Source organism: Janthinobacterium kochi, from assembly GCF_051380715.1.
In the GTDB taxonomy this organism is placed as follows: Bacteria; Pseudomonadota; Gammaproteobacteria; order Burkholderiales; family Burkholderiaceae_D; genus Janthinobacterium.
Genome location: NZ_JBNYXO010000004.1, coordinates 1 through 57,671, shown reverse-complemented (window position 1 = coordinate 57,671; position 57,671 = coordinate 1). Strand labels below are relative to the sequence as shown.

The following is a 57,671-nucleotide window of genomic DNA, read 5'->3' as shown; positions in this document are numbered from 1 at the left end:
TGCTGGTCGACCCGACGCGCAGCGACGCGACGCGCATGGCGGGCCAGGAATTGCCCGTGGCGGCCAATTTCACGGCCGGCTATGGCTTGTGGCTGGCCCGTTCCGGCTTCGGCGTGCAGGCGCTGCGCACTCTGTTCGGCCGCGCCGACGGCATTTTGCGCCCGCAGGTGCACCTGATGCAGCCCTACGACCCGAACAAGCGCACCATCGTCATGCTGCACGGCCTGGCCAGCAGCCCGGAAGCGTGGATCAATGTGGCAAATGAACTGATGGGCGACGAACAGCTGCGCCGCCGCTACCAGATCTGGCAGGTGTACTACCCGAGCAATGCGCCGCTGGCGGCCAACAATGTCGCCATCCGCCAGGCGCTGAACGCGACCTTGGCGCAGTTCGATCCTTCGGCCAAGGCCGACGCGGCGAACGACATGGTCTTGATCGGCCACAGCATGGGCGGCGTGCTGGCGCGCCTGATGGTGTCGGACGCCAGCAATACCCTGCTCGACGCCATCACGGAAGAATACAATTTGAAGGGCAAGAAGGCGGAAAAAGTACGCGCCGGCCTGGCGCCCTACCTCAATTTCACGGCCATGCCGCAGGTAAACCGCGCCATCTTCATCGCCGCACCGCACCGCGGCACCTCGTTCGCCAACCACAAGGTGGCGCGCTGGATCGCCAACCTCGTCACCTTGCCCATCACCATGCTCGATCAGCTGTCGGACGCGGCCGGCAGCCTGGCGCAGCTCGACACGGGCAGCAGCGAGCCGCTGCGCATCCCCAACAGCATCGATAACCTCAGCGACAAGGACCCGTTCGTGCGCCTGGTGGCGGACCTGCCGATCAGCCCGAAAGTGCGCTATTACTCCATCATGGGCAACGACACGCCGGACCTGCCCCTGCTTGAGTCGAGCGACGGCGTAGTGCCCTACGCCAGCGCCCACCTCGACGGCGCCTTGTCGGAAAAAGTCATCCCCTCGTGGCACAGCGTGCAGGAAAGCCCGCAGGCAATCCTGGAGATACGGCGGATTTTGCGGTTGCCTGATTGACCTCACCGGTGCAGGATGCGCTACTAGCCTTAGATCGCCAGCATGGTTCTACGGATACGGTTTTCACCATTGCATGAATTTCCCCGAGAAAAGAAATGCGCCTCGCGTGATAAAGTTGCGAAACATGAGAACCTTGTATATTATGTTCTTTACCACGCTACAGCACAGGAATCATCATGACAGCGAATCTGGATCACTGCGCTCTGGCACCCGACCTTCAGGAGTGGACAGATAGCGACCTGCGGGTGGTTGAGCAATTCTCGCATCTCGTGACCGTGCAGCTCGACATACTGGCGCAAGGGCCCGAACGCAAGCGCTTGATCGACCTGGCCACGCGCGCGCTCCACGAGGCGCGCGCCTCGCTAGGCGCCGCGCCGCCACTCACGCCGGTCCAGCTTCCCGTGTCAAAACTCAAGGCCTCGGATGTCATTGGACAAGGATGGGTGGCGCTCTCGCAGGCGTCGCTGTATCGCGCGGTGGAAAGCAAGCGGTTTTATTGCGTGACACCCAAGGGGCGCAGTATCGGCAAGGAGTTTCCGTCCTGGCAATTTGTTCAGCCCGTGCCGGAACTGATTGCGCCAGTACTGGCCATCCTTGCCGACCAGCCGGGCAGTGAAATCCATGCCTTCTGGATCAGCAGTGCCGAGGAATTCAACGAATTATCCCCGGCCGAGATGCTTGCAGGCAAATCTTTTGAAACGCGCGCCGAGGTGCATCCCAGCCAGCAAGCGCTGCTGGATCTGCCGGCAAGCGAGAGATTACGCAAGGTTCTTGCGGCGGCGAAGTGGCAACATAGGGGCATGGCCGACATCATAGGCTAGCCCGGCATGACGCCTGAACTAACAACTATCCCGCCAGAAATGACCGCACGCCTGCCGGTGCTGGTATCGCTGCGCGCTGAATTATTGCGCAACGTCGTCACCCTTCCAGCAGGCCAGGCCATGGTACGCGCAGCGTGGAACACGGCATCCATCTGGCCGGCGACCGTCCAGCGCACGTACCGCTTCGGCCCACCTGCCGAGCTGGCCGGCCCGGACGGCTTCCCCTATCACTGGGTGTATATTGCGGATGATGCCTACACGGCTGCTTGGGAAGCCCAGCTTTGCTGCAACGACGTCACGCGCCCGGGCACCTTTTATATTGCGCTTGGCGCGGAACAAGCGCTGATCGCAACCTTGTCATTCAGCGCCCCGCTGCAATTGCTCGACCTGACAGGGCTGGCTGCCAGCCGGCTGGGTATTTTTGACCAATTGCGCAGCCCCGATCACACCTGGTGCCAATGGCTGGGCTGGCAACTGGATCAGATCATTGCGCAAGAGGCAGGCGCGATTCATGGCTTCATGTATCCATCGCGCCGCCAACCCGGCAAACTTGCGTATACCCTTTCTTCACGCCACATGGCAACCTTGGGCCAGGCCATGGCGTGCTCACAGCGGGCATTCGGCGACAGCCCTGCGTATGCACAGTTGCTGGCCGATCACCTGCGCGTGGACCCACCCTGACCTGACACTCCCTACACCGGCTCGCGCCACTTGTCCTTGATCTCCAGCATAGCTGGCAGCTGCTCGATGAACAGCGCCAGCAGGGTCGGGTCGAAGTGCGTGCCGCTGTCGCGCTGCATGGTGGCGATGGCTTCTTCGACCGTCCAGGCGCGCTTGTAGGGGCGCTCGCTGGTGAGCGCGTCGAAGACGTCGGCGATGGCGACGATGCGGCCTTCGTGGGGGATTTCCTCGCCTTTCAAGCCGTGCGGATAGCCGCTGCCATCCCATTTCTCGTGGTGCGTGAGGGCGATGATGCGCGCCATTTTCAAGAGGCCGCCCGCGTGCTCGCCGATGATGGCCGCACCGATTTGCGCATGGCGGCGCATGACGCTCCATTCTTCCGCATCGAGCTTGCCCGGCTTTTGCAAGATGGCGTCGGGGATGCCGATCTTGCCCACGTCGTGCATGGGGGCCGCATTCAATAAGTCTTCCGCCCTGGCCGCGCTATAGCCGGCCGCCAGCGCCAGCTGGCGCGCGTAATAGCTCATGCGGATGACGTGCATGCCCGTCTCGTTGTCCTTGTATTCGGCCGCCTGGCCCAGGGTCTGGATCACCTGCAGGCGCGAGCGGCGCAATTCCTCTGCGTCCACCAGCGACAGATGCGTGCGCACGCGGGCGCGCACGATGGGCGGGCTGACGGGTTTCGTGATGTAGTCGACGGCGCCCGCATCAAAACCATCCGCCTCATCCTTCACGTCGCACAGGGCGGTGACGAAGATGACGGGAATCGGAGCCGTGGCCGGCATGGCTTTCAGCTGGCGGCACACCTCGTAGCCCGTCATGGCGGGCATCATGATGTCGAGCAGGATCAGCTCGACGGGGTTGTTCTGCGCCAGTTCCAGCGCCTTCTCGCCATCCTTGGCATACAGCAGGCGGTAATCGTCCTGCAAGATCTGCCGCAGCACCTGCAGATTCGTCGCTTCATCGTCCACCAGCAGCAGGATCGGTTTGTCTTCGTGTAAGGTCATCGCTAGCCCAATATCAGGAAAGGTCGGCCGGCGCCGGCGCTTCCAGCCACGCCAGCAGCTGGCGCAGCACGCCCGCAGCGCGCGCAAATTCAAAGTCGTCGATGGCGCTGGCCAGCGCCTGCAGGCGCTGCTGCTGGCCGTGCGGCGCCAGCATGGCGGCGATCTGCGCCATCAGGGCGTCATCCAGCTGTCCGCCTTCCAGGCTGGCGATGGCTTGCCGCAGCAAGGCAGCAACGGCGGAGGCATCGAGGGGCGCGCTGGCGGCCGGCGCCTGCATGGCCACGGCTGGCATACCCACCTCTTCCAGCTCGCCGGCCAGCGCCATGAAGGCGGCGGCCAGCTGCACCAGCAATTCGGTCGCCGGCAGCTGGCCCGCGATGGCTTGCTCGATGCGTCCCAGCAGGCTTTCGACCTGCACCAGGCACAGGTTGCCCGCCGCGCCCTTGATACGGTGCAGCAAGTGGCCGGCCACGCTGCTGCCGCCACGTTCCAGCTCCGCCGCCAGCATGGCGGCGCAGTCGCCATTGGCTTGCACGAAGCGCGCAATGGCCCGCTGCAAGGCCTCGCGGCTACCCCACAGGGCGATGCCGCGCTGCCAGTCCACCTGGCCGGCGGGCGCACGCGCCGCCGTGCCGTCCGCCGGCGGCGGCATGGCCACGGCGATATCGAGCAGGCGGGCGATTTCCGCCGTCAGCTTGTGCATCTCCAGCGGCTTCGAGGCAAAGCCATTCATGCCCGCCGTCTGCGCGGCGCGCCGGTCCTGTTCCAGCACGCTGGCCGTCAGGGCGATGATGGGCGTCGCCTTCAAGCCCTGTTCACGTTCATGCAAGCGTATCAGGCGCGTCGCTTCCAGGCCGTCCATGCGCGGCATCTGCACGTCCATCAGGACGATGTCGAAGCTGCCCGTGCGGAATTCGCGCACGGCGCTCTCGCCATCGCTGGCGGCGATCACCTGGTGTCCGGCCGCGCCCAGGGTAATTAGCAGCAGCTCCACATTCTGCGGCACATCGTCTGCCGCCAGGATGCGCAGCGGCGGCAAGGCCACCACGGGCTGCTCGCTGCGGCGCAACACGGCCTTGCCCGGCGCCAACGGCAACAATACGTGGAACACGCTGCCCACGCCCAAGGTGCTTTCCACCGTGATGGTGCCACCCATCAGTTCGACCAATTGCAGCGAAATCGTCGTGCCCAGGCCCGTGCCGCCAAAGCGGCGGCTCATGGAAGAATCGGCTTGCGTAAAGGGGGCGAAGATCTTGTCCAGGCGGTCGGCGGGGATGCCGATGCCCGTGTCGTGCACGGCGATATGCACCTGCTCGCCCTGCATGGCGACGGCCACGCGCACATGGCCAACTTCGGTGAACTTGACGGCGTTGCCGATCAGATTCGTCAGCACCTGCTGCACCCGGCGCGCGTCGCCCAGGAAGAACTGGCCCATGCCCGGATCGACATCCACATGCAGCACCAGGTCGCGCGCCTGCGCCGTGATGCGCAGGGAGGCCGCCACGTGGTCGACCAGGTCGGGCAGCGAAAAGTCCACCAGTTCCAGCTCGGTGGCGCCTTTTTCCAGCTTGGCTGTGTCGAGGATGTCGTTGAGCAGCTCGAGCAGGGAACGCGCGGACTGGCGCACCGTGCCCAGATGGCGGCGCTGCAGGCTGTCCAGGGCTGTCCCCAGCAGCACTTCCGTAAAGCCGATGATTGCGTTCATCGGCGTGCGGATTTCATGACTCATGTTGGCCAGGAAGCTGGTTTTCGATTCGGCGGCCAGCTCGGCGCGGTCTTTCGCCGCGCGCAGGTTTTCCTGCATGGCGCGCCGCTCGCTGACGTCGGTGGCCAGCTTGACCACCTTGAACGGCTTGCCATCCGCGTTGAAGATCGGGTTGTACGAAGCCTGTATCCACACTTCCCGGCCATCCTTGTCGATGCGCTTGTACTCGCCCGTGTTGAACTGGCCATTCGCCAGCTGCTGCCAGAACGCGATGTAGTCCGGCGAGGTCACGTAGCCCGGTTCGCAGAAGATGCTGTGGTGCAGGCCCAGCACGTCGTCGAGCTGGTAGCCGACCAGATCGAGGAAGTTCTGGTTGGCCGCCAGGATGCACCCTTGCAGGTCGAACTCGATGACGGCCGTCGCGCGCGAGATGGCCGTCACCTTGCCTTCGTATTCGGCATTGCGCAATTCGCTTTCCGTGATGTCGAGGATGACGCCGTCGATCCAGCGCACCACGCCGTCGTTGTCGAGCACGGGGCCGCTGCTTTCGCGTACCCAGCGCTCGCGTCCGTCGCGGTGGATCAGGCGGTAGACGTTCTCGAAATCGCGCCGTTCGCCGGCCGCCTGCACGCATGTGTCGTTGACGCGCTGGCGGTCGTCCGGATGCACGAGGTCGAACAGCCTGACCCGCCCTTCGGCGAAGTCCTGCGGCATCCAGCCGGTCAGGTTGAAGACGGCATCGCTGATGAAAATCATCTTCCATTCGGGCGCGAAGCTGCAGTGGAAGGACACGCCGGGGATATTGCGGATCAGGGTGCGGTACTGGCGCTCGCTATCCTTCAGCGCCTGCTCCATGCTGCGCGACGAGCGCATATCCGTGACAAACGCCACGAACAGGGGCTGGCCCGGCGTGTCGATCTTGCCGATCGCCACGCGCATGGGCAGCACCGCACCATCCTTGTGGCGACCATCGAGTTCGCGTCCGCTGTCGAGGATGCGCGAGGCGCCCGTTTCCAGGTAGTCGCGCAGATAACCCTCGTACTCGGCCGCGTCGGCCGGCTGCAGCAGCACGCTGGCGTCGCGCCCCACGATGTCGGCCTCGAGCCAGCCGAACAAGCTTTCCGCAGCGGGATTGAAGGAGCGCACCTTGCCCTGGCCATCGATCGTGATCAGGCCATCGGCGGCCGTATCGACGATGGCGCGCAGGCGCGATTCGCTGACGCTGGCCTGGCGCAGCAGCTGGCGGTAGCGCAGCAAGCCGTTCGCGGCGGCCACGAAGACGGTCAGGGTGACGGTGATCAGGGCCACGGCCAGGGCCACGAACGAGGCTTGCACCGTAATCGTGTTCTCGCCTGCAGTGGGGGTGCCGGAAAAGCGCGCCGCCAGCATGCCCGTGTAATGCATGCCGGAAATGGCAAGGCCCATCACGACACTGCTGACCAGCAGCGCCGTCAGCGGACTGAGGCGCTGGCGCAAGGCGCTCAGGCCGAAGCGTATCCACAGCGCCAGCATGGCCATGACGACGGCCACCAGCAGCGACAGGGAAAACAGCCACGGTTGATAGTGCAGTGTCAGCGAGGTTTGCATGGCGGCCATGCCGCTGTAATGCATGGAACCGATGCCCAGCCCCACCAGCACGCCGCCCACCACCAACTGGCGCCAGCTGATGCGCGGGCGCGCCAGCAAGTGCAGCGCGACCCACGAGGCCGCCACGCCGGGCAGCATCGACAGCAGAGTCAGGCTGGGATCGAAGGACACGCGCGTGCAGATGTCGAAGGCCAGCATGCCGATAAAGTGCATCGACCAGATGCCGCCGCCCAGCGCAATGGCGCCCGTGATGATGGCAGTCTGGCGCTGGAAGCCGCGCTCGCTGCTGCGCGCCATGCCGGCGATCTGCAGCGCCATGAACGAGGCAAAGATGGCGATGCCGATGGAAAACAGCACCAGCCCGACATTGTGCGTGCCATAAATGTACGGCATGGTATCGGTCGAGACGGCGAAGATGGAACTCAGCATACTGTCGTGAACTAAATAAAATGAAACGTGACGTCGCAAAACATGACTGCGCACCGCGCGCCGGCGCCACGCTTTTACTAAAGCGGCAACACAGCGGAAATGACAACGATAGCAGTCGACCAGGGCAAGACTCGGTCATCACGCCCGCGCCTGCCGCGCGGGGGAAAAGTGCTTTTTACAGAGAGAAAAAGCGGAATGGGTACGAACTCTGGCGCGGATGACTGGCCGCCAGCGTGACGATGATTTTTTAAAGAGCCATGAGTATAGTTGCTTTGCGAACATATTCATAGGACTTCAACAATATCATGGCAAGAAAGGCAATGTTCTGCGACCCTTATGCGACAGCGGCCCGCCGCTCAGGCGGGCGGCATCAGCGGCCAAGCGGACAGGCGCCGCGTCGCCCGGCGCAAAGCGTATCCATTCGGCGCGCACCGGCTTGCAGGGTCTGGCGGGAATACCGCTCAAGCGTTGGATGCCAGCATGCCGCGGAACCACGCCAGTTGCTCGCGCGTCAGGTAGTTGGCGCCATCGCCATGCAGGATAACGATCTCGATCTCGGGCGGAATCGACGCGATCAGCTGCGCGCCCGTCACGGGAAGCTTGGGAAACGCGATGCCGGCCAGGAAGGCCGGGTCTTCCGCCACCGTCACGCAGCGGCGCTCGGGATTGGGCGACGGCACAAGAAACAGGTCGATCTGCTCGCTTTGCCCGCCGATGACGACGTGCAATTGCGCGGCCAGCAGTTCGGGCAGGATCAGCTCGATGTTATTCTCGGTGCGCGATAGCTGGAAAGCGTTTTTCAGGGGCGTCAGGACAGGCGTGGCGGACATGGGAGCAGTGTAAAAGTGAAGACGGCGGCAGTGTATCAGAGGCGCCCGCACAGGCGCGCTCTGCTGGAGCAGCCGCTACAGCTTGTAATTCAAGGACAGCAGCACGCTGCGCGGCGCGCCGTAGCGTTCCAGCCCACCCGACCAGGAATAGCCGAGCCCCTGGTAATAGCGGCGGTCGAGCACATTGTCGACACTCACGCGCAGCTGCAGCTGCTCGCTGAGACGGTAGCCAGCCGTCAGGCCGACGATGGCGTAACCGCCCTGCTGCGTCAGGAAAGCCTTGTCGCGGCGGTCAATCTTGTCCTGCGCGTAGATGGAGGCGCCCAGGTTCCACTGCGCCAGGCTGCCGCTCAGCTGCACATTCGTGTACAGCTTGAACAATTGCTTTGGCTCATCGGTGGCAATGCGCTGGCCGATGTTGGCGGCCACGCTATCCTTCGTGTACTTGGCCAGCACATAAGTGTAGCCGCCCGCGATCTGCCAGCCCGGCAGAGGTGAGCCCGACAATTGCAAGTCGACGCCTTCGCTCTGCACCTGCCCGGTAGCGCGGGCGCAGTAGATGGCGCCGCCGGTCGGACAATTGACCTCATCGGCCATGGCGCGGTTGTTTTGCCGGATGCGGAACACGGCACCGCTGGCATTGAGCCTGCCGCCGAAATACTCGCCCTTGACGCCCGCTTCCAGGTTGCTGCCGCTCAAAGCCGGCAAGGTATTGCCGCGCGCATCGAGCGAACTTTGCGGCTGGAATATCTGCGTGCCGCTCGCATACACGGAATGGTGCGCGTCCAGGTCGTAGACCATGCCCGCGTACGGCGTGAACTTGGCGTTTTCCGTCAGGTCGCGGCGCCACGTCGGATTGGTGGCATACCAGCCCGTGACATCCTGCGCATACCAGCCGAAGCGCCCGCCCAGCACCAGGCGCAGCGGATCGGCCAGGCTGAAGTTGCCGGCCGCATAAATGCCCTTCTCGTCCGTCTTGCGGCCCCAGTTGTACGGCTCGAACGGCGCGCCGCGCATCGGGTAGGCGTGCGGATTCCAGTGGCCGATATCGATCACACGCGTTTGCGCGCCGTCCCAGCTCTGGGCCGCGTCCGAATCGTCATGGCGGTAGCTGGCGCCGACGATGACGTCATGCTGCCGACCGAACCAGGTGACGGGGCCGCTCAAGCGCCAGTCGGCCACCACTTGTTGCGTGCTGTACTTCCAGCCCGTTTCCGACTGTTCCAGCAGAAACGTTGCGCCATCGACGCGGCTGTTGGTGGTATTGCGCGTGCTCGACGAGGCATCGATGTGCGTGATGGCGAAGCGGCTGCGCCAGCCCTGCTCCAGCTTCGTTTCCAGGTCGGCGAAGACGACGTTGTTGTCGCGTTTCTGAAAAGAATCGGCATTGTTCAGGAAAGTCGAGCGTGGCAAGTCCATGTGGCGACCGTCGGGCAAGGTCGGCAAGCCGACGAACACGCCGTCGGTACGGCTGTGCTGGCGCGAAAAACCGATGCCGGCCGTGGTCGACGGCGTCAGATCCGCCTCGACGATCGCATACACGGTGCCGTTGGTATTGTTGACCACGTCGACAAAGCTGTCGCTGTCGCGCCAGCTGGCCGCCACGCGCCCGCGCACGCTACCCGAGGCGTTCAGGGCATTGCTGGCGTCGACCGTCAATTGCCGGTCCTTCCAGCTGCCCAGGTGGGCAGACGCGTTCAGCAAGGGCGTGGCCGTGGGACGCTTGCGTATCATGTTGATGCTGCCCGACGGTGCACCCGCCCCTTCCATCAAGCCCGTGGCGCCGCGCACCACTTCCACACGGTCATACATCAGCATGTCGGCTGAGACGTTGCGTTCATTAAACTCTGTGACATCGAGCGGCAAGCCATCGACATTCACGTGGCTCAAGGCAAAACCGCGCGCGAAATACGTGGTTTCCTGGTCGGACACGCCTTGCGTCTTGCCATACAGGCCGGGCGTGGCGCGCGCCACATCCTGCAAGGTGGTCAAATCGAAATCTTCCATTTGCTGGCGCGAAATGACGCTGACCGTTTGCGGCGTGTGGCGCTGCGACAGGTTCAAGCCCGTGGCCGTCGACATGGCGCGCGACGTATAGAGCCCCGTGCCTTCCGTGGCGCGGTCCGCCTCGGCGCTGACGATCACGGCGGGCATGCTGGCCAGGCCGCCATCGGCCGTGCTGGTATTGATCTTGCGCAACAGGTAATTGCCATTGCCGTTTTCAAGCACGTCGAGGCCGCTGCCTTGCAGCAGTTTTTGCAGGCCGGCGGAGACGCCATGGCGGCCCTGCAAGCCTGGCGTCGCCAGGCCGTCGAGCACCACGCCCTGGGTGGACAGGTTGATCCCGGCGGCGATGGCAAACGATGCCAGCGCGCTGCGCAGGCTGCCGGCGGGGATATGATAGTCGCGCATATTGGCGGCAGGGCTGGACTCGGCGGCGAGCGCCGTTTGCGGCAAGCCGGCGCCGGCCGCGCCCATGGCGAGGAGCAGGACCAGCGCGGCGCGCACGGCGCCGGTGGTGGGATGGAGCGCGAGTGGCGTCCATGGTGAGAGTAAGCGGTGCTGCACAGCCATGTGGACCCTTTCGATGGTTCGGATTGTTCGTTCTCTACCTTGTATGACGAAGCAATCTGAAAAAAGGGACAAAGAAAATGCAAATTGCGCGCATGTCAGCTTACGCCGCCTCGACACTGATCCAGTAGCGCGTGCGGCGCGCCAGCCGGATCGGCAAGGAGCGCTGCAGCAAGAGCAGGATGTTGTCCGGGTCGTTCAACTGGAAAATGCCGTCCACGGGCATGGCGGCCAGCGCCGGATCGCAGCGCAGCACGCCGTAGCGATAGCGCGCCACCTGTTCGAGTACCTCGCCCAGCGGCATGCGCTCGGCGATCAGCACGCCCTGCAGCCAGCCGGCAGCGTGCGGCGCCAGCGGCGACAAGGGGGCAACGGCCACGTCATCGAAACTGCCCTGCTGGCCCGCATTGACCCTGCGCACGGCCTCGGGCGCCTGCGATGGCTGGATCTCGACGGCACCTTCGCTGACGCTCACCTGCGTGCGCGGCGCCAGCACGCTGCCGCCCTGGTGCACGCTGAAGTGCGTGCCCAGCGCGCGCACGGCGCCATTGCTGCTGCGCACGAGAAACGGTCGCGCCGGCACGGCCCGGTCGTGCGCCGTAGCGACGTGGATTTCCCCGGCATGCAGCACGACCTGCCGCAATGCCGCGCCGTAATGCACATCGATGGCCGTATCCGTATTGAGCACCAGTTGCGTGCCATCCGGTAATGTCATGTGGCGGATTTCGCCCCTGGCCGTGCGGATGCCGGCGCGCCACGCTTGCCAGGGTGCCGACTGGCTGGCCAGCCACAGCGCCGGCCCGGCCGCGATCAGCCCGGCCAGGCCGTAGAGCACGGCACGCCGCTGCGGCGACTGCGGCACCGCGTCCGCCGTCTGGCGCAGCGCGGGCGGCACGCTGGCCAGGGTGCTGCACACCAGCTCGGCCCGCTTCCACGCCGTTTCGTGCGCGGGATCGCCGGCGCGCCAGAACAGGAAGGCTTGCTGCTCGTCAGGGTTCAAGGCGCCTGCATGCAGGCGCACCAGCCATTGCGCTGCCGCCCGGGCGGCGCGGGGATCGATGGCAGTCATGCTGGCGCTCACAGGATCAGCAGGATGCAGCGCTCAAACGCCTGCACCATGTAGCGCTTGATGCTGCGCTCGCTCACGGCCAGGCGCCGCGCGATTTCCCCGTAAGCGAGGCCGTCGACATGCGCCAGCAAAAAAGCGCTGCGCACCAGCGGCGGCAAGCCGTCGAGCATGGCATCGATGCGCTGCAAGGCCTCCAGTACCAGCAAACGCTCTTCCGGCGACTGCATCAGCAGATCGGGCTGCTGCGCCAGGGTTTCCAGCCACGCCTGCTCCAGCGAGACGCGCCGGTAATGGTCGATCAGCAAGCGCTGCGCCACGGTGGTCAGGTAGGCGCGCGGTTCGCGCAAGGTCTGCCGGCCTTCCGGCGGCGCCATCAGCAGGCGCAGGAAAGTATCCTGCGCCAGGTCGGCCGCATGGTCGGCGCACTGCAGCTTGGCGCGCAGCCAGCGCATCAGCCAGCCGTGGTGATTGCTGTAAATGACGGCGATCGATTCGCCGGATTGCGCCATGTTCACTAGGGACTCCTGCGCTGCAAGCGGCAAGGTGGAGGGTTTGCGATAGCCGGGTGGAACACGCCACTCAACTGAGAATAATTCTCATTATCGCAAACACTGCGCGCCCGCGTCAATGCCGGCGCCTGCCCCCGCACGGAAACTGTTGTTTCAAGCAGGATGGCACGCCTGTCGCGCGCCTGTCATGAGGCCAGCGTGCGTTTTTCGGGCTTTGCGGCCAGCACGAAGGGAATGGCTAGCGGCCCCAGAAACACCACCAGGATGACCCTGACAGCGGTTGTTTTCAAGGAGCGGCGTTTGGCAATGTAGAGGCAAGCGAAGGCCGACAGCGACCAGATCAGGGCAGGCAGGTATGCAGTCATCATGGACTCCGGAAGCCTTACAAGATAGGAAAACCATGCTGACACGGAAATGTGGTCACTGCAATGGCTGATTGGACATCTGCCATTGCAGTACGCGGCCAACGGCCCTCTTTCAGCCATTCTTAAGGCTGCAGGCGGCTGTCGGCCAGCGATGTGGTCAATAATAGACGATCAGTGCTGGCCGATCTTCATGATTTTCAGTGCATTCGTGCCGCCGACCTTGCCCATCGGCTCGCCCCAGGTCAGTACGACCGTGTCACCCTTGGTCACGACCTTATGTTCCAGCAGCAACTCTTCCGCCTGCTGCAAGACCTTGTCGCGGTCGGTGCCGGACGTCAATTCCAGGGTGCTGACGTTGCGGTACAGGGCCAGCTTGCGGCGCGTGCCTACGCTCGGGGTCAGCGCGACGATGGGGATGTCGATGTTGCAACGGCTCATCCACAGGGCCGTGGAACCCGATTCCGTCAGTGTGGCGATGGCTTTCACGCGCAGGTGATGGGCCGTAAACAGCGCGCCGTAGGCGATCGACTGGTCGATGCGCGAGAACGTGGCGTTGAGGAAGTCGGCATCCAGCTTGCAGGTATCCCACTTTTCCGCGTCCAGGCAGATGGCGGCCATGGCTTCCACCGTCTCGATCGGGTAGCGGCCCGAGGCCGTTTCCGCCGACGTCATGACGGCGTCCGTGCCATCGAGCACGGCATTGGCCACGTCGGACACTTCCGCGCGGGTCGGCACGGCGTTAACGATCATCGATTCCATCATCTGCGTTGCCGTAATGGCAAGCTTGTTCGACGCGCGCGCCATCTTGATCATGCGCTTTTGCAGGGCCGGCACGGCCGCATTGCCCACTTCCACGGCCAGGTCGCCACGCGCCACCATGATGCCGTCGGAAGCGTCGAGGATTTCTTGCAGCGCAGGAATGGCTTCCGCGCGTTCGATCTTGGCGATCATCATCGGCTTGTGGTCCCACGCTTCGCCGGCGATATTGGCCAACTGACGCGCCATCACCATGTCGGTGGCGTTTTTCGGGAAGGACACGGCCACGTAATCGGCCTGAAAACTCATCGCCGTTTTCACGTCTTCCATGTCTTTCGCCGTCAGCGCTGGCGCCGACAAGCCGCCGCCCTGGCGGTTGATGCCCTTGTTGTTCGACAATTCACCGCCGATTTTCACGGTCGTGTGGATTTCGCTGCCGACGACCTTGTCCACCGTCAGGACGATGAGGCCGTCGTTGAGCAGCAGCACGTCGGCCGTGCGCAAGTCGCGCGGCAATTCCTTGTAGTCGAGGCCGCAACGCTCGATATTGCCCAGCTCGCCGTTTTCGCCCCATTTCGCGTCGAGGATGAACTTGGCGCCGTTTTCCAGGAAAATCTTGCCTTCTTCAAACTTGCCGACGCGAATTTTCGGGCCTTGCAAGTCGGCCATGATGGCCACTTCGCGGCCGCACAGGGCCGCCGCTTCGCGCACCATGCGGGCGCGGTCGATATGGTCTTGCGCCTTGCCATGCGAAAAGTTCAGGCGCACGACGTCGACGCCGGCCTTGAACATGCGGACCAGGGTATCGATATCGTTCGAAGCGGGGCCGATGGTGGAAACGATCTTGGTGGCGCGTTGCCGTACTTGCATGGTCATGGTGTGCTGCTTTCTATAATGAGTTGCTACAAGGGCCAGCCTTGTGGGCCGGCCGTCATGGTGCGCTGGATCAGCGGTGGTTCTTTCTTACTTGGCCGCCATCAGGGCGACCGTGGTGTCGAGCATGCGGTTCGAGAAGCCCCACTCGTTGTCGTACCACGACGACACTTTTACGAGGCGGCCCGAGACCTTGGTCAGGGTCGAATCGAAGTTCGACGAGGCCGGGTTGTGGTTGAAATCGATGGAAACGAGCGGTTCCGTCTGGTACGTCAAAATGCCCTTCAGCGCGCCTTCAGACGCCGTTTTCAGCAAGGCATTCACCTCTTCCACCGTCGTATCGCGCTTGGCGATGAACGACAGGTCGACCAGCGAGACGTTAATCGTCGGCACGCGGATGGCAAAGCCATCGAGCTTGCCATTGAGTTCCGGCAAGACCAGGCCGACAGCGGCAGCGGCGCCCGTCTTGGTGGGGATCATCGAATGCGTGGCCGAGCGGGCGCGGCGCAAGTCTTCATGCATCACGTCGGACAACACCTGGTCATTCGTGTAGGCGTGCACGGTGGTCATCAGGCCCGATTCGATGCCGATGGCATCGTTCAGGGGTTTCACCAATGGCGCCAGGCAGTTTGTTGTGCACGAAGCGTTGGAAATGACCGTATCGGATGCCTTCAAGACATGCTGGTTGACGCCGAACACGATGGTGGCATCCACATCCTTGCCGCCCGGTGCGGAAATGATGACTTTCTTTGCCCCGCCCTTCAGGTGGGCCGAGGCTTTTTCCTTGGTAGTGAAGAAACCCGTGCATTCGAGCACCACGTCGACACCCAGTTCGCCCCAGGGTATCAGGGCCGGGTCGCGCTGCGCGAAGACGCGGATGCGGTCGCCATTGACGAGCATGTTCTCGCCATCGATGGTGACGACGCCGGGAAACTTGCCGTGCACCGTGTCGTAGCGCGTCAGGTGCGCATTCGACTTGGCATCGCCCAGGTCATTGATGGCGACGATCTCGATATCCTGCTGCTTGCCGCCTTCATAAAACGCGCGCAAGACATTGCGGCCGATGCGGCCATAGCCATTGATGGCAACTTTGATGGTCATGCTGTCTCCTAGATGTTTTCTACTGAGTTCGTAAATCCAACCCAAGTGCAAGTACCGGGGTCGTACCCTCAGGGTACGACCCCAGCCCTAGCTTTTGGGCTTGATTTCATTAACCGCTATTGCGCAAGCCCGCGGCGATGCCGTTGATCGACAAATGAATGCCCGTGCGCGCCGCCGCATCCTGCTTGCCTTCGCGAAAACGTTTCAACAACTCCACCTGCACGTGATTGAGCGGGTCGATGTAGGGGAAACGGTTGCGTATCGAGCGCTGCATCAGCGGATTGGCTTGCTGCAACTCTTCCTGACCCGTGATCAGCTTCAAGGCGTCCAGGGTGGCCGCGTATTCGGCGCGGATGCGCGTGAAGATGGCGTCGCGCAAAGCCTTGTCCTTGACCAGTTCCGCATACTTGCCGGCAATGGCGATATCGCTCTTGGCCAGGACCATATCCATGTTCGACAGCAGGGACGTGAAGAAGGGCCAATCCGTGTACATGCCGCGCAGCACGTCCGCGCCGTCCACCGGATGGGCAGCCAGGTAGGCTTGCACGGCGGAACCGAAACCGAACCAGCCCGGCAGCATCAAGCGGCATTGCGCCCAGCTCAAGACCCAGGGAATGGCGCGCAAATCCTCGATGGACGTGGATTTCTTGCGCGAGGCGGGACGGCTGCCGATGTTCAGCGCGGCGATTTCCGCGATCACGGTCGATTCCCAGAAATACTGCTCGAAGCCTTGCGTGCCGTAGACGAGGTCGCGGTAGGCGTTCAGGGCCGTGCCGGACAGCTCTTCCATCGCGGCCAGGTGGCCCGCGCCGGCGGACGCCTTCGGCTGCAACTGTGCCTGCGGCAGCAGGGTCGACTGGATGGTGGCGGCCACCAGCACTTCCAGGTTGCGGCGCCCTACTTCCGGGTTCGCATACTTGGCCGTGATGACTTCGCCCTGCTCCGTCAGGCGGATCTGACCCTGCACGGCGCCGGCCGGCTGAGCCAGGATGGCTTCATAGCTGGGTCCGCCGCCACGTCCGACGGAACCACCGCGGCCGTGGAACAGGCGCAGCTTGATCTGGTATTCCTTGAAAACGGTCACCAGTTCGATCTCGGCCTTGTAGAGTTCCCAGCCGGATGTCAAAAAGCCGCCGTCCTTGTTGCTGTCCGAATAGCCGAGCATGACTTCCTGCTGGTCCGCGCGCGAGGCAAGCAAGCCACGGTAGAACGGCAAGCCGAACGCGCGCGCCATGATGGCGGGGCCGGCGCGTAAGTCGTCGATGGTTTCAAACAGCGGGATGATGTTGACGTCCGCTTCGCGGCTATCCTGGCGCAGCAAGCCCACTTCTTTCAGCAGCAAGGCCACTTCCAGCAAGTCCGAGACGCTGGCCGCCTTCGAGATGATGCAGTTCGGCACCGATTCACGGCCATATTTGACATGGGCGTCGCGCACGGCGCGGAAAATGTCGAGTTCGGACGTGGTTTCTTCCGAGTATTGCGCATATGGCGAAGTCAGCAGGCGTGGCGACTCCAGCTCGGCCAGCAGCACGGCGATGCGCTGCTCTTCATCGAGGTCCAGGTAGACAAGACCCGGCTGGGCGCCGGCGAACAGTTCGCCCACGACGCGCTCGTGCACGTCGGAATTCTGGCGCAAGTCCAGCGGCGCCAGCGAAAAGCCGAAGACCTTGACGGCGCGGCGCAGCTGGCGCAGCCGGCCACGCGCCAGCGCGCGCAAGCCATTGCTGACGAGAGAATGCTGGACCACGTCCAGGTCGGCCAGCAACTCAGCTGCCGCGGCATACGGCTGCACGCCTTCGGCTGGCTTGCCCTTGCCGCACAAGGCGACGCGCGTCGCTTCCAGGCGCGCATGGATACCATGCAAGGCGCGGCGGTACGGCTCGTCGACCCGGTGTGGCGACGCATCGGCCGAACGTTCGGCCAGCGCGCGCAGCGGCTCGCTGCAGGCATTCAGTATTTGCGCCAGCGACAGCTGCGAAGCGAGCTTGCGCAATTCACCGAGGTAAAAGTCGAGCACCTTGTCGGCCTGCGTTTGCAGGGTGCTGCGCAGGATATCGGCCGTGACAAACGGGTTGCCGTCGCGGTCGCCGCCTATCCAGCTGCCGACCTTCATGAAATTGGGCAATTCCGCATCTTCCCAGCGGGCATCGCGCTGGGCCAGCATGGTTTCCAGCGAGGAATACAATTTCGGCAATTCGCGCAAGATCGTGTGGTCGTAGAACGACAGGCCATTGGCCACTTCATCCATGACAGACAGCTTGCTGGTGCGCAGCAGACGCGTCTGCCACAGGGTGACGATGCCGCGGCCCAGCGCTTCTTCGTTTTGCTCGGCCTCTTCCGGCGTCATTTGCACGCGGTCGCGCTCGCTCAACAGGCGCGCGATGGCCATCTGGCAATTCTGGATGCTCTTGCGCTGCACTTCCGTCGGATGCGCCGTGAAGACGGGGCTGACAAACGCATCTTCAAAGAACGATGCCAGCGCATCGGCCTTGCCCGCGTCGAACACATTGCCGACGGCATGGCTGAGGCTACCCTGGCGCGGCGGCGAACCGGCGATCAAATGGGCGCGCGTACGGCGGATGTGATGTTGGTCTTCTGCAATATTGGCCAGCAGCGAGAAATAGCTGAAAGCGCGCGTCAATTGCGTGGTTTCTTCCTGCGACAGCGCTTGCAGCGCGTCCGACAGCTGCGCGCGCGCCACTTCATCATTGTCGCGGCGGAAACGGATGGCCAGCTGGCGCACATGCTCGATGCGCTCAAAGGCGGGGTCGCCCAGGTGGTTGCGGATGGCGTCGCCCAGCAGACGGCCCAACTGGCGGATATCGCTGCTCAGCAGCTCGTCTTTCACTTCATTCATTTGCATGGTATTCATTTCCTGGGGCGGCCACGGCGGCACCGCACAGATTGCGTAGTACGCGCTCCCCGGCCCGGGAAACGCCCATCATCCATTTTGTAGTAAATTTACCTTATCGTCTCACCATCCTCTTGATTTTCATCAATAAAATCCACGCCAAAAGGGCCACAAAGGGCTTGCGAGCTATTTACCAGGGCAACAATATGAAAATTTACTACGCATTTAAGCGAAAGGCAACCACCTTTTGTCTTTCCAGGATGAAAAGTGACGGCGCAACACACATGGCGGTGGCGATGGCCAGGCACTCTCCTGTATGCTGGCGGATGAAACCAGGATGTAATCCACATCTTTATAAACGATACCCCATGCGACTGACTGCCTATACCGACTACACCCTGCGCACCCTGATGTACCTGGGCGTGCACCGCGACCGGCTCGTGACCATCCAGGACATCGCCGACCTGCATACCATCTCGAAGAATCACTTGATGAAGGTGGTGCACCAGTTGGGCCTGTCAGGCATCGTGGAAACGGTGCGTGGGCGCAATGGCGGCCTGCGCCTGGCGCGCGACCCGGCCGAGATCAATATCGGCACCGTGGTGCGCGAAACGGAAAACGATTTTTTCATGGCGGAATGTTTTAACAAGGAAAACAACACTTGCCCGCTGACGCCCGATTGCCTGCTGAAAGCCAAGCTGGGCCAGGCCACGGCCGCCTTCCTTGCCGTGCTCGACACGGTGACCCTGGCAGCCATCCTGGAGCCAACAGGCAATGTGCCCGCGCTGGCGGCGGGCGTGATTCCCTTGCACCTGGCAAAGTAAGCCCGAAGGTAGGTACGCTAGGCGGTGCGCTAAAACAACAATGCCCGGCAAGCCGGGCATTGTGCATTTCTACCGCTGGAGAATCAGCTTAGTGCGCGCTGGCACCAGAGGCGCCGATGCCCGTTTCCGAACGCATTTGCTGCGCTTCGTAACCGGCGCGGTCGATGCGCGCACGCGGGCTCTTGTCGAGTACCGAGAACAGCCAGATGCCGACAAAGCCTGCCGTCATCGAGAACAGTGCCGGCGAGGCATACGGGAACAGCGCTGCCGGATGACCCAGCACGTCGACCCAGACAGACTTCGACACCACCGTCAGCGCCACGGCCGTGGTCAAGCCCAGGAAGCCGCCGATGGTGGCGCCCCGCGTGGTGCAGTCTTTCCACAGCACCGACATGAACAGTACGGGGAAGTTCGCCGAGGCGGCGATGGCGAAGGCCAGCGAGACCATGAAAGCGATATTCTGCTTTTCGAAGGCAATACCCAGCACCACGGCAATAATGCCCAGGACGATCGTGGTCACGCGCGACACTTTCAACTCATTGGCGCCCGTGGCCTTGCCCTTCTTGATGACGGTGGCATACAGATCGTGCGAGACAGCCGACGCGCCCGACAGGGTCAAGCCAGCCACGACGGCCAGGATGGTGGCAAACGCGACCGCCGACATGAAGCCGAGGAACACATTACCGCCCACGGCCTTGGCCAGATGCACGGCCGCCATGTTGTTACCGCCCAGCAACTTGCCGGCAGCATCCTTGAACTCGGGATTGGTGCTCACCAGCACGATGGCGCCAAAGCCGATGATGAAGGTCAGGATGTAGAAGTAGGCGATCCAGGTCGTAGCCCAGAACACGGACTTGCGCGCTTCCTTGGCGCTCGGCACCGTGAAGAAACGCATCAGGATGTGCGGCAGACCAGCCGTACCGAACATCAGCGCCATGCCAAACGAGATGGCCGAAATCGGGTCCTTGATGAAGGAACCGGGACCCATGATGGCTTCCTTGGTGGCATGCACGTCCACCGACTTGGCGAACAGCGCTTCCGGGCTGAAATTGAATTGCGCCAGCACGGCCACGGCCATGAAGGTGGCGCCGCCCAGCAGCATCACGGCCTTGATGATCTGCACCCAGGTGGTGGCCGTCATGCCGCCAAACAGCACGTAGATCATCATCAATGTACCAACCAGGACGACGGCAATCCAGTACTCGAGGCCGAACAGCAGCTTGATCAGCTGGCCCGCACCCACCATCTGCGCGATCAGGTAGAAGGCCACCACGACGAGGGTGCCGGAAGCCGAGAAAATGCGGATCGGCGCCTGCTTGAAGCGGTAGGCGGCCACGTCGGCAAACGTATAGCGGCCCAGGTTGCGCAGGCGCTCGGCCATCAGGAAGGTGATGACGGGCCAGCCGACGAGAAAGCCGATGGCGTAGATCAGGCCATCGTAGCCGTTCAGAAAGACGGCGGCGGAAATGCCGAGGAAGGAGGCAGCCGACATATAGTCGCCCGCAATGGCCAGGCCATTCTGGAAGCCCGTGATGCCGCCGCCGGCCGTGTAGAAATCGGAAGCCGACTTGGTCTTCGCAGCAGCCCATTTGGTGACGAACAGGGTGAAAATGACGAAGGCGGCGAACATGATGATCGCCGTCCAGTTGGTCGGTTGCTTGACTGCCTGGCCCAGGTCGGCGCCGGCCGCCAGCACGCTGTTGCTGGCGCTCGCCAGCAAGGTCAAGGCTGCCAGGCAGGTGAGTTTGCGTTGCATCGATGGGGCGCGGTTCATGCTTGCACCCGTGCCTGGATGGCGCTGGTCAAGTCGTCGAATTGCTTGTTGGCGCGGCGCACATAAATGCCGGTGATCACCACGGTAAACACGATGACGAACAGGCCGATCGGCATGCCCCAGGTCATCACACCGGTGCCCGTTTTAGTGGCAAGAAATTCCTTGTTGAAGGCGATGAGCAGGATGTAGCCGTAGTACACCAGCATCATCAGGCCAGTCAGCGCCCAGCCGAAGCGGGAGCGTACCTTGAGCAGCTGATGATAGTTGGGATCTCCCTTGATTTTCTGAACCAGATCGTCATGCATTGTGTTGCCTCCTGTTATGTAAAAGCGTGCTCTTTTGTGCGAGCTTGGATTCACAGTACAGCGCGAGACTTACCCGCCCCTTACGGCAGCGGTTTTTTCTCGCAGGAGCAACACAAGACAGACAAGGTCAGTTCAGCGCGGCTGCCGGTCCGAAGAATTCATGGTGCGTCTGCTGTTCCGGCACGCCCAGCTCGCGCAGATATTGCTTGACGGCGCGCATGAAGGGCTGCGGTCCCAGGAAGTAGGCGTCGACGTCGCGCGAGGCCGGCAGCCAGTGATCGAGGTTCTCTTTGTTGAGCAAACCGACTGCATCGGGCGCCTCTTGCTCGCCGGCATGTTCCGCGTAGCAGTAATAACGTTGCAGTTGGGGGTGCTGCGCGGCCAGTGCGTCGATCTGCTGGCGAAACGCATGCACGCCCTGGTTGCGCGCCGCGTGGATGAAATGCACGGGACGCTTGCCGCGCAGGGCCGCCGTCAGCATCGCCAGGGTCGGGGTGATACCCACGCCGCCACTGATCAGCACCAGCGGCTTGTCGCTGTCCATCAGCACGAAGTCACCCGATGGCGGCGTCAGCTGCACCGTATCACCGGCCTGCACGTGGTCGTGGAAGAAATTGGACATCTTGCCGCCCTCTTCGCGCTTGATGCTGATGCGGTAAGTCTGGCCATTGCTGGCAGCAGACAAGGAGTACTGGCGGCGCATGGGCACGCCATCAACGCTGGCCAGCACGCCGATATATTGACCCGGTGCAAAGTCGAGCACGGACTGGCCATCGGCAGGCGCCAGCAGGAAGGACGTGATTTCCGCGCTTTCCACCGTCTTGCTGCGCACCAGAAAATCGCGCGCGCCGCTCCAGCCGCCGGGTGCGGCCGCCTGTGCCTTGTAGATGCGCCCCTCTTCACCGGCCAGGATGTCGGCCAGCTGGCCGTAGGCCGCGCCCCAGGCATCGATGACGGCGTCGCTGGCCACCTCGGCGCCCAGCACTTCGCGGATGGCTTGCAGCAGGCTGGCGCCCACCAGCGGATAGTGCTCGGCGCGGATCTGCAAGGCCACGTGCTTGTTGACGATGGTGGCCACCAGGTCGCCCAGCGCGGCAAGCTTGTCGATGTTCTTGGCATACATCAGCACGCCATTGGCCAGCGCGCGCTGCTGGTCGCCGCTGTGCTGGTGCGCCTGGTTAAAGTACGGCAGCACTTCGGGATGGTCGCGGAACAGATTCTTGTAGAAGTGGCGCGTCAGCGCTTCGCCGCCTTGTTCGAGGATGGGGACGGTGGCCGTAATGATGGCGCGTTGTTCTTGGGTCAGCATGTAAAACTCCTGTGTGTCTGTGTGTATTAGTAGGCGGTCTCAAGCCAGCGTTTCAACGGCTGGATACAGCTCGTGGTCTTCGCGCCGCATGCGCTGGAACAGCGCGTGCAGCACGGTATTGGCTTCGCTGCGGAAGGCATCCGGTTCGGCTGCCAGGCGCACTGGCGTATTCCAGCGGCCGGCGAAGTCCAGGTAGGCACCGGCAATGCCGTGCATTTCGTTTTCGTACTGGCGCCCCAGCTGCGCTACCTTGGCCACGCCGCAACTTTGCGCAGCCGGATACAGATAGCGCTGCTCGACGGCCAGATGCAGCTTGATCAAGCCGCTCATGGCGATGATCTGTTCGGCAATCGCCTGCGCCTGGGCGGCAACGCCGCCGCGTGCCAGCTGGCGCAAGTCATCGATGGAGGCCAGGATGGCCAGGTGCTGCTGTTTGAATTTGTCGATATTCATGGCGTGTTTCTCTTGTTGAGTGTTGCCAGTGTAGCGGAATTCGCTTAAACATGCAAATTACATGCATCTTTAATGCGCCGATGTTTCCTGCTGGAATCTGGGGCGACATGCGCCACTATGTGCGGCACAGAACACAGGCTACTGCCCTGCCTGCCTATAATTTATTCATCACAGCGCGTGCCCGTTTGCGGCCGTGCCGCACCCTCCACTCCAGCGAAGGATGAGCATGAAAATGAAGACGGACACGGTCAAGACGGGCACGGGCCAGGCGCAGCAACTGGCCAGCATCATCAGCGGGCACCACACGGAACTGCTGGACGGCTGGATGGCCGGCCTGGTCGCCCGCCTGGTGCGGCGCGACAAGATTGCGGAAAACGAGCTGCGCCAGCAGGCAGCGCAATTGCTGCCGCTGCTGGCGGGCGCGCTCGACAGCGGCGACGCATTCGACATCGAAGGCGGCGCCTGGGACGACACGCGCCACCTGCTCGCCGAAATATCGCAATCGCGCGTACGCCAGGGCTATTCGCCGATCGACACGGCCAGCTTCATGTTCGCCCTGAAGGAACCGCTGTTCGCCTACCTGCGCCAGACAATCACGGCGCAGCCGCAAGAGCTGGGCGACGCCATCATCAGCACCAGCAAGCTGTTCGACGAACTGGGCCTGCTGACCATCGCCATCTACCAGAAGGCGCGCGAACAGGTGATATTGCGCCAGCAGCAGGAATTGCTGGAACTGTCCACGCCCGTGGTGCAGCTGTGGCAAAACGTGCTGGCCCTGCCCCTGATCGGCACCCTCGACAGCGCCCGTACGCAGGTGGTGATGGAAAGCCTGCTGCAAAAGATCGTCGACACGGGCGCGCTGATCGCCATCATCGACATCACGGGCGTGCCCACGGTCGACACCCTGGTGGCGCAACACCTGTTGAAAACCATCGCCGCCGCGCGCCTGATGGGCGCCGACTGCATCATCAGCGGCATCCGCCCGCAGATCGCGCAAACCATTGTGCACCTGGGCGTCAACCTGGAAGACGTGATGACCAAGGCCACCCTGGCCGACGCCTTCGTCGTGGCCCTGAAACGCACGGGTTCCAGCATCACTTACCAGCAGCAACAACACTGAGGCGCCTATGGAAAGAATCCCCATATTACGCATGGGCCGGCTGCTGCTGGTGACGATCCAGGTGGACATGCATGACCGCCTGGCGATGACCTTGCAGGACGACCTGACGACGCGCATCGTGACGGACCGCGCCACGGGCGTGCTGATCGACATTTCCGCGCTCGACATCGTCGACTCCTTCATCGGCCGCATGATCAGCAACACGGCGGCGATGGCGAAAATCCTCGACGCACGCACCGTGGTGGTGGGCATGCAGCCAGCCGTCGCCATCACCCTGGTGGAACTGGGCTTGACGCTGGACGGCGTCAGCACGGCGCTCAACGTGGAACGGGGCATCAAGCTGCTGGAACGGGACGGCGCATGCGCATGAAGGGGGCGCCGTGCTAGGCGCGCCGGCACAGGAACGCGCACAGGAGCGCGCACAGATCCTGCCCCTGCACAGCGATGAAGACGTCGTGCGGCTGCGCAAGCAGGTGCGCGACAGCATGGTCGCCATGGGTTTTGGCCTGATCGAGCAGACCAAGATCATCACGGCGGCGAGCGAACTGGCGCGCAACACCCTGCGTTATGGCGGAGGCGGCGAAGCGCGCATCGCGCGCGTCTGCGATGGCGCGCGCCAGGGCCTGGAACTGCGCTTTGTCGATGCGGGTCCGGGCATCGACAATATTCCCCTGGCGCTGACCGATGGCTATACCAGCGGCGGCGGGCTGGGACTGGGGCTGGGTGGCGCCAAGCGCCTGGCCGACGCCTTTCACATCGACACGGCGCCCGGCGCGGGCACCACCGTCACCATCGCGAAATGGAAGCTGTTTTGAACCACATCGAGCACGCCCCTGACATTGCCAGGCAACGCAGTTTTCCCATCGGCGAACCGAGCGAGATCGCCGCGGCCCGCCGCGCCGGCAACGAACTGGCGCGCCGCATCGGCTTTGACGACGTGCGCACTGGCCAGCTGGCCATCATCATCAGCGAAGCGGCCACCAACATCGTCAAGCACGCGCAGCGCGGCGAAATCCTGCTGCGCAAGGTGCTGCGTGGCGGCACCAGCGGCATCGAAGTGCTGGCCATCGACCATGGTCCCGGCATGGCCAATGTGCGCCAGCATATGCAGGATGGCCATTCCACCACGGGCACCTACGGCGTGGGGCTGGGCGCGATACGCCGCTTGAGCCAGGAATTCGACCTGTACACGGCGCCCGGCAAGGGTACGGTGCTGATGATGGTCATATGGGGGCAGCACGCCAGCAGCGCCATTCCGGCCAGCCCGAACTGGCAGATCGGCGCCGTGTGCCTGCCGCTGGCCTCGGAACAGGTGTGCGGCGACGCCTGGAACGTGGTGTGCGAAGGCCATGAACTGAGCCTGATGGTGGCCGATGGCCTGGGCCACGGCCCGCTGGCGGCGCGCGCCTCGGAATGCGCCAGCGCGCTGCTGGAGGACAGCGCCCCCGGCTTGCCACCCCTGCCCGCGCCCTTCATCGAACTGGCCCACGGCGCCCTGCGCGCCACGCGCGGCGCGGCCCTGGCGGTGGCGCATATCGACAGCGCGCGCCGCCAATTGCGCTATGCCGGCGTGGGCAATATCGCCGCCTGCGCCTTCGACGCGCAGCAGCGCCAGCATTTGCTGTCGCATAACGGCATCGTCGGCAGCAATCTGCGCAAGGTGCAGGAATTTTGCTATCCCTGGCAGACTGGCACGACCCTGATCATGCATAGCGACGGCCTGCACACGCGCTGGGACCTGGAACGGTATCCGGGCCTGGCGCACTGCCACCCAAGCCTGGTCGCCGCCGTGCTGTACCGCGATTTTGCGCGCGGGCGCGACGACGTCACGGTGGTGGTGCTGCGCGAACATGAGGAGCACCGGCATGCCGGTGCGGAAAGGAACGGCACGCCATGACACAACGCATATTGACGGCGCATATCGGCAGCGAACTCGATGTGGTGGGCGCGCGCCAGCGCGCGCGGCAGATCGCCGCCCTGTGCGGCTTCGGCGTGCAGGACCAGGTGCGCATCGCCACGGCCGTGTCGGAACTGGCGCGCAACGTCTACAACTACGCGGGCAGCGGCAAGGTGCATTTCGCCATCGATGGCCAGACGGCGCCGCAGGTGCTCAGCATCCGCATCGAGGACCAGGGCCCCGGCATCGCGCAGCTCGACAAGATATTGGCCGGCACCTACCGCTCGCCGACGGGCATGGGCCTGGGCATCCTGGGCGCGCAGCGCCTGATGGACCGCTGCCATATCCACAGCGCACCGGGCGACGGCACGCACATCACCTTGCAAAAGCTGTTCCCGCGCGCCGCGCCCCTGCTTGACGGAGGCATGATTGGCGCGCTGTCCGGCAACCTGCAAGCGCTGCCCTCGGATATTACGCTGTCCGAAGTGCAGCAGCAGAACCGCGAACTGCTCGCCACCCTGGCCGAACTGAAAACGCGCCAGGACGACCTGCTGCAGCTGACGCGCGAACTGGAAGACACCAACCGGGGCGTGGTGGCGCTGTTTGCGGAACTCGATGAAAAAGCCGACCACCTACGCCGCGCCGACCAGATGAAATCGCGCTTCCTGTCGAACATGAGCCATGAATTCCGCACGCCACTCAGCTCCATCCGCGCCCTGTCCAAGCTGCTGCTCGACCGCATCGATGGCGAACTGTCGCAGGAGCAGGAAAAGCAGGTGCTGTTCATCCTGCAAAGCGCCGTCAGCCTGAGCGATCTGGTGAACGATTTGCTGGACCTGGCCAAGATCGAGGCGGGCAAAGTCGATGTGCATGCCAACAGCTTCCAGGTGGCCGACCTGTTCAGCGCCCTGCGCGGCATGCTGCGCCCGCTGCTGGTGTCCGATTCGCTCACGCTCACCTTCATCGCCCCCGATCCGGCGCTGCAGATCCACACGGATGAAGGCAAGCTGTCGCAAATCCTGCGCAACTTCATCTCCAACGCCCTCAAGTTCACCGAGGCCGGGGCCATCATCGTCAGCGCCACGCCCTTGCCGGAGCAGGATGCCATCCGCTTTTCCGTCTGCGACACGGGCCTGGGCATCGCCACCGAAGACGTGCAGCTGATTTTCGAGGAATTCAGCCAGGTGGAAAACCACATGCAGCGCAAGGTCAAGGGCACGGGCCTGGGCCTGCCCCTGTGCCGCAACCTGGCCACCCTGCTCAATGGCACGGTGGCGGTGGAAAGCACGCCGGGCCAGGGGTCGCTGTTTTCCGTCGTCCTGCCCACCAGCTACCGTGCGCCGGAAGGCAGCCTGCCGCCCTGCGCGCCGGCCAACGACAATGGCAACGACCAGCGCATACCCGTGCTGGTGGTGGAAGACAATCCGCCCATCCGCCTGCTATATGAAAAATTTTTGGCCGGCAGCGAATTTCGCGTCGTTCCCGCGCGCAGCGTGCGTGAAGCGCAGGAACGCTGGGAACAGCAACGCCCTGCCGCCGTCATCCTCGACATCCTGCTGCACGGCGAAACGGCCTGGCACTGGCTGGCCGAGCTGAAAAACGACCCGCTGCGACGCCAGGTGCCCGTCATCGTCGCCACCGAGATCGACGACGTGCGCAAGGGCCTGGCCCTGGGCGCCGACGCCTACTACGTCAAGCCGCTGCCGCGCCAGCAATTGCTGGCGACCCTGCGCGCGCTGATCGGCAATCCACACCACCGGCAAGAGCCGGTTCCGCCGCAAGGCACAACCACCTGGGACAATGCGCATGCTACCGGATAACAACAGCGATGCTCTGATCCTCAACGTCGATGACAGCGATGGCGCCCGCTACGCCAAGTCGCGCATCCTCAAACGCGCCGGCTTCAAGGTCATCGAAGCGTCGAACGGGGGCGACGCACTGCTGCGCGCCCGCCAGGACCACCCGAACCTGATCCTCCTCGACGTCAAGCTGCCCGACATCAACGGCCTGGAAGTGTGCCGCCAACTGAAGGGCGGCGCCGAAACGAACACCATCCTGGTGCTGCAGACGTCCGCTTCCTGCATCGGCACGGCCGACAAGATCCGTGCCCTCGATGGCGGCGCCGACAATTACCTGGTCGAGCCGATCGAGGCCGATGAATTGATCGCCAACGTCCGGGCGCTGCTGCGCCTGGGACGGGTCGAACGCGCGCTGCGCGACGTGGACCGCCGCAAGGATGAATTCCTGGCCACTCTCGCGCACGAATTGCGCAACCCGCTGGGCCCCATCCGCACGGCGCTGGCCCTGCTGTGCAAGCTCGACCCCGTCGTGCCGGCCGTGCAGGACAATGCGCGCCGCACCATCGGCCGCCATACGGACCACCTGGTACGGCTGGTGGACGACCTGCTCGACGTATCGCGCATTTCGCAGGGTAAGATCTCGCTGCAATGGGAAAGCGTGAGCCTGGCCAGCGTCATCCGCAGCGCGCTGGAAACGAGTTCGCACAGCGTCGAAGCGCGCGGCCATGCACTGGATGTGAACCTGCCCCAGGAAGAACTGTGGGTCTGCGGCGACGCCGTGCGCCTGTCGCAGATCGTCGCCAACCTGCTGCTCAACGCGGCCAAGTTCACGGCGCCGGGCGGGCGCATCACCATTACCGCCGCGCGCGAAGGCGACAACGTGCGCATCCGCATGAGCGACAACGGCATCGGCATCGCCGCCGCCAGCATCGACAGCATCTTCGGCCTGTTCGAGCAAAGCGGCCACGCGCCCGACCGGGTACAGGATGGCCTGGGCATCGGCCTGTCGCTGGTGCGCAATCTGGTGACCTTGCACGGCGGCCAGGTCAGCGTGAGCAGCCCCGGCGTAGGGCTGGGCAGCACCTTCGAAGTCATCCTGCCGCTCGACGCCAACGTGCCGCTGCCGACCGCGCCAACGCCGCAGGCAGCCACCGGCGGCAGCCAGCGCATCCTCGTCGTCGACGACAACTGCGATGCGGCCGACACCCTGGCCGAATTGCTGGAAATGTACGGCCACACGGTGCGCACGGCCTACACGGGTGCGCAAGCGACCGAGCGCACGCTGGAATTCAAGCCCGACATCGTCTTTCTCGACATCGGCTTGCCCGACATGAGCGGCTACGAAGTGGCCGTCCAATTGCGCCAGTTGCCGATCCCGCAGCAATTCCTGCTCGTCGCGCTGACCGGGTATGGCCAGGAGCACGACCGCCAGGCAGCCCTGAAGGCCGGTTTCAACGAGCACTTCGCCAAGCCCGTCGATTTCGGCAAGCTGGCCATGCTGGGACTGCATATCGCGCTATGAGCGAGGCCGCCGCTATCTGTCGATAAAGGCGTCGGCTATAATCGGCGGCCGCCCCACCACTGGAAGCATGACATGACAAGCCGCGCGCCGCTGCTGCGCATCACCATGATATTGGGCGCCCTGCACGCCCTGCTGGGCTGGCTGCTGCTGCCTGCCCTGCCCGTCGGCCTGTCCGGCTGGCTGCTGGGCGGCGCCGTCTTGCTGGCGTCGACCATGCTGATGCCGATGACCATCTTCGCCCGCGCCGTCACGGGCGATGCGCGCCTGGCCGACCGCTTGAGCTGGGCCGGCTCGCTGTGCATGGGCTTTTTTTCCTCGCTGTTCGTGCTCACCGTGCTGCGCGCGCTGCTGATGCTGATTCCCGCTGCCCGCACGCACGCGCAGGCGTCGGCCGTGGCGGCCCTTGCCCTGGCGCTGCTGGCCAGCGTCGTCGGTTTCATCAACGCCCGCCGTGTGGCGCGCGTGCGCGAGGTCGACGTGCCCATCGCCGGCCTGCCGGTCGCCCTGCAGGGGCTGACCATCGTGCAACTGAGCGACATCCACGTGGGCGCCACCATCCAGCACGCCTACGTGGAAGCCATCGTCGCGCGCGCCAACGGCCTGCAGGCCGATATCATCGCCATCACGGGCGACGTGGTCGATGGCACGGTGGCGCAACTGGGCAGCCACACGGCGCCACTGGGCGAGCTGCGCGCGCGCCAAGGCGTCTTCCTGGTGACGGGCAACCACGAATACTATTCGGGCGCTGCGCCCTGGGTGGCGGAATTTCGCCGCCTGGGCTTGCGCGTGCTGATGAATGAACATGTAATCCTCGAGCACGACGGCGCGCGCCTGGCGCTGGCCGGCGTCACCGACTTCAACGCGCAAGCCTTCGATCCCGCGCAGAGAAGCGACCCGCAAGCGGCCATCGCCGGCGCACCCGCCGAAATTCCCCGCATCCTGCTGGCGCACCAGCCGCGCAGCGCGCCCGAGGCCGAAGCGGCCGGCTACGACCTGCAATTGTCGGGCCACACGCACGGCGGCCAATTTTGGCCATGGAATTTGTTCGTGCCGCTGCAGCAGCCGTATGTGGCGGGACTGCACCGGCGTGGCCGCCTGTGGATTTACGTCAGCCGCGGCACCGGTTACTGGGGCCCGCCCAAGCGCATCGGCGCGCCGGCGGAGATAACGCGACTCAGGCTGGTGGCGGCATAAGCATCACTCATCACTCCGCCCAACTGGCCATCCATGCCTCGAAACGCGCCACCACCGCCGGCGGATTCAGGCGCGCCATGGCGCCTTCCAGCGGTTCGCTGTCGCTGACATCGAACAGCAGCAGATTTTCATCGCGCCCGGCGCCCGCACCGAACACGCCTTCGGCGTCAAGCTGCGCCAGCGCTGCGATGCAAGCGTCGAATACGCCGGCGCGGAAGGTGGCGAAATCGACGTCGAACGGCAGCTCGCGGTGCGCCTGCAAGAGCAATCGGTAGGCGCTGTCGAAGTACGCTCCCCCTTCGGCGAACACCCACTCGGCCGGATTCCACAGCATCTCTTCGCCATATTCCGAGGCGGCCAGCGCTTCGCGGCTGTTCGCCATGCAGCCTATCGTCATGGCGCTGTCGTCGCTCACCAGCGCGAAAGCGTTGAGGTGCTGGTCGGGATGCGCACGCCGTACGCCGTCAAATGCCAGGCGCGCGGCGTCGACCACCAGCGTTTGCAGCAGCGCGAAATCAAATACGGCCGGGTCGATGAGCATGGCGCGCGCCAGCGTGTAGCCTTCGGCCAGTGCGGTGCAGCAATGGGCCACGTACGCGGCGTGCGCTTCCGCCTCGCTGACGTAGTCGTTGCGCGTTTCTTCGCCCCAGGTCATGGCCGCGCCGGCTGCCGTCCACACGGTCGTACCGAATACGCGCGCTTCCCGGAAGCGGTCCGGCTGATCGCCGTCAAAGGTGTAATACAGGCTGTAATTACTGGGCATGAGATTTTTCATTGGTCAATCGGGCCGCATCTGCGCGGCGAAATCGCGCTGGCGGAATTGCTCCAGCAGGAAATCGACGAACACGCGTGTCTTTGCGGGCAGCAGCTTCTTGCTGGCATAGTAGACGGACAAGGGCCCGGAATCGGCATGCCAGCCGGGCAGCAAGCGGATCAGGGCGCCGCTGCGCAAGTGGTCGAGCGCGTGCGCCATGGGCAGCAGCGCCACGCCGACGCCCATGACGGCCGCCTGCGCCATCGCGTCCGGGTCGTCGAAGATGGCGCGCGGCCGGCATTCGGCCACGCCTTCGCCGCCCTGGCCATCGCGCAGTATCCAGCTGCGTAATCTCCCGCTGCCGGCCGAGCGGCGCGCCACGCCGTCGAACTGCGCCAGATCCGCAGGATGCACGGGCATGGCCTTGCCACGCATGAAGGCGGGCGAAGCCGTGGCGACGACGTGGACGTGCCCCAGTTCGCGCGCCACCACGCCGGGCGTCAGCTCGATGCCGCCGCCGATGGCGACATCAAAACCTTCGCCGATCAAGTCCACCTGGCGGTTGTCAAAATGACAGTCGGGGATGACGCCCGGATAGCGCGCGATGAATTCGGCCAGCAGGGGCACCACGTAACTGCGCCCGAACGATGGCGCCATGCTGATTTTCAGGATGCCGGCCGGCTGGCCGCCCTCTTCCGCCACGCCGGCAATCGCTTCCTGCAAGGTGGACAGGGCGCCGCCTATCTGCTGCAGGAAACGCTCGCCCCCTTCCGTCAGGTTCAGGCGGCGCGTGCTGCGCTGGAACAGCCGCAGCCCGAGGCTCGCTTCCAGTCGCGCCACGTTCTTGCTGACGGCCGCCGGCGTCAGGCCCAGGCGGCGCGCGGCCGCAGAAAAGCTGCCCAACTCGGCAGACAGCACGAAGGATTGCAAGTGATTGAGGGCGTCCATGCGCGTATTTTACCCGCTCATTTGATACCTTTGATTGAAAGTGATTGTAGTGATTCATATCTAGTTCGGCAGGAGTGAAACGCATATACTGAACTTCTCGATTCCTCACACAGAAAGCCCATCATGCAAACCCAAGCCGCCACCACCACCGCTTTACCACTGAAAGACAAGATCGCGTTTGTGACGGGCGGCTCGCGCGGCATCGGCGCCGCCATCGTCCGGCGCCTGGCGCGCCAGGGCGCCAACGTCGTCTTTACCTATCAAAGTTCCGCCGCCGAAGCGCAGGCGCTGGCCGCCACGGTGGAAGCGACGGGCGGCAAGGCGCTGGGCGTGCAGGCCGATGCGGCCGATGCCACCGCCCTGACAGCGGCCATCGACAAGGTAGCGGCGCAGTTTGGCCGCGTCGATATCCTCGTCAACAATGCGGGTGTATTCCTGCCCGGCGCCATCGATGATTTCTCGCTGGCAGACTTCGACAAGACCTTGAACGTCAACGTGCGCGCCGTGTTCGTGGCCATCAAGGCGGCCGTGGCGCACATGCAGACGGGCGGGCGCATCATCAATATCGGCAGCACGAATGCACACCGCATGCCGTTCGGCGGCGCGGCCGCCTACGCCATGAGCAAGTCGGCGCTGATCGGCCTGACGCAAGGCCTGTCGCGCGACCTGGGGCCGCGCGGCATCACCATCAACAACGTCGAACCTGGCCCCGTCGCCACCGACATGAACCCGCCGACGGGCGACTTCGCCGACCTGATGCACGGTCTGATGGCCCTGCCACGTCACGGCACGGCCGATGAAATCGCCGGCATGGTGGCTTACCTGGCCAGCGAAGAAGCGGGATTCGTCACGGGTGCGGGGCTGAAGATCGACGGTGGTTTTGCCGCCTGATCCAGCCCGAACATCAGCGAGCGGTGCGCTGCCACGCCGGCCATGGCACCATCGGCCTCCGCGAACGCCACGCTGCCAGCCATGCGGCCCGCGTCGCCGCAACAGAAGACGCCTGGCACGCTGCTGGCCTTTTGCTCGTCGGTGCGCACGAACGGCCCCATGGCCCCCTCTTCCAGCGCGCAGCCCAATTCGTCGGCCAGGGCACTGGCCAGGCGGGTGCGGGTCGCCACGAACAGGCCGGCCATCACGTGGCGGCTGCCGTCCGCCATGACCACATCGGCTACCCCGTCGATCTGCACCACGGGCTTACGCACCACTGTCACGCCGCGCGCGGCCAGTTGCGCCAGCTGCGCCGCATCGGGCTCGAATGCGCGATTCAGGAAAAAGGTGACCGTGCCCCAGTCGGGCAGCATCAGGGCATGGTGCATGGACAGGGGCCCGGTGGCCAGCACGCCGATGGCGCCCTGCTCCAGCTCATAACCGTGGCAATACGGGCAGTGAAAGACGCTGCTGCCCCAGCGTTCGGCCAGGCCTTCGACGGGCGGTAGCTCGTCGATCACGCCGGTGGCCAGCACCAGGCGGCGGCCATGCACGACGCTGCCGTCCGCCAGGATCACGTCGAAGCCATCGCCATCGCTGCTGGCCGCCGCCTGCAAGGCCGTCCCGTCCCGCCAGGACACGGTGGCATACGCCAGCAGTTGCGCCTTGCCCTTGGCGGCGATGGCGGCCGTCCCGCTGCCATCACGGGTCAGGAAACCGTGGGAATGGCTGGCGTAGCGGTTGCGGCGCTGGCCGCCGTCGATCACCAGCACGCGGCGGCGGGCGCGCGCCAGTTGCGTGGCGGCGGACAGGCCAGCATAGCTGCCGCCGATGATGATGGCGTCAAACGTGGCGCTGTGCGGTTCAGGTATGTGCATGGGGTGCTCCTCGGTGTAAGACGTACTGTTGGCTGAAACGTTCGGCCAGGTCGGCCAGGGTGACAGCGCCAAAGCGCTGGATCAGCAGCGCCTCGGCTTCATCGAAAGCGCCGACCAGCGCCTGGTTCACCACTTGCTCGACCAGGCAGCCCGGCTGGTCGACGCGGTTGCCCATGGCGAAGACGGTGGGCGAACCCACGGCCACGTAAATGTCTTGCAGGGTCACGCTGTGCAAGTCGCAGACGATGTGCCAGCCGCCGCCATGGCCCTTGACCGACGCCACGTAGCCGCGTTCGCGCAAGCCGGCCATCACGCGCCGCACCAGCACGGGGTTGGTGTCCAGGTAGCCGGATAGTTCCTCGGACGTCATCGGGCGTCCCGCGTGGGCCATGTGCAGCAGCACATGGAGGATCGATGATAGTTTGCTGTCGCGTCTCATGTAACTAATGATAGTACATAATTTCAGCACATGCAAACGAGTTGCAATCATGAGGCAAAAAAGGGGTCAGCCCCTTTCGAGTCTGACCCCAGCCTTTGCCATGGGATTACGCTTACACAGCCTTGCGCCGGCGTCCCCGCCACCACACCAGCAAGGCCAGCAGCACCAGTACGCCGACGATGATGCCCGCGCGTGCCAGGCCGATCAGGTTCGATGGCGCGCCGCCGTTGCGCAGGGTCGTCACCTGTTCCGCCGTCACCTTGATGGCGGGATTGCCGTACATCTTTTGCACGTAATTACCCAGGGTGACGATCTGCTCGTCCGACAGCGTCTGGCGGAAGGCGGGCATCAGGTGGCCCGCAGCATGATTACCCTTGCCGTCCTGCCGCTCCACGCCATCGAGTATCGCCATCACCAGATTATTGCTATTGCTGCGGCCCGTCACCGAGTTGTGGAACAGCGGCGGCAGGCTGCCATCGAAACTGCCCTCGCCCCTGGCCTGGTGGCAGCTGGCGCACTGCGCATCGTACAGCTGCGCGCCCGACATCTTGTTCAGGTTTTGCGGCAGTGGCACGCCGCGGATCGCATTCAGCTCGTCGCCTGCCTGACCCCATTGCGTCACCGGCTTCGTGTCCGCCGTGTCGCGGATGGCCGGCACGCTTTTCAGGTAATGCGCCACGGCGTTCAAGTCCGCGTCGCTCAAGTGCTTCAGGCTATGGTCGATGGCTTCGGCCATGGGACCAGCAGCCTGGCCCCGGTGCGCGGCACGGCCCGTGCGCAGGTAGCTGGCGAGGTCTTGCTGGCTCCAGCTGCCGATGCCGCTGTTGACGTCCGAGCTGATGTTCGGCGCATGCCAGGTACCGAGGTCCGCGCCGCCCAGCTCTTTCGACAGCTGCTCGGCCATCAGCGCATTGCGCGGCGTGTGGCAGGTGGTGCAGTGGGCCAGTCCTTGCGCCAGGTAGGCGCCGCGGTTCCACTCCATGCTTTTCGACGCATCGGCCACGAACGGTTTTGTGTCGAGGAACAGCCAATTCCAGAGCGCCATCGACAGGCGGATATTGAACGGGAATGGCAAGTCCGTCTGTTTTGCCGGTGCCGTGTCCACCGCTGCCACGCCATGCATGAAGTAGGCGTACAGGGCGGCCGTATCGTCATCCGTCACCTTGGCGTAGGCCGTGTAGGGCATGGCCGGGTACAGGTGCGCGCCATCGGCCCGCACGCCGCGTCGCAGCGCATCGGAAAACTGCTGCAAGGTGTAGTTACCGATGCCATGCGTTGTCGATGGCGTGATGTTGGTGGCGACGATGGCGCCCAGCGGCGTGGCCAAGGCCAAGCCGCCCGCCATCGGCTTACCGCCAGGCACGCTGTGGCAGGCAATGCAGTCGCCCGCCGTGGCCAGGTAGCGGCCACGTTCGATGGCCCGCACATCGGCGCCGGGAGCGTCCGCCGCCAGCACCGGCAAGGCCACGAGGGACAGCAGCGCGACGCCAACCGCCATTCTGAAAGTCGCCATCATGCTGCCGCTCCCTGTTCGTCGAGGATGTGCTTGACGGTGCGCAGTGCCACGGCCAGGCCGTTTTCCGTCGAATTGCAGGTACCGGACGTGGGCAGCACGCCCGTGCTGCACAGGAACAGGTTGGCATGGTCGAAGGTGCGGCCCCATTGGTCGCACACGGCCTTGGCCGGATCGGAACCCATCGACAAGGTGCCGCAGATGTGCTGGTTGTTGGCAAACACGCCTTCCTTGCTGTGGCGCAGATTGGTGCCGCCCATCAGTTTGGCGATGCGCTCGAAATCCTGCTTCGAGCGTTCGTGGCCACGCTTCGTGTACTCGTCGATTGCATAATGCGCCTGCGGCTTGGGGATGCCCATGGCATCCTTTTCGCTACTGAGGGCAATGCGGTTTTCCGGATTCGGCAGCACTTCCAGCACGTTTTTCAGGCTCATTTCGCGCGCCGAACGGAAACGCAGCTGCTGTTCGAATTCCGCGCCAAAGACGCCCTTGCCAATCAACTCCCTGCTGGCGCCATCGACGCGCGAAATGTTCGTGAAGTCCAGGCGGTACGGCGAATGCTGGCTGCGGAAATCGCCATCGCGCATGGTGTTGATGGAATTGGGGCTTTGCGGGCCACGGCCCAGCCACAGGTCTTCATCGGCATCGAAGGTGATCGAGGTGCTCGGGTGGTCCATCAGGTTGCGGCCCACCATATCGCTGCTGTTGGCCAGGCCGTTCGGGTACTTGTCCGAGGCGGAAACGAGCAATAAGCGGGGGCTTTCGATGCCGTTGGCCGCCAGAATAAAGGTCTTGGCCGTGACGCGGTGGCTGTTCTTGTCGACGTCGTAGTACAGCGCGGCCGTGATGCGGCCCTGCGCGTCGTGTTCCAGCTTGTAGACGTTGGCGTTGCACACGATCTTGACGCCCGCGTCTTGCGCCTGCTGCGCGGCGATGCCGCCGTGGTATTGCGCGTCGATGGGGCAGATCGGCTGGCAGCTGTTGTTGCCGCAGCAGGCCGGGCGGCCAGCGTAGCTGACGCTGTTGCGCGCCACCGTGTTGCCCACCACCTTGAACGACGGGTCGAGGCGCTCGCGGATGCGGCGCATGGCATACGGCTCCGTCACGGGCTCCATCGGGAAGGGCTGCTGGCGCGGCGAACCTGTATTGTCCGCGCCGGAGACACCCATGATGTCTTCCGCTTCCTGATAGAACGGCTCCAGGTCTGCATAGCTGATGGGCCAGTCGACGCCCACGCCGTACAGCGTATGGATGCGGAAATCGTTCGGCACATTGCGCCACGCCTGCGCGGCCCAGTGCCACGACGTGCCGCCGAACTGGCGGATGTATTCGGCAGGGTACGGATACGGGCCCGCCTGCACCAGGTAGCCGTTATCTTTCGGCTGGTAGATCGGGTGCGGCGCCGTGGCCACCGAGGGATACGGCGACATCCAGTCGCTGCGGCGCGTCGTGTTGCGGAAACGGGCGACGATTTCGCCGCGCGACACGCGCGGGCCCGCTTCCAGGATCAGCACCGAGGCGCCGGCCAGCGCCAGCTTGCGCGCGGCCAGCGAGCCGATGATGCCCGAGCCGATCACCAGGTAATCGGCGGAGAGTTCTTCAGCCATGATGGCTCCTTAAATTGGTTTTCTGGCCCAGCTGCCGTAGGCGCCGTAGGAATACGTGGGAGGCTTGAGCACATCGGCCACGACGGCCGCGTTGAGCGCCTGCTCGTAGGCGACACAGACGGCCGCCTCGCCCGTGCCGACGATGCCCAGGTACCAGGCGCTGGCGATCTGGCGCGGCAGGGCCGCCAGCGGCGACTGGGTGGAATCGAGCGCATCGAGCGCCTCCTGCAAGCCGGCCGCCTGCAAGCCCTGCGCATTGATCAGCGCCAGCAGCGCGCGCACCTTCGCCGGGAAGGCCGCATCCTGCGCCACCAGCGCGTCATACAGGCGCCTGGCCAGCACGGGATCGAGCACCGGGCGCCCGACCAGCATGGCCGACACGCCGAGGAAGGCGCCCTGCTCCGCACTGGCGACCGGTTCGGCCAGCGCCCAGGGGATCAGCGCCGCGGCCGACGCCGATAGCAGGCCGGCCAGCACCATGCGGCGGCCGGGATTGAGAGGGCTGCGGCCCTCCTTATTGTGTGTAGCGTCCAATTGAAGCTCCCGTGAGTTCAGCAACCGTTCAGAAAGAATGCTTGAGACCGACCATCACCACCGTCTGCCCGCCGTTCGACGACGGCGTGGCGTTTTGCGAATCGCCGACCGAGGCGACGGCATTGACGATGCTGCCGTCCTGGCCCAGGGTCTGGCCGCGCGCCAGCTGGCGCGCTTCGATCAGGTAGATCGCGGTGCGCTTCGACAGCGCGTAATTCTGTTCGAACGACAGTTGGCGGTAGCGCGCGCGGTCCGACACGCCGTTGGCGCGGCTGGCGTAGGTGTCGCTGTAGCCGGCGGACAGGAACCACTGCGGCGTCAGCTGGTAGCTCGAGATCAGGCCGGCCGTGTTGAAGATGGCCGTGTCGCGGAAGGCCGAGCGGCTGCCCGCCTGGTATTGCACATTGCTGGCATTGGCGCCCACCATCCACTTGCCCATGGTGTAGCGGGCGCTGGCGGCGATGAACGCTATGCTTTCGGCCGAGGTGTAACCCTGGTTGATGGCCGAGATGCCGAAGCTGGCCGAGGCGTTGTCGCTCCAGCCGGCGCCATGCTGTCCATTTTTCAGTTTCAGGTAGCCGAGCGCGAATTCGGCCGGCGAGGTGCTGTACTTGACGGCGGCGCTGAAGCTGCTGCCCACGGCATTCCGGTCGGCCGCTTCGCCAAAGCCGTATTGCGCGCTCGCTTGCAAGCCGCGCCAGGCGGGCATGCTGTAGGTGACGGAATTGCTGATGCGCACGGTCGTATCGAGGCCGTCGATATCGCCCGGATGAGCACCGGTGGCGCCCGTCAGGATGTTGCTCGACGCCAGCGAACCCACCAGCAGGTAATACGGCGTGTACTGGCGGCCAGCAGTCAGGGTGCCGTAGGCGTTCGATTGCAGGCCCACATACGCCTGGCGGTTGAACAGGGAGCTGGCCGAACTCTGCGCGCCCGTATCGCTTTCAAAACCGTTTTCCAGCAAGAACAGCGCCTTCAGGTCGCCGCCCAGATCCTCCACGCCCTGGAAACCGATCTTGCTGGCGGACAAGCTGCCGCTGCGCATGTAGGTAGTCGAATTGCCGCCCTGGTTGCTCGCGTAGGCGGTAGCCGCATCGACCACGCCGTAAATGGTGACATTGCTTTGGGCGCAAACGTTTGCGCCGATGAGCGACGAGACGGCCAGCGCCGCAGCGCGCATGCATGGTGTGTTCATTTTTTCCTGATTTTCCTGTTTTATTGTACGTCCGACAAGTATTGCCGCCGCGATGGCGCAATACAGGCTGTGGCGCCGCATTGCCGCCCCATCCAGCGATGGGGACGTCCGCTGTTCTTCTTGATCTGGATCAAGTGAAGCAAATTATACGCTTATTTACTAACATGTAAGTGATTGACTGTAAGGCGCAGTCTTATAGCAAAACTGGCAGGCGCGCGCGCGCAAGCCCGGCAGGATGCGGAAAAATGCGAAACAGGCATGGGGAAAACAGCGGCGGCGCGTGTTGAACAACACGCGCCCGATCAATGCTCAGGCAGAGAAAAGATGGCGGAGGACTGGGATTCAGCGCAGGATGGCGGGCGCCACTGGCAGGGTTTCGAGGGCAATGAAGGCTTCCAGCGCGCGGCGCATGTCTTCGAACACTTGCTTGCCGTAGGCCGCTTCCAGGTGGGCATATTGCAGGTCGATCAGCTTGCCCATTTGCATTAGCAGGCTGGCGCCCGCTTCCGACAGGTGTACCTTGCGGCGGCGCTGGTCGCCTTCGAACTTGCTGCGCCCAATCAATCCGATTTCTTCCATGCGCGCCAGGATGCCGCTCATGCTGGGACTGGAAATCTGGCAGATGTCGCACAGCTCGCGCGGTTCCAGGGTCGGGCTTTCGTTGAGCGCACGCATGATGCGCCACTGCTGCTCCGTCACGCCGAAGTGATTGAGGATGGGACGGAAATGCTGGAGCAGGCTGTCGCGGGCCTTGAGCAGCAACTGCGGCATATTGGGGTAGCGGATCGGCAAGTGCAAATGGAACTCCATGAGGATAGATGAATGCCCGTCGATTATACGGTGCGCCGTCCCCCATGCGATAGCAAACCGACATTTCCGGCCAGTTTGAATGCTGCAAAAAAAGAAAACTTATATTTATTTTATTATTAAATATGTTTATATTTATATTTATATTATTTTGCGTATTTATACTATTACTATTAATGCAATTTAATGTTGCTCCAGTGCACTTTATTTAATTCGATAAATAGTAATTTTGAGCACCTCACATTAAAATTATTATATCTGGAGAACTAATCCTATGCCCCGCAAAGGGCTGCATCCTGACTGTGAAAAACATGCCCACACATAAACCGCTATTGATCAGTTTATTGCTTGCTTCAATTAACTTGGCCCACGCACAAAATACGCCTGACGCCGGCTCCTTGTTACAGCAGATGGAAAGGGGGCGCGCCCCTGTCCTGCCGAAAAAGTCGCCGCAGGAACTGTTGCCGGCGCCGCCACCGATGCAGGATGTGCAGGGCCTGTCCGTCACCGTCAGGCAATTCCGTTTCCAGGGCAATACCTTGCTGAGCGAAGCCGTACTGGCCCAGGCGGTGGCGCCCTACCTGGAGCGGCCACTATCGTTTCAGGACCTGCAAAACGCAGCGCTGGCCGTGGCGGCGGCCTATCGCCAGGCCGGCTGGATCGTGCGCGCCTACCTGCCGCGCCAGGAAATCGATGGTGGCACCGTCACCATCCAGATCGTGGAAGCCGTGTTTGGCGGCGTGCGCGTCAACCCGGGCGACCAGGCCACCACCCGCATGCCGCTGGCGCGCATCACGCCGTATGTTACCAGCGCCCAGCCTGTCGGCGCGCCACTCAACGCCGATGCGCTCGACCGCGCCTTGCTGATCATTGACGACTTGCCAGGCATCAGCGCCAGCGGCAATCTGGCCGCCGGCCAGCAGGAAAGCGAAACCGAGCTGGTGGTCAAGCTGGCCGACGAGGCGTGGCTGGCAGGCGACGCCGCCGTCGACAACACGGGCAACCGCTCCACCGGCACCACCCGCGCCAGCCTCAACCTGACCCTCAACAGCCCCTTGCAGCTCGGTGACCAGCTGATCACCAACCTGATCCATACCGAAGGCAGCGACTATGCGCGCCTAGCTTACAGCCTGCCGCTGGGCAGCGCCGGCTGGCGTACGGGCGTGAGCGGCTCGCATCTGTCGTACCGCCTGACGGCCGACGAATTTGCCGCCTTGCACGCCAAGGGCAGTTCGAACACGCTGGGCGTTGACGCCAGCTACCCGCTGCTGCGCTCGCGCCTGCGCAATCTGTATCTGCAACTCAATTATGACGACAAGCGTTTCGACAACGAGGCAAACCGCGCCACCAGCAGCAATTACACGATCCGCGGCTTCTCGGCCGGCCTGTCGGGCAATCTGTTCGACAGCCTGGGCGGCGGCGGCGCGAATGCGGCCAGTCTCAGCCTGCTGCACGGCAAGCTGGACCTGGACGGTTCGCCCAGTCAACTGGCGGACGCCGCCACGACGCGCGCGGCCGGCAATTTCACCAAGCTGCGTTACTACCTGAGCCGCCAGCAGTCGCTGACGGACAGCTGGTCGCTGTTTGCTGCGCTGTCCGGCCAGCAAGCGAGCAAGAACCTCGATTCCTCTGAAAAATTTTACCTTGGCGGCAACTATGGCGTGCGCGCCTATCCTGCCAGCGAAGCGGGCGGCAGCGATGGCCAGTTGCTCAACCTGGAACTACGCTGGCGCCTGCCGGCCGGCTTCGGCCTGACCGGTTTCTATGACTGGGGCCACGTGAAAGTCAACCACGACAACGCCATCAATGGCGCGGCCATCGTCAACAGCTATGACCTGAAAGGCGCGGGTCTGGCCGTAAACTGGGTCAGCGACTTCCGCCTGAACCTGCGGGCCGCCTGGGCACGCCGCATCGGCAACAATCCGAATCCAAACATCAACGGCAGCGACCAGGACGGCACGCTGCACAAGAGCCGCTTCTGGCTGCAAGCTTCGCTGCCTTTCTGACCCTGTCGCCCTATTAGAATAATGAGAGAGAATCCACATGAACGGACACGCCACCATCAACCGCTTCTATCGCCTGATCTGGAGTGAAAAACAGGGCGCCTGGGTCGCCGTCGCCGAAAACGTGCGCGGACGCGGCAAGAGCAGCGGGCGCGGCGCCTTCATGGCCGCGCTGTTTGCGGGGCTGGGCCTGGCGCCCTTCGCCTGGGCCGGGCCACCGGGGGCCAACCAATTGCCGACCGGCGGCCAGGTGGTGGGCGGCGCGGCGACGATCACCCAGGGCGGCAGCCAGATGACGATCAAGCAGGCCACCCAGCGCGGCGCGATCGACTGGCAGAGCTTCAATGTGGGGTCGCAGGCACAGGTCAATTTCCAGCAGCCAAACAGTGGCTCGGTGACCCTGAACCGGGTGCAGGACAGCCAGGCCAGCCAGATCTTCGGCCGCATCACGGCCAATGGCCAGGTGTTCCTGAGCAACCCGAATGGCGTGTATTTCGGCCCCACCTCGTCCGTCAACGTGGGCGGCCTGGTGGCCACCACGCATACCATCGCCACGGCCGACTTCATGGCTGGCAGCAATACCTTCGCGCGCAATGGCGCCACCGGCAGCGTCGTCAACGATGGCAGCCTGAATGCTGCCCTGGGTGGCTATATCGCCCTGCTGGCGCCCCAGGTGCGCAACAACGGCATCGTGATCGCCCAGGCAGGCACGGTGGCGATGGCCGCCGGCGAGCAGATTTCCCTGCAGTTTAGCGACAGCCGCACCCTGGCCGGCGTGCTGGTGTCGCCCTCGGCGATTGCCGCGCTGGTGGAGAACGGCTCGGCGGTGCAGGCGCCGGGCGGCATGATCATCATGTCGGCCCAGGCTGCCAATGAATTGCAAGGCGGCGTGGTGCGCAATACGGGCAGCGTGGCGGCGACGGGCTTGTCCTCGCGCGGCGGCAAGATCGTGCTCGACAGTTCGGGCCTGGTCGACAACAGCGGCAGCCTCGATGCCTCGGGCGCAGGCGGCAAGGTGGCCATCACCGGCGACCGCATGGCCAGCAGCGGCACCGTGCGCGCCGATGGCGGCGGCGCCATCTCCAGCACGCTGGCCAATGGCCTGGTGGAAACCACCAGCGCCGTGATCTCGGCCCAGGGTGGCGGCAGCATCAGCATCGATGGCGGCGCCGGCAAGGTGTATACCTCGGGCAGCTACAACGCCGACGGCGAGCAAGGCGGCAAGGTCGTCATCACGGCCCACGATGTGTCGCTGATGGGCGCGAAAGTCAGCGCCACGGGCGTGAGCAAGGGCGGCACGATTCTGGTCGGCGGCGACTACCAGGGCGGCAACGCCAGCGTGCGCAATGCGGCAACAACCTCGGTCGGTACCGGCGTCACGCTGAACGCCGACGCCACCGGCAAGGGCGACGGCGGCAAGGTGGTGGTCTGGTCCGATGAAAAAACCGTGTTTGCTGGTGACGTCAGTGCGCGCGGCGGCGCAGCTGGGGGCGATGGCGGCATGCTGGAAGTATCGGGCAAGCAAACCCTGTATTTCGGCGGCACCGCCAATGCCCACGCACCGAAGGGCAAGTCGGGCACCCTGCTGCTCGATCCGAAAGACATCTACATCAGCAACGACCTGTCGGGCCAGCTGGAGCTGCCCGATCCGCATCCGACCGTCGGCGGCAGCTTCGGCACAATCAACGCTGCCCTCACTACCACCTCGGGCAGCACCGTCACGCGCACCGGCTACATCGTCGTCACCAATCCCAACGACAACCTCGGTGCGACCGACTCGGGCGCCGCCTATCTGTTCCGCCAGAGCGACCAGGCGCTGATCTCGACCCTGTACGGCACGCACGCGGGCGACAAGGTCGGCAGCAATGGCGTGACGTCCCTGACCAACGGCAACTATGTCGTTTCCAGCAACTTGTGGAACGGCGGCATGGGCGCTGTCACCTGGGGTAATGGCACCACCGGCTGGGGCGCCAGCGCCATGGCCGTCTCATCGAGCAACAGCCTGGTCGGCAGCCACGGCACGCACCAGAGCAGCATGAACCTGGCGACCTCGGACAATGTCGGCGGTGCCGCGATCACGGTACTGAACAATGGCAACTACCTGATCGGCACGGCCAGCTGGTTCGACAACCGCGGTGCGCTCACCTTCGGCAATGGCAGCACCGGCGTATCGGGCGTGGTCAGCGCGGCGAACAGCCTGATCGGCAGCACGGCGATGACACGCGTGCCCGCCGATGGCCCCCTGTCATACAAAGATGGCGACCTGGTCGGCAACGGCGTGACGGTACTGGAAAACGGCAACTATGTCGTCGCCAATTCCGGCTGGAACAAGGGCGTGGGCGCCGTCACGTTCGGCTCCGGCACGACCGGCATCAAGGGCACGGTCGGTTCCTCCAACAGCCTGGTCGGCGACGTCACCCGCTTTGATGTCTCCGGGAGCGGCACCGGCACCGACAAGGTCGGCAAATACCTGACGGTGCTGACCGGTTCGCAATTCGTGGTCTACGGCTCGGACTGGAAAAATTCCTCGGGCGCGCTGACCTCGTTCGACGGCGTCACCCCCATCACCGGCCTAGTATCGGCCAGCAACAGCCTGGTCGGCAGTGCCGGCGACAACCTGTCCAGCGGCGGCCTGACCCTGCTGCCGTCGAACAACGCATTTGTCATCAGTAGTTCCAGCTGGAATGACGGGCGCGGCGCAGCCACCTGGGTGCCGTTCAGCACCGATGTCAAGACCATCACCGTGGCCGGCAACGGCGTGGTCGGCGCCAACACCGGCGACAATGTCGGCAGCCGCGGCATCACCATGCTGGCAAATAATGACTATGTCGTCATCAGTCCGAACTGGAGCAGCGGCAAGGGGGCGGCCACGCTGGTCGATGGCAGCACCGGCAAGGCCAAGGCCGACCAGAGCGGCGACGTCTCGGCGAGCACCAGTCTGGTCGGTGCACAAGCGAACGACCAGGTCGGTTCCAACGGCATCATGGAGCTCAAGGGCAATGGCAACTATGTCGTTCTGAGCCCCTACTGGGCCAATGGCAGCAACGCCAAGGCCGGTGCCGTGACGTGGTCGAGCGGCGGCACGCCGAGCGTGGGCGTGGTGGGCACCGGCAACAGCCTGGTGGGCACCTATGCCAACGACCGCATCGGCAGCTATCAGTATACCTCCTATCAAGAAAACAACATTGCTGCCTTCCTCAATGAATCGAGCAGCATCACTTTGCTGAGCAACGGCAATTACGTGGTCGCCAGCCCGATGTTCAACGGCACGCGCGGCGCCGTCACCTGGAGCAGCGGCGCCACCGGCGCCACCGTCAATGGCGGCCATACCATTACCGCCACCAATAGCCTGCTGGGCAGCAATACCGCGGACTTCATCGGCGGCTACCTGGTGCCCAAAGATGTGATCACCAGTGCCGCCAACGCCACCCCCCCTACCATCACCCATTACGATACGATCGCGAATGGCGTCACGGCCCTGTCCAACGGCAACTATGTCACGATCAGCAATTACTGGCGCAATGGCGCCGCCCTGCGCGCCGGCGCGGTCAGCTGGAGCGACGGCGCCGGGACGCCCACGGTGGGCATGGTTTCCGCCAGCAACAGCCTGGTCGGCAGCGTGCAGGACGATATGGTGGGCCTGGCCCAGAACAACAGCTATGGCCTCACACTGCTGCAGAGCGGTTACGACGGCGCCGGCAATGTCACCTATTCCGGCAACTACGTTGTCACCAGCAACAAATGGAACAATGGCAGCATCGTTGATGCGGGGGCGGTGACCTGGGGCAGCGGTACGGCTGCACTGAGCGGCACCATCTCGGACAGCAACAGCGTGCTGGGCCTGAAAACCGATGACGTGAAAAACTGGGGGCTGACCGCCCTGCCCGTCAACGGCAACTACCTGATCCAGAACCAGTCCTGGGACAATGGCGCCGCTATCGGCGCCGGCGCCCTGACCTGGATCGACGGCAGCAGCGGACGCCTGTCCGACCATGCGGCGCAAGGCAACCACAATATCGTTTCCGGCGCCAACAGCCTGGTCGGCAGCCACAGCGGCGACAATGTGGGTATCTACGTAGACTACCTGTACAACCTCGATGCCACTACCGGCCTGCAACGGTTTACCGGCAACTACGTGGCCCTCAGCTACAACTGGACTAACGATACGAAACAATACGCCGGCGCCGTGACGTGGGGCAATGGCGCCACCGGCGTCAAGGGCGACATCACCCGCGCCAACAGTTTGATGGGCGAAAAGGAAAACGACGCCCTGGGCAGCTACTATTATGTCGCGCTGTCGAACGGTAACTACGTGGTGGCCAACCCCACCCTCGACGTTGGTGGCGTGGTCAACGCCGGCGCCGTCAGCTGGGTTGACGGCAACACTGGCCGCCTGAACGACTACGCCGCCCAAGGCAACCAGAACATCATGTCCGGCGCCAACGCGCTGGTGGGCAGCCACACCAACGACTACGTCGGCACCGGGCTGGCGCCGGCCAATTACTATGCGAGCAACAGCGCCGATTACGCCAACAACGGCTATTTCATCATCTCGCCGGACTGGAATTGCGGTGGCGGTGCGGTCAATTACATCACCGATGCCAGCGTGCCCCTGATCGGCGTGGTCGGTGCCGGCAACGCAGCGGTGGGCAATCCGAATGGCCGTTTCTGGGGTGGCCTAGGCTATAGTCCAAATATTTCGCTCACGTCCGGCGGCGCCGCGGCGGTGACCTTCACCGGCGACAATGGCCATGTGGTGCTGCTCGCGCCGGCCATGCCCACACCGGGCGCCATGATGCTGCCGGGCGAGACCCAGTTCGGCGATGCCCAGGGTGCAACCCAGGCCATGACCCCCGACTATATCGCTGGCGTGCTGAAAACGGGCACCAGCGTGACCTTGCAGGCGAATAACGACATCTTTGTGAAAAGCGCCATCGACGCCACCGGCGGCGTGGCCGGCGGCGCGCTGACCATGCAGGCCGGGCGCAGCATCACGGTGCTGGGCGACATCATCACGGGCAACCGCGATTTGAACCTGACCGCCAACGACAGTCTGGCCAACGGCGTCAACGACGCCTACCGCGACGCCGGCATCGCCACCCTCAGCATGGGCGTCGACAAGCAGGGCGTGGCGGCGAAGATCGACGCCGGCACCGGCAATGTATCGCTGCTGATGGCCGATGGCAGCGACAAGACCAACCATATGGCCGGCTCCATCAGCGTCAACAGCATCACCGGCGCCACCATCAAACTGATCAATCAGGGCAATGGCGCCGGCACGGTGGGCGACCTGCCGAACCTGGCCGCCAACTGCTGTGGCTTCGACCTCGGTTATCGCGGCATCGGCGCCGACGTCACCCTGAACGCGGGCGCGGTCCTGAGCGCCAGCGGCGCCGGTACGGCCGTGACCCTGGCCGCCAAGGGCAATTTCAACAACAATTCCGGCAATGGCGCCGGCAGTATCGCCATGAGCGACCCCGCTGCGCGCTGGCTGGTGTACGCCAATGCGCCGGGCGGCAGTACGTATGGCGCCCTGGACAGCCAGAATACGGCCATCTGGAACGCCAGCTACAACGGCAGCGGTACGGTACAGAGCGGCAACCGCTATCTGTTCGCCTACCAGCCCACCATCACCGTCGGCACGCAAAACGTCAGCAAGACGTATGGCGAAGACCTGAGTACCGGCACCACCCTGGCCGACCGCGTGGTCAGCCTGGCCGGCGCGCAAGCGGCGGTGGCCGGCGCCTATCTGGGCGACACGGTGGCCACCGCGCTGTCGGGTATCATCACCGCAACGTCCGCTGGCGCGGCGGCCAATGCCGGCGTCGCAGGCGGCCCGTACGCCATCACGGTCGACCTGTCGGGCGCGACCGGCAACAACGGCTATGCGGTAGCGCTGGGCAGCAACACGCCGCGCACCATCACGGTGGCGGCCAAGGCCCTGACGGCCAGCCTGACTGGCGTAAGCAAGGTGTATGACGCCAGCAATGCCGCCACTTTGGCAGCCGGCAACTATGTATTGAGCGGCCTGGTCGGTTCGGAATCGTTCAGCATCACCAATACCAGCGGCCTGTTCAACGCGAGCGACATTAGCGCCGGCAGCGTCAGTGCCACCCTGGCCGCCGGCGACTTCAGCGCCGGCGCGGCTACCTTTGCCAGCAACTATATCTTGCCGGTATCGGCCACCGGCACTGGCAGCATCACCGCCAAGGCGCTGAGCGCCACCCTCACCGGTGTCAGCAAGGCCTACGACGGCGATACGGCGGCTGTGCTGAACGGCGCCAATTATCAGCTGGTGGGCCTGGTCGGCGGCCAGTCGGTCAGCGTCAGCCAGGCGGCGGGCCTGTACAACTCGGCCGATGTGCTGGGCGCGAACAGCGTCAGCGCCAGCTTGTCCGGTGCCGATTTCGCGGCAGGCGGCGGCACCTCGCTGGCCAACTATATCCTGCCGACGATGGCCACCGGCAGCGCCAGCATCACGCCGAAAGCCCTGAGCGCCAGCTTGACGGGAACGATCAGCAAGACCTATGACGGCGGCAGCGGCGCCTTGCTGGGTGCCGGCAACTTCAGCCTGTCTGGCTTTGTCGGCACGCAGTCGGCCAGCGTCACGCAAACGGCCGGCGTCTACAACAGCGTCAATGTGGCCACCGCCAACAGCGTGACGGCCAGCCTGTCGGCCGGCGAGTTCACCGCCGGCTCGGGCACCACACTGTCGAACTACAGCCTGCCGGTATCGGCCAGCGGCGGCGGCAGCATTGCCGCCAAGTCGCTCAGTGCCAGCCTGACCGGCGCGCTGGGCCGCAGCTACGATGGCACGGCCAGCGCCAGCCTGACGGGCGGCAATGTTGCACTGGACGGCGTGGTAGCGGGTGAAACCATCCATGTCGGCACGCTCAATGGCAGCTACGACAGCCGCAACGCGGGCACGCGCACGGTCAGCGCCACCCTGGCCGGGGGCGACTTCACGGCCGGTTCCAGCACACTGCTGGGCAACTACGTGCTGCCGACCAGCGCAGCGGGAACCGCTGTCATCGCGCCGAAAGCCATCACATTGAATGCTCCCGCGATCAGCAAGGTGTATGACGGCACCCTCGCCTATACCGCCAGCGCCGGCGATTTGACCTCGCTGTCGGCGGCGCTGGTGCAAGGCGATAGCGTCACAGGCGCCAGCTACAGCTATGCCGACAAGAACGCCGGCAACGGCAACAAGACCGTCAATTTTGGCGCCGCCACGCTCAGCGACGGCAATGGCGGCGCCAACTACAGCGTCACCCTGGTCGGCAATGGCAGCAGCACCATCACGCCGCGCGTGTTGAACGCCAGCGCCATCGGCATCGACCGCGTGTACGACACCTCGACCAATGCCGGCGTCACCTTGCAGGACGACCGTATCGCCGATGACGTGCTAACCTTGTCGAATACCTCGGCCACGTTCGCCGACAAAAACGCGGGCAGCAACAAGGTCATCACCGTCGACGGCATCGCCGCTGGCGGCGCGGATGCGGGCAATTACAGCCTTGCCTCCACCACGGCCACGACGACGGCCAGCATCACGCCGGCCACTTTGCGGGTGACAGGCGTGTCGGCGCAAGACCGCACCTACGACACCTCCCGCAATGCCGGTTTGAGCGGCACGGCCGTGGTCACGGCCCTGGGCAACGACATCGTCAATGTCACCGGCACCGGCATCGGCCAGTTCGCCGATAAAAACGCTGGAACAGACAAGGCGATCACGGTCAGCGGCTATGCCTCCAGCGACAGCAACTATGTGCTGCTGCAGCCGACCGGCTTGAGCGCCACCGTCACACCGGCCGTGCTGGCCTTGTCCGGCCTGGATCTGGGCGTGTCGAAAACCTATGACGGCACGACTAACGTGACGATCACCGGCGCACCGACCGTCAGCGGTTTCGGCAACGAAGTGGTGACGGTGGGCGGCGTCGGCACCGGCCAGTTCCTTGACAGGAACGCCGGCAGCGGCAAGGCGATCACGGTCTCCGGCCTGACGTCCAGCGACGGCAACTACGCCATTGGCCAGCAAGCCGGCCTGACGGGCACCATTACGCCGGCCCAGCTGGCCCTGAGTCCTTTCAGCGCTGTCACGCGCAGCTATGACGGTAGCAGCGCCGCGCAAATCGACGCCGCCAGCTATGCCCTCACGGGCCTGGCCAGCGGCGAGTCGGTCCATGTCAACAAGACGACGGGCAGTTTCGACAGCCGCAATGCGGGTAACCGTACTGTCAGCATCGGCCTGACCGGCGCCGACTATACGGCTGGCGCCAATACGGTCCTGTCGAACTACCTGCTGCCAACCCTGGCCACGGGCAGCGGCGTGATCACGCCAAAAGCCATTGTGCTGAACGCGTCTGCCATCAGCAAGGTGTATGACGGCACCGTCGCCTATACCGCCAGCGCCGGCGATTTGTCCTCGCTGTCGGCGGCGCTGGTAGAAGGCGATAGCGTCACCGGCGCCAGCTTCAGCTACGCCGACAAGAACGCCGGCAACGGCAACAAGACCGTCAATTTTGGCGCCGCCACGCTCAGCGACGGCAATGGCGGCGCCAACTACAGCGTCACCCTGGTCGGCAATGGCAGCAGCACCATCACGCCACGCGTGTTGAACGCCAGCGCCACCGGCGTCGACCGCGTGTACGACACCTCGACCAACGCCGGCGTCACCTTGCGCGATGACCGTATCGCCGGCGACGTGCTGACCTTGTCGAACACCTCGGCAAGCTTTGCCGACAAAAACGCGGGCAGCAACAAGGTCATCACCGTAAAAGGCATCGCCGCTGGCGGCGCGGATGCGGGCAATTACAGCCTTGCCTCCACCACGGCCACGACGACGGCCAGCATCACGCCGGCCACCTTGCAGGTGACGGGTGTGTCGGTACAGCAGCGCAGCTATGACCGCAGCCTGAACGCGCTATTGGCCGGCACACCGACCGTCACGGCGCTGGGAAGCGACGTGGTCAGCGTGCTGGGCACGGGCAGCGGCAGCTATGCCGACAAGAACGCCGGCACGGGCAAGGCGGTGACTGTCACCGGTTACAGCTCCAGCGACAGCAACTACGTGCTGCTGCAGCCGGCCGGCCTGACAGGCAGCGTCACGCCAGCCGTGCTGCAGGTCAGCGGCTTGAGCCTGGCGGCGGCCAAGACCTATGACGGCACGCGCAACGTGGCCTTGTCGGGCACGGCAACCGTCACGGGTTTCGATGGCGAAGTGGTGACGGTCGGTGGCGCGGGTACCGGCCAGTTCGCCGACAAAAATGTCGGCACGGGCAAGGCGATTACCCTGGCCGGCTATGCCGCCAGCGACAGCAACTATGTCATCGGCCAGCAGCCGGGATTGGCGGGCAGCATCACGCCGGCGCCAATTACCGTGACGGGCGTGCGCGCCAACAGCAAGACCTTCGACGGCAACGCCACGGCCACCTTGAATGGCACGGCCGCCATCAATGTAATCGGCGAAGACGAGGTGGCCTTGACCGGGACGGCCAGCGCCAGCTTTGCCGACGCCACGGCCGGCACGGCCAAGCCGGTGAGCGTCAGCGGTTATGCGCTGGCCGGCGCCGACGCCGGCAACTACGCCCTGAGCCCGCCGCAGGGCCTGAGCGCCGATATCGCCGACGCGGCCGCGCAAGTGCCGCCGCCGGTGGTGGTGACGCCACCACCGCTGCCGGCCCTGCCGCTGGCCGAACAGCGCGTCGCGCCGGGCCTGAGCATGCCGCCGCTCGGCGACTTGCCAGGCACCGGAGCGGGAACGGGAGCGGGTTTGAGCAGCACGGCGCCCGCAGCCACGCCGGCCGCGGGCAGCCTAACGCCGGCGGCACAAGCCGATACGGCAGGCATCTCGGTATCGCTGGTACGTCCGGCGTCGCAGCAGCAAAGCGGCGCGATTGCGGTATCGGTGCCCAAGCAGATCGTCGACGCCGGCAACGGCTTCGGCTTCCCGCTACCGGCGCAGGTGGTCGAAGCGGCCGCCATCAACCGCGTGCCGGTGCGGGCGCAACTGGCCGACGGCAGCGCGCTGCCATCCTGGATCAGCTATAACGCCGACAGCAAGTCGTTCGTGGTCAAGCAGGTACCAAATGGCGCCCTGCCTTTGGAAATCGTGCTGGTGATCGGCAGCCAGCGCGCCACCATGGTGGTGGCGGAACGCTGACAAGGAAGAAGTGGAAAACGCGGCATGAATGGCGCGTCCCGTACGGGATGCGCCTTTTTTTACGTCAGCCTTTTTGCGCCGGGATGAACTGCTCGCGCACGGCCTTGGCCAGCAAATCCGGCGGCAGCAGGCCCTGCCCCAGCAGGAAGTTATTGAAGGCCAGGCGGTCGAATTGCGCGCCCAGCGCCAGTTCCGTTTCCGCGCGCAGCTGCAGGATGCGCGTGTAGCCATAAAAATAGCTGCCCGCCTGGCCCGGCGCGTTGAAGGTATAGCGGTCCAGCTCCTGGCGCGCCATCGGTTGCGACAGCATCACTTCATCCGTCAGGATGCGGCCCGCCTCTTCGCGCGTGACCTGCCCCAGGTTCAGCATTGGGTCGAGCATGGCGCGCGCCGCGCGCAGCATGCGGAATTGCAGCGCGATGAACTGGCCTTCGGCTGGCTCGTACGGGATCATCTCCGCTTCCGCGTACAGGGCCCAGCCTTCCACGTTGACGCTGTTGAACGCGTACAGGCTGCGCGCCTGCGACACGCCCCGCTCCACCATGGCGCTGAACTGCAGCTCGTGGCCGGGGCGGCCCTCGTGCGCGCTCAGGGTCCAGGCGGCGCCCGCGAAATTGAAATCGTCATACGCTTCGCCCTTGCCGCTGGCAGCCGGATTGCTGACGGGCAGGACGAACTGGCCGTGTTCTCCCGCATTGCCTATCAGCGGAGGCGGACGCATATGCGGCGCCGGCTGGGCTGCCGATTCGGCGGCGGACGCCAGGCGCATGGTCATGGCGCGCGCGGGAATATCGACCACGCGCTGCCGGGCGATGCGTTCCTCCAGTTGCGTATTGACGCCCTTGTAGTGCGCTTCGAGCTGTCCGTTGGGAATCGAATCGCTTTTCAGCGCGCGCAGCACCTGGCGGTAATCACTGCCATCGACACCCTTCATCGACATTTTCGCCGCCACTACGGGCGCCAGCGCCTGCATGGCGGCGCGCGTTTCCAGGTAAGCCACTTGCGCCCGTTCGACCAGCGCGCGCGGCGCGATATCGATGCCCACCTGCTTCAGGCGAAACGCATACAGCTCGGGCGCCATGCGGAAATCCGTGCGCGACAGGGGCAGCACCACCTGCTTTTCCCACGCCGCGTATTCGTTCAACTGCTGTTCCATGGCCGCCAGCGCAGGTTCGGCGCCAGTGATTTTCATGTCGGCGAACAGCTTGCGGATGCCGGCGATATAGGTCGGCAGGTTTTCCAGCGACTGTTCCACCTGCAGGCGCACGGGGCCGGCCAGGCCAGGCTGGCCGATCTTTTCCGTGAAGCGCGCCTTGGCTTGCTGCGTGATCGGCATGCTGCCCGGGTATTGCCCCACGTAGCGCTGCAGGCGTTCGAGCGCCTTGGCGCGGCGCGCGGCCGGGCGCTGTTCCTGCAGCAGGCTTTGCATGCTGCCAAAAACCATTTGCGGCACATCGACCCACGGCAAGGTGTACCTGGCGTCCAGCCGGGCGCCGGCGATTTCCTGGTCGACGGCGCCGATCAGAATTTCCAGGTCCTGGCGGATGCGTTCGTCGCGTTCCAGTTCCAGTTTTTGCTGCAATTGCGCGCGCGCCTGCTGCATGGCCGCCACCTGGCGTTCGACAATATCGGGGCCCAGGTCGGCGGCCAGGCCGTCGTACTGCGCCAGGCCGGTGTCGGAAGCGTTTTCGGGCGAAAACTGCGCCTGCGCCGCCAGCACGATGGCCGCGTTGCGGTTGCTGGCTTCAACCCAGGCCGCTGAAGCGCTGGCAGTTGCAGGAACGGCGGCCATGGCGGGCATGGCCAGCGCGGTTGCAAGCGCGGCTACTAGCACAGTCTTGCACAATTGCGGAGTGACGGACATCGGGGTTTCCTTCCTGGCAGAATCGGCGAACAAAACGGCGAACGAAGCGGCCAGTATCGGCGAGCGCCAGGGGACTGTCAATCGGACGGGGACAGGCCGCACTGGGCGGCCCGTCCGATTTCCGCATGCTGTCGCTGGTCGCGCGCGCCTACGACGATGGCGCGGCCGCCGCCTTCCATGCCGGCTTCCAGGACAAGGCGCCGTGGTTCGCGCTGTACCTGTCCTTCGCCCAGTTCAACGCCATGCTGGCGCCGCACGCGCTGCGGCACGCGCAGGGGCAATTGCAGCAGGAGCAGACCTCGTTCCGCGCGCTGGAATTGCGCGCCAAGAGCGGCGAATCGCGCCGCCTGCTGCGCGAAACAAGCATGAGCGTGGCGGACATCGGCGAGCGCCTGGGGGTTTCTTTGCAAAGCGCGTTCACCCGCTTCTTCAAGACCCAGTTCGCGCTGCCGACGGCGCGCTGCCGGAGCGATGCGGCCGGACTCTAGACAGGCAGAGGCATCACGCGGCGGCGAAAGGCGGGCGATGGAACCATATTGACTATTTAACAATTTGTACGCAGAATACCAAGTCCTGCCTTTTAATACCTTCGAACATGCACATCAGCCTGCGCCCTGTCACGGCCGACAATTTTGACATCATCAGCGAACTGCCCTTGCTGCCCCAGCAGCGCGACTATCTGGCCAGCAACGACTATTCCATCGCGCAGGCCAGCTTTTACCCCGCCACCATGCATACGCGCGCCGTGTATTGCGCTGAGGAAGTCATTGGTTTCCTGATGTTCGTTTCGCCCGATGACGAAGATCCACCCGGCCACTACCAGATTTGGCGTTTCATGATCGATCACCGGCGCCAGGGGCAAGGCCATGGGCGCGCCGCCCTCGCCCTGGCGCTGGCGGAAATGCGCGCCCGGCCGGATGCGCGCAGCATCGAAATTTGCTACAAGCCCGGTAATGCCAACGCTAAACAGTTCTATGCCAGCATGGGATTCGTGGAAAAAGGCATGGATGCCGATGGCAACGACATGCTGGCCGTGATACAGCTCGGCGCAGCCTGACCGGGCATGGCGGGCAAGAATGGGCAAACTACGCTAAGCTGCACCCGCCCCACCACTTTACAAGGACCACCATGACCCTGATCGTCGTCGCCACCATCGATGCCCAAGCTGACCATATCGACGCCGTGCGCGCCGCCCTGGAAACAGTCGTAGCGCCCAGCCGCGCCGAAAGCGCCTGCCTGCGCTACGAGTTACACCTCGACAACAAGATTTCCACGCGCTTCATCATGCTGGAAGAATGGACCGACAACGCCGCGTTGACGGCGCATTACGCAACGCCCCACTTCAAGGAGCTGGTGGCCGCCGTGGGCGACAAGACCGTCAAGATCGACGTGGCCGAGTTGAGCAAGCTGAAGTAAGGGCAAGCGCGTGGCCATATTGGAGAGTTGCCATCTATAATATGGCAACTTTTTTTTATGGCCATCATGACACCCTTTTCCAAGATACGCGGCGCCGCAGCCGCAGCCGCCTTGACGCTCTGCGCCGGCGCCTCGGCGCAAGCTCCGCTGACCAAGCTGGTGGGCGAATACAATCTTGCCTCGTCGGCAACCGTGCCGGCCAGCACCTGGGGCTATTCCAAGGGACGCATTTTAGTCAAGCAACTCGATGACCGGCATCTGCTGATCGCCCTGTCCTGCGAATGGAAACGCGAACCGAAGGCCGTTTGTGGCGATTACTTTTATGCCCAGCAACGCGACGACGGCCTGTATCTGCAGGACATGAATACCTTCGCCATGCGCCTGTACTTCGATCCCGCCTCGCGCAAGCTCACCATCATCTCGCGCGGCGCCGACGCCAAACAAAGCGTGCGGCATGACGTGTTTGCCGCCACGACCGCGCCCCTGACGGACCCCGCTTTGGTACGGCGCATGAAACGCGAGCTGTCGAATGCCGACAGCAAGGAAAACCGGCGCGTGTTCGGGCCCTACACCAAGTGGGACTACCAGGAAAACCGCATCGAATTCCAGCGCCAGGACTTGACGGCACCGTGATGTCGCACCTGATCCAGCCCATGCGGCGCCAGTTGCTGCACCTCGCCGGCGCCCTGCTGTGCTCTCCCGTGCTTGTACGCGCTGCCGATGACGGCCTGCCCGTCGCCGTGCGCCAGCGCATCGTGTCCACCCTCGACTCTCCGCTGCCGAAAATACTCAACGTGCACCATCTGGCGCTGATACGGCGTTTCAACATCGGCTGGTCGCCCGTGGAAAGCGGCGCGCCCATGCTCAATCCGGCCTACCCGCTGGGCAAAGGCGACACACTGGCGCTGGCCATGCAAGCCATCGCCAGCAAGGATGCGGCGCTGGCCGCCCAGCGCCTGATGGAAGCGTCGTTGCTGCTGCCCCACTTCGTGCAGATGGCCGACCTGAAACCGGGCAGCTATGCCAACGGCAAGACGCCGTTTGCCTTGACTGCCCGGCATCTGACGCTGCTACGGCAACAGTCGTGGATGACGCTGGAAATGCTGGGCATGGGTGCGGAAGACTACCTGGGCGAAGGGTACTGGCCCACCCCGTCCGTCGACGGCAAGCGCCCGTATGGCGACTTCACGAATTACCCGGTGGAAATGGCACAGTCGCTGGGCCTGCCAGTGCGCCAGCAAGCGGACGGCAGCTTGTCCATCACGCCCACGCTGCAAGCGGAATTGAAAACGCTGCACCGCCAAACCATGCCCGCGCTGCAAGTGTTCGTGCGGGAAGCGGGTTTGCGGCGCAATACGGTCTGAGGCGTAGCCGGCTTCCTGTCGAGTACGTAAGGCACTCCCCGACCAAATACTATTCCAGCGGCTAAGCGGCCCCCATCGCCGTCCCAATCCACCCAAGTTAAGGAGCAAGCCCGCGCAATTGCTGGCAAATCAATGAAATAGTGCTTGACGTGGCACTGGCTTTGCGCGGCGGCCGCCTTGCTGACCGCTCTTTTTTCGACAGCGGCAAGGCGGCGGCCAATGAAGGTCTTTTAATCTTCATTGGCCTTTCATGTCGCTCGCGTCCTTGCTGTCCGATTTCTCCGACCATCTTCAATCCGACCAGTTCCGTCTTACCGCCCGCCATCCTGATCATCCGACAGCATTTCAACGGCGCCGCAAACTGCCGCTACCGTCCTTGGTGGCGCTCATGCTCACCGGCATGCGCAAGAGCGTGCAAACCGAACTTGATGAATTCTTTGGTCATCTGCAACAGCAGGCGCAACTGACGCACCAGGTGAGCGCCCAGGCTTTCGCTCAGGCACGCTCGAAACTTGCTACCACGGCCATACCAGAGCTTAACGACTGGCTAATTACACAAGCAAAGCAGCATGGCTACCTGCCGCGCTGGCACGGTTTCAGGCTGGTCGCCGCTGACGCCTCGACCGTTCGCTTTGGCTTGCGCGCCAGCCATGTCAAACGTGCCGCCGTGGCCGATCAACTGGTGTTTGGCCTGTTTCTGCCCGGTGCCGAATTGATGCTCTCGGCCTCGCTATACAGCACCGATGTCGGTGAACGCCAGATGCTGTTCGAACAGCTCGACCGGCTTGGCAAGGATGACCTGCTGTTGCTCGACCGAGGCTACCCATGCTATTGGATGCCTGCCGTATTGAACCAGCGCCGC

Annotated in this window: 44 protein-coding genes (1 of these 44 running past the window's edge); 20 read left to right on the top strand and 24 right to left on the bottom strand. The window is 64.1% G+C overall.

Annotated elements, in window-relative coordinates:
- The 3 genes from ACQ4WL_RS10655 to ACQ4WL_RS10645 form a co-directional block, all read left to right on the top strand.
- Positions 1 to 1,043: the 3' portion of an esterase/lipase family protein gene (locus ACQ4WL_RS10655; protein ID WP_436509698.1), read on the top strand. The gene continues 817 nt to the left of window position 1, outside the view; 1,043 of the gene's 1,860 nt are visible here — the last part of the coding sequence; the start codon falls outside the window, past its left edge; the stop codon is at positions 1,041 to 1,043.
- Positions 1,044 to 1,219: 176 nt separating this feature from the next.
- A complete protein-coding gene (locus ACQ4WL_RS10650; protein WP_436509697.1) occupies positions 1,220 to 1,864 on the top strand; it encodes a hypothetical protein in 645 nt (214 codons plus the stop codon).
- 6 nt (positions 1,865 to 1,870) lie between these two features.
- A complete protein-coding gene (locus ACQ4WL_RS10645; protein WP_436509696.1) occupies positions 1,871 to 2,545 on the top strand; it encodes an RES family NAD+ phosphorylase in 675 nt (224 codons plus the stop codon).
- Positions 2,546 to 2,556: 11 nt separating this feature from the next.
- On the opposite strand, the gene ACQ4WL_RS10640 is transcribed toward ACQ4WL_RS10645, so the two are convergent.
- The 10 genes from ACQ4WL_RS10640 to ppc all read right to left on the bottom strand — a co-directional run bounded on the left by ACQ4WL_RS10640 (position 2,557) and on the right by ppc (position 18,210).
- Positions 2,557 to 3,552: an HD domain-containing phosphohydrolase gene (locus tag ACQ4WL_RS10640; protein ID WP_436509695.1), complete on the bottom strand. Its 996-nt coding sequence runs from the start codon at positions 3,550 to 3,552 to the stop codon at positions 2,557 to 2,559.
- Positions 3,553 to 3,565: 13 nt separating this feature from the next.
- Positions 3,566 to 7,273, bottom strand: a complete 3,708-nt coding sequence (locus ACQ4WL_RS10635) for a PAS domain S-box protein (RefSeq protein WP_436509694.1) — start codon at positions 7,271 to 7,273, stop codon at positions 3,566 to 3,568.
- Between the two features lie 461 nt (positions 7,274 to 7,734).
- Positions 7,735 to 8,103, bottom strand: a complete 369-nt coding sequence (locus tag ACQ4WL_RS10630; protein ID WP_436509693.1) for a hypothetical protein — start codon at positions 8,101 to 8,103, stop codon at positions 7,735 to 7,737.
- Positions 8,104 to 8,178: 75 nt separating this feature from the next.
- Positions 8,179 to 10,677, bottom strand: a complete 2,499-nt coding sequence (locus ACQ4WL_RS10625) for a TonB-dependent siderophore receptor (RefSeq protein WP_436509692.1) — start codon at positions 10,675 to 10,677, stop codon at positions 8,179 to 8,181.
- A 100-nt stretch (positions 10,678 to 10,777) separates the two neighbouring features.
- Positions 10,778 to 11,743: a FecR domain-containing protein gene (locus tag ACQ4WL_RS10620; RefSeq protein ID WP_436509691.1), complete on the bottom strand. Its 966-nt coding sequence runs from the start codon at positions 11,741 to 11,743 to the stop codon at positions 10,778 to 10,780.
- 8 nt (positions 11,744 to 11,751) lie between these two features.
- Positions 11,752 to 12,252, bottom strand: coding sequence for a sigma-70 family RNA polymerase sigma factor (locus ACQ4WL_RS10615; protein WP_436510069.1), 501 nt, complete (start codon positions 12,250 to 12,252; stop codon positions 11,752 to 11,754).
- A gap of 185 nt (positions 12,253 to 12,437) precedes the next feature.
- Positions 12,438 to 12,620: a hypothetical protein gene (locus ACQ4WL_RS10610; RefSeq protein ID WP_436509690.1), complete on the bottom strand. Its 183-nt coding sequence runs from the start codon at positions 12,618 to 12,620 to the stop codon at positions 12,438 to 12,440.
- A 168-nt stretch (positions 12,621 to 12,788) separates the two neighbouring features.
- A complete protein-coding gene (pyk, locus tag ACQ4WL_RS10605) occupies positions 12,789 to 14,249 on the bottom strand; it encodes a pyruvate kinase (protein WP_436509689.1) in 1,461 nt (486 codons plus the stop codon).
- 87 nt (positions 14,250 to 14,336) lie between these two features.
- Positions 14,337 to 15,347 (bottom strand): type I glyceraldehyde-3-phosphate dehydrogenase, encoded by a 1,011-nt coding sequence (gap, locus tag ACQ4WL_RS10600; RefSeq protein WP_116744589.1) that lies wholly within the window; start codon positions 15,345 to 15,347, stop codon positions 14,337 to 14,339.
- A gap of 109 nt (positions 15,348 to 15,456) precedes the next feature.
- Entirely contained in the window at positions 15,457 to 18,210 is a 2,754-nt protein-coding gene (gene ppc, locus ACQ4WL_RS10595; protein ID WP_436509688.1) for a phosphoenolpyruvate carboxylase, read from the bottom strand.
- Between the two features lie 356 nt (positions 18,211 to 18,566).
- On the opposite strand from ppc, the gene ACQ4WL_RS10590 reads away from it, so the two are divergent.
- Positions 18,567 to 19,022 (top strand): RrF2 family transcriptional regulator, encoded by a 456-nt coding sequence (locus ACQ4WL_RS10590; RefSeq protein ID WP_436509687.1) that lies wholly within the window; start codon positions 18,567 to 18,569, stop codon positions 19,020 to 19,022.
- Positions 19,023 to 19,110: 88 nt separating this feature from the next.
- Here the strand turns inward: ACQ4WL_RS10590 and ACQ4WL_RS10585 are convergent, their stop codons facing one another.
- The 4 genes from ACQ4WL_RS10585 to ACQ4WL_RS10570 form a co-directional block, all read right to left on the bottom strand.
- Entirely contained in the window at positions 19,111 to 20,796 is a 1,686-nt protein-coding gene (locus ACQ4WL_RS10585; protein ID WP_436509686.1) for a cation acetate symporter, read from the bottom strand.
- On the bottom strand, positions 20,793 to 21,101 hold the full coding sequence (locus ACQ4WL_RS10580; protein WP_436509685.1) for a DUF485 domain-containing protein: 309 nt from the start codon (positions 21,099 to 21,101) through the stop codon (positions 20,793 to 20,795). Before ACQ4WL_RS10580 ends, ACQ4WL_RS10585 begins: the two co-directional genes overlap by 4 nt.
- 127 nt (positions 21,102 to 21,228) lie before the next feature.
- Positions 21,229 to 22,410, bottom strand: coding sequence for an NO-inducible flavohemoprotein (gene hmpA / locus ACQ4WL_RS10575; RefSeq protein ID WP_436509684.1), 1,182 nt, complete (start codon positions 22,408 to 22,410; stop codon positions 21,229 to 21,231).
- A 39-nt stretch (positions 22,411 to 22,449) separates the two neighbouring features.
- Positions 22,450 to 22,863 carry a hemerythrin domain-containing protein gene (locus ACQ4WL_RS10570; protein WP_436509683.1) on the bottom strand — a complete coding sequence of 138 codons (414 nt, stop codon included), beginning with the start codon at positions 22,861 to 22,863 and terminating at the stop codon, positions 22,450 to 22,452.
- 226 nt (positions 22,864 to 23,089) lie between these two features.
- Between ACQ4WL_RS10570 and ACQ4WL_RS10565 the strand changes: the two genes are divergently transcribed.
- The 7 genes from ACQ4WL_RS10565 to ACQ4WL_RS10535 all read left to right on the top strand — a co-directional run bounded on the left by ACQ4WL_RS10565 (position 23,090) and on the right by ACQ4WL_RS10535 (position 30,395).
- Positions 23,090 to 23,983 (top strand): STAS domain-containing protein, encoded by an 894-nt coding sequence (locus tag ACQ4WL_RS10565; protein ID WP_436509682.1) that lies wholly within the window; start codon positions 23,090 to 23,092, stop codon positions 23,981 to 23,983.
- Positions 23,984 to 23,990: 7 nt separating this feature from the next.
- Complete coding sequence (locus ACQ4WL_RS10560) at positions 23,991 to 24,353, top strand: STAS domain-containing protein (protein ID WP_436509681.1); 363 nt, start codon at positions 23,991 to 23,993, stop codon at positions 24,351 to 24,353.
- Positions 24,354 to 24,363: 10 nt separating this feature from the next.
- Positions 24,364 to 24,798 (top strand): ATP-binding protein, encoded by a 435-nt coding sequence (locus ACQ4WL_RS10555; protein WP_436509680.1) that lies wholly within the window; start codon positions 24,364 to 24,366, stop codon positions 24,796 to 24,798.
- A complete protein-coding gene (locus tag ACQ4WL_RS10550) occupies positions 24,795 to 25,880 on the top strand; it encodes an ATP-binding SpoIIE family protein phosphatase (protein WP_436509679.1) in 1,086 nt (361 codons plus the stop codon). Before ACQ4WL_RS10555 ends, ACQ4WL_RS10550 begins: the two co-directional genes overlap by 4 nt.
- Positions 25,877 to 27,700, top strand: a complete 1,824-nt coding sequence (locus tag ACQ4WL_RS10545; RefSeq protein ID WP_436509678.1) for an ATP-binding protein — start codon at positions 25,877 to 25,879, stop codon at positions 27,698 to 27,700. The genes ACQ4WL_RS10550 and ACQ4WL_RS10545 overlap by 4 nt, the downstream gene beginning before the upstream one ends.
- Entirely contained in the window at positions 27,687 to 29,201 is a 1,515-nt protein-coding gene (locus ACQ4WL_RS10540; protein WP_436509677.1) for an ATP-binding response regulator, read from the top strand. Before ACQ4WL_RS10545 ends, ACQ4WL_RS10540 begins: the two co-directional genes overlap by 14 nt.
- Before the next feature lie 72 nt (positions 29,202 to 29,273).
- Complete coding sequence (locus ACQ4WL_RS10535; RefSeq protein WP_436509676.1) at positions 29,274 to 30,395, top strand: metallophosphoesterase; 1,122 nt, start codon at positions 29,274 to 29,276, stop codon at positions 30,393 to 30,395.
- 10 nt (positions 30,396 to 30,405) lie between these two features.
- Here ACQ4WL_RS10535 and ACQ4WL_RS10530 read toward each other — a convergent pair whose 3' ends face one another.
- Entirely contained in the window at positions 30,406 to 31,158 is a 753-nt protein-coding gene (locus tag ACQ4WL_RS10530; protein WP_436509675.1) for a DUF4303 domain-containing protein, read from the bottom strand.
- 15 nt (positions 31,159 to 31,173) lie between these two features.
- A complete protein-coding gene (locus ACQ4WL_RS10525) occupies positions 31,174 to 32,097 on the bottom strand; it encodes a LysR family transcriptional regulator (RefSeq protein WP_436509674.1) in 924 nt (307 codons plus the stop codon).
- 123 nt (positions 32,098 to 32,220) lie between these two features.
- Here ACQ4WL_RS10525 and ACQ4WL_RS10520 point away from each other — a divergent pair, with 123 nt between their 5' ends.
- Positions 32,221 to 32,988, top strand: a complete 768-nt coding sequence (locus ACQ4WL_RS10520) for an SDR family oxidoreductase (protein ID WP_436509673.1) — start codon at positions 32,221 to 32,223, stop codon at positions 32,986 to 32,988.
- On the opposite strand, the gene ACQ4WL_RS10515 is transcribed toward ACQ4WL_RS10520, so the two are convergent.
- The 7 genes from ACQ4WL_RS10515 to hpaR form a co-directional block, all read right to left on the bottom strand.
- Positions 32,916 to 33,905, bottom strand: a complete 990-nt coding sequence (locus ACQ4WL_RS10515; protein WP_436509672.1) for an NAD(P)/FAD-dependent oxidoreductase — start codon at positions 33,903 to 33,905, stop codon at positions 32,916 to 32,918. The genes ACQ4WL_RS10520 and ACQ4WL_RS10515 overlap by 73 nt on opposite strands.
- Positions 33,892 to 34,344: an RrF2 family transcriptional regulator gene (locus tag ACQ4WL_RS10510; RefSeq protein WP_436509671.1), complete on the bottom strand. Its 453-nt coding sequence runs from the start codon at positions 34,342 to 34,344 to the stop codon at positions 33,892 to 33,894. The genes ACQ4WL_RS10515 and ACQ4WL_RS10510 overlap by 14 nt, the downstream gene beginning before the upstream one ends.
- Positions 34,345 to 34,456: 112 nt before the next feature.
- Entirely contained in the window at positions 34,457 to 35,860 is a 1,404-nt protein-coding gene (locus ACQ4WL_RS10505; RefSeq protein ID WP_436509670.1) for a c-type cytochrome, read from the bottom strand.
- Entirely contained in the window at positions 35,857 to 37,464 is a 1,608-nt protein-coding gene (locus ACQ4WL_RS10500) for a GMC family oxidoreductase (RefSeq protein WP_436509669.1), read from the bottom strand. The genes ACQ4WL_RS10505 and ACQ4WL_RS10500 overlap by 4 nt, the downstream gene beginning before the upstream one ends.
- A gap of 9 nt (positions 37,465 to 37,473) precedes the next feature.
- Positions 37,474 to 37,998, bottom strand: coding sequence for a sugar dehydrogenase complex small subunit (locus tag ACQ4WL_RS10495; RefSeq protein WP_436509668.1), 525 nt, complete (start codon positions 37,996 to 37,998; stop codon positions 37,474 to 37,476).
- Positions 37,999 to 38,026: 28 nt separating this feature from the next.
- Positions 38,027 to 39,193, bottom strand: coding sequence for a porin (locus ACQ4WL_RS10490; RefSeq protein ID WP_436509667.1), 1,167 nt, complete (start codon positions 39,191 to 39,193; stop codon positions 38,027 to 38,029).
- A 342-nt stretch (positions 39,194 to 39,535) separates the two neighbouring features.
- The gene (hpaR, locus tag ACQ4WL_RS10485; protein WP_436509666.1) at positions 39,536 to 39,991 is read right to left on the bottom strand and encodes a homoprotocatechuate degradation operon regulator HpaR; all 456 of its coding nucleotides are present in this window, start codon (positions 39,989 to 39,991) and stop codon (positions 39,536 to 39,538) included.
- Positions 39,992 to 40,362: 371 nt separating this feature from the next.
- Here hpaR and ACQ4WL_RS10480 point away from each other — a divergent pair, with 371 nt between their 5' ends.
- Positions 40,363 to 42,006 carry a ShlB/FhaC/HecB family hemolysin secretion/activation protein gene (locus tag ACQ4WL_RS10480; RefSeq protein WP_436509665.1) on the top strand — a complete coding sequence of 548 codons (1,644 nt, stop codon included), beginning with the start codon at positions 40,363 to 40,365 and terminating at the stop codon, positions 42,004 to 42,006.
- Between the two features lie 37 nt (positions 42,007 to 42,043).
- Entirely contained in the window at positions 42,044 to 52,165 is a 10,122-nt protein-coding gene (locus tag ACQ4WL_RS10475) for a YDG domain-containing protein (RefSeq protein WP_436509664.1), read from the top strand.
- A gap of 64 nt (positions 52,166 to 52,229) precedes the next feature.
- Here the strand turns inward: ACQ4WL_RS10475 and ACQ4WL_RS10470 are convergent, their stop codons facing one another.
- Positions 52,230 to 54,029 (bottom strand): DUF885 domain-containing protein, encoded by a 1,800-nt coding sequence (locus tag ACQ4WL_RS10470; RefSeq protein WP_436509663.1) that lies wholly within the window; start codon positions 54,027 to 54,029, stop codon positions 52,230 to 52,232.
- Positions 54,030 to 54,154: 125 nt separating this feature from the next.
- Between ACQ4WL_RS10470 and ACQ4WL_RS10465 the strand changes: the two genes are divergently transcribed.
- The 6 genes from ACQ4WL_RS10465 to ACQ4WL_RS10440 all read left to right on the top strand — a co-directional run.
- A complete protein-coding gene (locus ACQ4WL_RS10465) occupies positions 54,155 to 54,517 on the top strand; it encodes a helix-turn-helix transcriptional regulator (protein WP_436509662.1) in 363 nt (120 codons plus the stop codon).
- Between the two features lie 107 nt (positions 54,518 to 54,624).
- Positions 54,625 to 55,086 (top strand): GNAT family N-acetyltransferase, encoded by a 462-nt coding sequence (locus tag ACQ4WL_RS10460; protein ID WP_436509661.1) that lies wholly within the window; start codon positions 54,625 to 54,627, stop codon positions 55,084 to 55,086.
- A 71-nt stretch (positions 55,087 to 55,157) separates the two neighbouring features.
- On the top strand, positions 55,158 to 55,445 hold the full coding sequence (locus tag ACQ4WL_RS10455; protein ID WP_436509660.1) for a putative quinol monooxygenase: 288 nt from the start codon (positions 55,158 to 55,160) through the stop codon (positions 55,443 to 55,445).
- A 66-nt stretch (positions 55,446 to 55,511) separates the two neighbouring features.
- Positions 55,512 to 56,078, top strand: a complete 567-nt coding sequence (locus ACQ4WL_RS10450; protein WP_436509659.1) for a hypothetical protein — start codon at positions 55,512 to 55,514, stop codon at positions 56,076 to 56,078.
- On the top strand, positions 56,078 to 56,809 hold the full coding sequence (locus ACQ4WL_RS10445) for a hypothetical protein (protein WP_436509658.1): 732 nt from the start codon (positions 56,078 to 56,080) through the stop codon (positions 56,807 to 56,809). Before ACQ4WL_RS10450 ends, ACQ4WL_RS10445 begins: the two co-directional genes overlap by 1 nt.
- A gap of 250 nt (positions 56,810 to 57,059) precedes the next feature.
- The coding region (locus ACQ4WL_RS10440) for a transposase (RefSeq protein WP_495542728.1) at positions 57,060 to 57,671 on the top strand (612 nt) is incomplete at its 3' end.

Excerpts from the sequence above, each read along its gene's own strand:
- ACQ4WL_RS10525 (WP_436509674.1), bottom strand. The coding sequence starts at position 32,097 with ATGGACGCCCTCAATCACTTGCAATCCTTCGTGCTGTCTGCCGAGTTG.
- ACQ4WL_RS10540 (WP_436509677.1), top strand. The coding sequence starts at position 27,687 with ATGCTACCGGATAACAACAGCGATGCTCTGATCCTCAACGTCGATGAC.
- ACQ4WL_RS10520 (WP_436509673.1), top strand. The coding sequence starts at position 32,221 with ATGCAAACCCAAGCCGCCACCACCACCGCTTTACCACTGAAAGACAAG.
- ACQ4WL_RS10470 (WP_436509663.1), bottom strand. The coding sequence starts at position 54,029 with ATGTCCGTCACTCCGCAATTGTGCAAGACTGTGCTAGTAGCCGCGCTT.
- ppc (WP_436509688.1), bottom strand. The coding sequence starts at position 18,210 with ATGCAAATGAATGAAGTGAAAGACGAGCTGCTGAGCAGCGATATCCGC.
- ACQ4WL_RS10580 (WP_436509685.1), bottom strand. The coding sequence starts at position 21,101 with ATGCATGACGATCTGGTTCAGAAAATCAAGGGAGATCCCAACTATCAT.
- ACQ4WL_RS10625 (WP_436509692.1), bottom strand. The coding sequence starts at position 10,677 with ATGGCTGTGCAGCACCGCTTACTCTCACCATGGACGCCACTCGCGCTC.
- ACQ4WL_RS10545 (WP_436509678.1), top strand. The coding sequence starts at position 25,877 with ATGACACAACGCATATTGACGGCGCATATCGGCAGCGAACTCGATGTG.
- ACQ4WL_RS10450 (WP_436509659.1), top strand. The coding sequence starts at position 55,512 with ATGACACCCTTTTCCAAGATACGCGGCGCCGCAGCCGCAGCCGCCTTG.
- ACQ4WL_RS10445 (WP_436509658.1), top strand. The coding sequence starts at position 56,078 with ATGTCGCACCTGATCCAGCCCATGCGGCGCCAGTTGCTGCACCTCGCC.
- ACQ4WL_RS10510 (WP_436509671.1), bottom strand. The coding sequence starts at position 34,344 with ATGAGACGCGACAGCAAACTATCATCGATCCTCCATGTGCTGCTGCAC.
- ACQ4WL_RS10490 (WP_436509667.1), bottom strand. The coding sequence starts at position 39,193 with ATGAACACACCATGCATGCGCGCTGCGGCGCTGGCCGTCTCGTCGCTC.
- ACQ4WL_RS10610 (WP_436509690.1), bottom strand. The coding sequence starts at position 12,620 with ATGATGACTGCATACCTGCCTGCCCTGATCTGGTCGCTGTCGGCCTTC.
- pyk (WP_436509689.1), bottom strand. The coding sequence starts at position 14,249 with ATGACCATGCAAGTACGGCAACGCGCCACCAAGATCGTTTCCACCATC.
- ACQ4WL_RS10560 (WP_436509681.1), top strand. The coding sequence starts at position 23,991 with ATGGAAAGAATCCCCATATTACGCATGGGCCGGCTGCTGCTGGTGACG.
- ACQ4WL_RS10535 (WP_436509676.1), top strand. The coding sequence starts at position 29,274 with ATGACAAGCCGCGCGCCGCTGCTGCGCATCACCATGATATTGGGCGCC.
- ACQ4WL_RS10460 (WP_436509661.1), top strand. The coding sequence starts at position 54,625 with ATGCACATCAGCCTGCGCCCTGTCACGGCCGACAATTTTGACATCATC.
- ACQ4WL_RS10590 (WP_436509687.1), top strand. The coding sequence starts at position 18,567 with ATGCGACTGACTGCCTATACCGACTACACCCTGCGCACCCTGATGTAC.
- ACQ4WL_RS10565 (WP_436509682.1), top strand. The coding sequence starts at position 23,090 with ATGAAAATGAAGACGGACACGGTCAAGACGGGCACGGGCCAGGCGCAG.
- ACQ4WL_RS10465 (WP_436509662.1), top strand. The coding sequence starts at position 54,155 with ATGCTGTCGCTGGTCGCGCGCGCCTACGACGATGGCGCGGCCGCCGCC.
- ACQ4WL_RS10635 (WP_436509694.1), bottom strand. The coding sequence starts at position 7,273 with ATGCTGAGTTCCATCTTCGCCGTCTCGACCGATACCATGCCGTACATT.
- ACQ4WL_RS10650 (WP_436509697.1), top strand. The coding sequence starts at position 1,220 with ATGACAGCGAATCTGGATCACTGCGCTCTGGCACCCGACCTTCAGGAG.
- ACQ4WL_RS10530 (WP_436509675.1), bottom strand. The coding sequence starts at position 31,158 with ATGCCCAGTAATTACAGCCTGTATTACACCTTTGACGGCGATCAGCCG.
- ACQ4WL_RS10505 (WP_436509670.1), bottom strand. The coding sequence starts at position 35,860 with ATGATGGCGACTTTCAGAATGGCGGTTGGCGTCGCGCTGCTGTCCCTC.
- gap (WP_116744589.1), bottom strand. The coding sequence starts at position 15,347 with ATGACCATCAAAGTTGCCATCAATGGCTATGGCCGCATCGGCCGCAAT.
- ACQ4WL_RS10455 (WP_436509660.1), top strand. The coding sequence starts at position 55,158 with ATGACCCTGATCGTCGTCGCCACCATCGATGCCCAAGCTGACCATATC.
- ACQ4WL_RS10500 (WP_436509669.1), bottom strand. The coding sequence starts at position 37,464 with ATGGCTGAAGAACTCTCCGCCGATTACCTGGTGATCGGCTCGGGCATC.
- ACQ4WL_RS10630 (WP_436509693.1), bottom strand. The coding sequence starts at position 8,103 with ATGTCCGCCACGCCTGTCCTGACGCCCCTGAAAAACGCTTTCCAGCTA.
- ACQ4WL_RS10585 (WP_436509686.1), bottom strand. The coding sequence starts at position 20,796 with ATGAACCGCGCCCCATCGATGCAACGCAAACTCACCTGCCTGGCAGCC.
- ACQ4WL_RS10615 (WP_436510069.1), bottom strand. The coding sequence starts at position 12,252 with ATGGCGCAATCCGGCGAATCGATCGCCGTCATTTACAGCAATCACCAC.
- ACQ4WL_RS10645 (WP_436509696.1), top strand. The coding sequence starts at position 1,871 with ATGACGCCTGAACTAACAACTATCCCGCCAGAAATGACCGCACGCCTG.
- ACQ4WL_RS10640 (WP_436509695.1), bottom strand. The coding sequence starts at position 3,552 with ATGACCTTACACGAAGACAAACCGATCCTGCTGCTGGTGGACGATGAA.
- ACQ4WL_RS10515 (WP_436509672.1), bottom strand. The coding sequence starts at position 33,905 with ATGCACATACCTGAACCGCACAGCGCCACGTTTGACGCCATCATCATC.
- ACQ4WL_RS10475 (WP_436509664.1), top strand. The coding sequence starts at position 42,044 with ATGAACGGACACGCCACCATCAACCGCTTCTATCGCCTGATCTGGAGT.
- hmpA (WP_436509684.1), bottom strand. The coding sequence starts at position 22,410 with ATGCTGACCCAAGAACAACGCGCCATCATTACGGCCACCGTCCCCATC.
- ACQ4WL_RS10570 (WP_436509683.1), bottom strand. The coding sequence starts at position 22,863 with ATGAATATCGACAAATTCAAACAGCAGCACCTGGCCATCCTGGCCTCC.
- ACQ4WL_RS10620 (WP_436509691.1), bottom strand. The coding sequence starts at position 11,743 with ATGACTGCCATCGATCCCCGCGCCGCCCGGGCGGCAGCGCAATGGCTG.